Consider the following 57,671-nt stretch of genomic DNA (forward strand, 5'->3'; position numbering starts at 1 on the left):
GGGCATCCACACATGTCCATGACGACAATATCCCCGGGCTGAAGGGTCGGTAGCAACACCTGCTCAACATAGGCCAGGAAGACGTTGCCGTTCACCGCTCCTTCGTAGACAAACGGCGCGGGCATGCCGGTCAGGCGCAGGGCGCCGGTAAATGTCGTTGTTTTCCACCAATGACCATGGGGCACGCCAGCTCGACAATGCTCGCCGCGAATTGCGCGTCCACGCAGACGTGCCATCTTCGGCGAAAGACCGGTCCCGTCTGTGAAGATCAGCTTTTTTGCGGATCGAGATCGAGCTGGCCACACGGCGCTGGGTCGCAGAGTGGACGTGTTCGGCTGGGGCGATGCCGCCGACTGGTTAAAAACTTCAAAAACTTGTCGCGCAACGCGCCCGTCATCCTCAAACTGGCATCAATCCGCCTCATGCGGCGAAGGCTTTTTTCGAGTTGTAAAATTTCCGCACCAACTCTGAGGCCTTTTATAGCTTGTTTTCCTTGTGCACTTATTGACCTGCCACTGAACTTTCATCCGGCTGCGATCAGAGCCTCGGCGGTTTTTAATACGCCAAATGGCGCGGTGTCAGCAACCGGCGGAAACGCGAAGCTTTCATCTCGCGCAGCGTTGGAGCCGGTTGCGGCGATGATCCCGGCATAGTCTGCCGGGGTCTGGTATCCGAGCGATGAGTGCGGCCGGAAATGATTGTAATCATCCGCCCATTCAACAATGGCGCTTCGGGCATGTTCGAGGCCGAAGAACAGGCTCTCGTTGAGCAACTCGTCGCGCATACGTCCGTTGAAACTCTCGACATAGCCATTCTGCATCGGTCTTCCCGGCGCGATGTAGTGCCACTCGACCTTGTGATCCTTCGACCAGGCAAGGATGGCATTCGAAGTGAGTTCGGTGCCGTAGCACCTACGGAAGGAAGAACTGGAGCCACCGAGGGAACGGTGCGCGCAGCTTTTTTGCTGCAAGCGCGCATCGTTCGAGGTGGCCATGGCCAGTCGAAGTACCTCTAGAATGTGAGTGTTCACAACTCATTCCGGAGAGACCGACCATGACCAGTCAGAATTCTATACCTGCCGATGCTGTGTTGGTAGCCATCGACATCGCCAAGGTTCGCAATGAAGTGTTGATCGAAGCACCCGGCCATAAACGCCGCCGTCCGTTATCTGTTCTCAATACGCGTGCAGAACATGACCATCTGATCGCGATTTTGCAATCATATGACCGACCGGTGGTCTGCGCCTTTGAGGCAACGGGTAACTATCATCGTCCGATCGCCTGGCGGTTGGTGGAAGCCGGCTTCGAAACGCGGTTAGTGTCGTCGCTAGCGCTTGCCCGCATGCGAGAAGCCTTGCACAACAGTTGGGACAAAAACGATCCCCCAAGGATGCCCAGGTGATCCTACACATGTTGAGGATCCACTCGACTCAGGTCTATCATGATCCCTTGCGTGCTGGCATCAACGACGTTCAAGAATTGTCGAAGACACACGAAGCCATTGCTAACGCCAAGACCGAGATCCAACATCGCATCCTGACGCATTACCTGCCGCTGTATTTTCCAGAGATCGAGCGTTTCCGGGGTAACAGTCGGAGCGACTGGTTCTTCGCGTTCCTCGACGCCTTCCCCACACCATCGAGCATCACGACACTGACGAAGGAGAAGTTCGTCGAAGCGGCATGGGATGTTGTCGGCAGGAAAGTGAGCAAGTCACAGATTTTAATGGATATTTATGAGACTGCCCGCACCTCGATTGGCTTGCCATTGCCGCTGGATGCGCCTGCAATTCGCATGTTTCGGATGGTTGTCGCCGAAGCCCGCAGCCTGATCCGCCAACGCAACGAGATCGAAGCACAGGCCGATGATTTGCTGCGAAACAGCCGTGATTATCAGATCCTGCGGCAGATTCCTGGGATCGGTCCGATCAACGCGCTAACGATCATTGCGGAGGCTGGGGACCTGCGCCGCTTTCATCATCACCGTCAGTTTCTCAAATTCTGCGGGCTGGATCTGTCGACAAAGCAATCGGGCCAGTATCGCGGCCAGACCCGACTTTCCAAATTCGGCAACGCGCGGCTGCAACGAACCCTGTGGATTGCTGGGCAAGTTGCCATCCGCCAGCGTGAGAACGGCTTCCAACATAAATTCGAACGCTACATCGCGAGAGATCGTGACAATCCCGATCTCCGCCGCAAGGCAATGACCGCTATTACCGCCAAGATGGCGCGTGTCGTACACGCCGTCGTCAAAAGCGGTTCGGATTACCGGCCCTTCGTTGAAGGGCGGGTACCAGGTGGAAGAACCTCTGTCAGTTAGAGCCGTGAGGGCATCCTTCGAATGACCCTGTAGACAATGCTTGGGTCTTCCACCTGGAACAGAAGCTCGTGTTAAGGACGGTGAGGGCCAAAATGATGGACCCTGTGTTTGCTATGGACGAGACCTTTTCCCTTGCCAGTGGAAGCCGCCTGGTTCGACGATGTGACTTGACGAGCGTCATGCAGCGTGAGCATGCTGACGAACAGAGAAACTTTGCCTGCCAAGCCCATTTCCTTCCGCACTTAGGACGTTGTCGGAGACAATCATTCCTGGCTTGCCGCGCCGTTCGATCAGCGTCGTCAGCTCGCGAGCAACACGACGGCCGGAGATCGACGTGTCCGGTATCGCTGCCAGGCATTCGCGCGTCACGTCATCAACGACATTGAGGACCCGGAATCGTCTGCCGCAGGCGAACTGGTCGTGGACGAAGTCCAACGACCACCGGGCATTGGCCTTCGCTTCAACCAGGATCGGTGCACGCGTGCCGACAGCACGCCGCCGAGCTTTTCGCTTGCGAACTGAAATCCCTTCCTCGCGATAGAGGCGGTAGATGCGATTGACGCCGCACGGCTCTCCATCCCGCCGAAGCAGGATGAACAGCCGACGGTAGCCGAAGCGCCGCCGCTCGTTGGCGAGGTCGCGCAGCTTCGCTCGCAGATCGACCTCCGGCGGTCGACTGGACCGATAACGGATCGTCTTGCGGTCGGCGGATATGATCTGGCAGGCCCGATGCTCCGAAAGACCCATGACGGCCTTCAGATGCGTGACGGCTTCACGCTTGGCGGCAGGCCCTACCATTTTTTGCAAGAAGCTCGCGGAGCGCGGCGACGTCAAGCATCTGCTCGGCCAGCAGTTTCTTCAGCTTGGCATTCTCATCCTAAAGCGCCTTCAGCCGCTTTGCCTCGGAGACCTCCATGCCGCCGTATTTGGCTTTCCAATTGTAAAACGTCGCTTCTGAAATCCCGTGCTTGCGGCAGAGGTCGGCCGCCTTCGCGCCAGCCTCCTGCTCCTTCAGCACCGCAATAATCTGCTCTTCCGTAAATCGCTGCTTCTTCATTCGTCCGTCCTTAATAGGCCGGACGCTAATCCATTCTGAAGGAAATTCTCAGTGGCAGGTCATTATGGCTGTTGCAATTTGTATCCTAATTGGGCATGGCACCCTGCGCCATACGAGGTGTCGCTCGTCTGTTCAACAGGTTCCGGTTACGATCGACGCTGTCCCGGGGGACTGCTGGCAACGCCCGTGGCGGTTTAGGTGCTTCCCCGCCGGATTATCTCGAATGCAAATTCTGTTCGCTTGGGAACGTCCTGGTCACCGCGCAGGCGAGCCAGGACCACTTCGGCGGCGCGGGATCCGATCTCGTAACGGGGGACGCGGACTGCCGTGATGCTGGCCATCGAGCTGATCACGGATTCGTAATCATCAAATCCCGCGATTGCAAGTCGCTGCGGTACTTTCCAGCCGCGTGCTTTGCATTCGGCCAGTGCATCGCTGGCGAGGGCACCGCTTGCGAAGAACACAGCCTGGGTATCCGGTCGCCCGTCCATGAGTTTAGCAAGTGCGTCGCCGCCGCCACCCGGACCGGTTGAGGGAACTTCGAGTATCGTGCCAGTATCTGGCTGAATGCCAGCCTCCCGCAACGCAGCCAAGTAGCCTCGCCGGCGCGACATGAACCGGTCGTCGCCCTTGGAGACCATCCCGACATAAGCGATACGGACGTATTTGGTGGCCAGATATGCAGTCATGGCTTTGGCAGCGCTAAAGTTCGACAGACTCACGACCATGTCGATCGGGCGCGCCACCAGATTACCCATCTCCACCACCGGTAGACCTGTCGTTCTCAGGAGGGACCTAGCCGACCCGGTGTGGCTCGTCCTATGTAGCAGAAGCGCAGCTGGACGATAGGATAGAAATTCGCGAATGACCCGCTCTTCAGCTTCGGAATCTTCGCCCATGCCGAGCATCAGCTGATATCCGCTCTTTGCGATCGTGTCGCAAACGCCCTGTGCGACAGACGCCACCAGGGGGTTCTGCAGCGTCGTCGTGATTAGCCCGATGATGTTGGTCTTTTCCGCAGCCAAGCCCCCGGCGATCTTGTTGTGCAGATAGCCGACCGATGCCATCGCTTCCGTGATCCGTCGCCGTGTCTCAGCTGACACTTGGTCCGGGCTACGCAAAGCCCTAGAAACCGTCATTTGCGAAACCCCCGCCACGCGTGCAACGTCGTCCATACGGACGGGCCTAGGCTGATCGCTGCTACGATACTCACGTTCCGACATTAGGCAAATTCCCCTGCTTTATCCCTTAGATACTAGAGCGTGTCGTCAGAAAAATAACTTACGGCTTCAGATTCCCAAATAAAGTTTTATGTGATTCATAACAGACCCGCTACTGGAGGGCTGGTTATAGCACGTCGTTATGGATTGCGGGACGATTGTCATGTTGGGGTACGGTTGCGGATAATCGCCTTTTCGTGGAACCGGTGCTTTATCAAAACTGCGCTGGGATAACTTGGCTAGTTCTTCGCGAGCGTTCGGAGACTGAAAAAACATCCGCATGGGATTGCGCCGATGTGGCGTAAGCGGCATCTGCGAGCGTCTATTCAGACACTGGGCTGCCGATCACGACAACGAGTTCTTGATGCTGAATTCCACCATTATGCGCGCCAACCAGCATAGTGCTGGCGCGCAAAAAAGGGTGGATCAAGCGATCGGTCGGTCCCTAGGCAGATTGACGACGAAGATTCATGTGATGGTCGATAAGCTCGGCAGTCCGGTGGCGCTCTCACCGAGACCGAACCTGGCGCAAGCCAAGCCTCTTCTGGCGCAGGTCGATCCCGAAGTGTTCCTAGCGGACACAGCCTATGATGCCAACGCACTTACCTACCATTTCAGTGCCTTGACGCGTGTGTCAGGGAGACGAAGGGAGAGTGCACCTCTCTGGTCGGAGCAGAAACGGCTGAACGCGCTCAGCTCACGCGTCGCAGTGCGCCGACGGTTGGTCAGGACGGGAGCGAAAAACGGTCGAACATTTTAAGCTCACGAGCCGCTGATCGCGCTCGCCTGTGCAATTTAATTTCGTCTTTTCCCGCAGTAACTTAACCTGCTCGCTTGTCACTGCAAAAATTGTAAACGGCATCCAGCAGAACAGCCGGCTCCACTACCCGATTGCCGTTAGGGAGTACCCGGTGCCTGTCTTGCAAAGCAGCGGCGGGAACTCGGATTCTATCTTCGTACGGTCCAATGTTGACAAGCAAACCGCCCCGATCGGCCGTCCATTCGACGCCGTAAGACCGCCGACGGGGTCGCCTTGGGACCCGAGGGATGAGTACCGGAAACGCGCAAATCTACCTCTTTACAGGAATGCGGTTGATAAAGCTGGGATCAGGGCAATGACCAAAAGCCCGACCAGAAGTGCGCCCAGATATGGCCAGATGCCTCGCATGGCATCATCTGGGGAGACGTTGCCGATCTTGCAGGCGATGTAGAAGCCAACACCTATCGGCGGCGCCATCAATCCCACATTCAGAGCCGTCACCACCACCAAAGAATAGTGAATGTCATTGATGCCTAAGGTCTTCGCGATCGGAAACATGATTGGTGCCATAAGGACAATGGCTGGCAATCCCTCGAGGACGCTCCCGAGCAGTATGAACACACCAATTGTAACCAACATATAGGAAACCCATCCCCCGGGTAGATCGGTTACCATCGCTGCCATCTGCGAGGCGAAGCCGGTCTGCGTCAACGTCCAGGCCATGGCCGATGCCGTTCCTAGGATGATCAGGATCACTCCGGAAAGCGCTGCCGTTTCCACTAGCATGGCGTACATCTTGCGAGGGCGAATACCTCCGTACAAAACCATTCCGATGATCATGGCGTAGAGCACTGCAATGGTGGAGACCTCCGTTGCCGTCGCAATCCCGCCACCCACAGCACCTCGAATAATGAAGGGCAGCAGCAGTGCAGGAGCAGCAACGACAAGCGTCTTTCCGACTGTCCGGAGCGAAGGCCGCCGAATACCATCCATGGATTCACCCCGCGCCCTCCAGCGCGCGAGGAGGGCGAGAGCGATCAGCAAAACCATCGCTATTACGAAACCGGAGGTGAACAGGCCGGCGATGGAGACGCCCGCCACTGATCCGAGAACGATCAGCAGAATTGAGGGCGGAACCGTATCGGCCATGGCGGCGCCGGTAGCAAGAAGTGCGATCATCTCCCGTGGCTCGTGGCCCCGGCGTTTCATTTCCGGGAAGAGGGCCGGCGCGACAGTCGCCATATCGGAAACCTTGGAGCCGGAAATGCCCGATACAAGGAAGAGAGAGCCGAGAAGAACATACGACATGCCGGCCTTAACATGTCCAAGCATAGAAGCGAGAAACTCGACGATGGCCTTTCCCATACCCGTGGCGTCCAGGATGCAACCCAGCAAAACGAAGATCGGAACGGACACGAGGATAATGCTCGACATGCCTTCGTCGATTCGTCCGATCATCACCATTGTCGGCACTGAGCTCGTGAAAGTCAGGAAAGTGAGTGCACCGAGGCCGAAGCAAAAGGCGATCGGAACGCCGATTACAAGAAAGAAGGCAACGAAGCCCACGAGGAAAATGAGGATGTTGATTTGGCCCAACGACGGCAGAAAGGGGGAGGCGAGCCAAAGCGTTGCGCCTGCAGCAGAAATAAGGGCAGCTGCCATCAAGATTTCGAGAACATTGGCGGATCGCACAGTCTCTCTGAGCGACAGTATCGCCATCAGGGCGATACCAACAGGGAGCGCAGACGTGCGCCAGCTTGCGGCAATATTAAGCGCCGGCGAGGTTATGTAGCGCTCCTCGATGACATAATCGATGGCAGGCCACAACAGCCCAATGAGAAAGATCGCCACGAGAAGTGTTCCCAAGGCAGCGAAGAAACCCCGCAGTTTTTCCGGCAACATGTTGACGAACAAGCTCAGGCGAAGATGCTCATCGCGATCGATAGCGATAGCTGCGCCAAACATGGCAAGCCAGAGGAAGCCGAAACCGGTGACCTCATCAACCCAGACGAGGGGAGCCGATAGCACATAGCGGAAGGTTACGCCCGTCAGCAGCAGCCCTATGATCGCCACCAAGATGGCGGAGGCGATCATTTCTATGGGCCTGAGCAGCGCCGACCCGCCCCTGGGGCGGGTGGGATTACCTTCTAATTGGCCCGTATCAATGCTAACTGCCACCATGTTATTCCATCCTCCGCTTTGTGTCATTGCCTGAGTCCCGAGAGCGAATAGCAGCACCACCGGGACCTAAGCATTTATTGTTGAAGCAGCGACTGATGCTGCTTGATACCGCTTTTACGGCCTCGCCCTCCCTCCGGGAGTTCATCCAACCTGTTGAATTGAACTCAAGACTTACCCCAGCGCTCCGGAATATTTTTCAAGCAGCGTCCATGCTTCCGGCCCAAATTTTTCTTTCCAGTCCTTATAGAAAGTCGAATTTGCCAAGGACTGACGGAACAGTTCCTTATCCACATCAATGAAACGGAGACCTTTTCCTTCCATTTCCCCGCGGGCAGTGACATTGAGCGCTGCGACGTCAGCACGTTGGTCTGCGGCAGAGCGGTCGAACTCCTGTGCTACGATCTCTCGAATGTCTTCCGGCAGACGCTGGAGAGCGCGCTTATTGCCAATAATCCAAACACCACCCCATGTATGACCCGTGAGGCTGCAGGTTTCCTGTACCTCGTTAAATTTGTTGGTGGCTATGGTGGGTAGCGGATTCTCCTGGCCTTCGACTATTTTAGTCTGCAGAGCCATATAGGTCTCGGTGACGTTGATCGCTGTGGGCGCAGCGCCAAGCGCCGCGAAAAGCGACGTCAGGATCGGCGCCGCCGGTACACGCAACTTGAAGCCCTTGATGTCGTCGGGCGTTTTGATTTCGCGCGTCGATGAAGTGATGTGACGAAAGCCGTTATCCCAGATTTTCGATACGGTGGTGACGGACGTTTCCGCGATCCCGGCCCGGATATGATCTCCGAGATCCCCGTCCATCGCCCGCCAAACGGCATCGTAGTCCTTGAAGGCAAAGCCGATGCTCGAAATGCTGCATAGCGGCACTAAAGATGCTAAAATTACGTCTGCCGCTACAGCGAACTCGATGCCGCCACTCCGCACCTGAGACATTAGATCAGCGTCGGATCCTAGCTGACCGGACGGAAACAGTTTGATGTCGAGTCGTCCGCTCGTCGCCTCGCGAATACGATCGAGCGCCTCTCGGGCGCGAATGTTAACAGGATGAGTTGCAGGCTGCCCATTCGCAAGCTTGAACTCGAACTCGGCAGCCGAGGCCGGATATCCGAGGATAGTGACCAAAGGTAGCGCTGCTCCCGCGGCGATAAGCCCTCGGCGCGTAATGCCGCAGCTGTTTGAAGTCTTCATGATGCTCCTCCCTAGTATTTTGAATCAGAATGCAGTCAGACAGAGCCGAATGCACGGACCACTTATTATTCACATTAACCCACTCGGTGCAGCGCCTCTCAATCACCACTATCGAGCCGCCCGGCCTCCTACCACCCAAGCACGTCGCATAAGCATTTAATTCACCGCAGTACAAAGGAAACGTTCTCAAGGCGGGACCAGAAGCCCTAACGCCGAAGCCACCGGGGCCGATAGCGCTGGATGGCGTTCATTGTCTTGGACCTCTAGAAGATCACTTTGCAAATGCAGTGAAGGGTATCGTGGGATCGAATGGCGCAACAGGTCCATTCCTAAGTTTGAAGCCATCTAATACGTTTTTCCTATCATGGATCATTCATCAGTGTTTTCTTCCGGCCCTTTAATGCGCAATCCACTCTAGCAGCGTTGATGGGGTTGTCTTCTCTATTCGGCGTGGTGAGGTCAAGCACCTTCTGACTGTCCGCAGCTATGGTGGTGATGGCTTCGCAGTATCGCGCTTCTCTCCCGGATCGGCCTTTGTGGCCCTCCCACTATGGGACCAGAAGAATGGGGCGGAACAATCTAATCGGCGACCTGATCGCAATAGACGACCGTACCAAGACAACCACGCGAACTCACCCCATCCATCGTCCTGCGAAGGACATCTTTCCACCGGCGGCGGAAGCTTATTGTCTCCTTTGGTTCTCGCTATCCAGGTTGTAAATTACGCAGCAACAGGCAAGCTCTCCCGTGTCCAACAGAATTCGGTTCCGTCACTCCACATGCGATACATGATCACCGCAAGCCGTCGGGCCAAGGCCACAACCGCCTTTTGCCTGCCGCGGCGTTTGGCGATATTCATCGCCCACGCTTTTAGCCACGACCATTTCTTAACGTTTACGAGCAGGACTTGCGCTGCTTCGTACAGCAGGGATCGCATCATCGCGTCACCGCAACAGGATACTCGCCCGACCCGTTTGCTTTCACCAGACTCGTTCAGTTTCGGCGTCAGCCCGAGCACAGAACCGACCGCCTTTGAATGGGCAAACCGGCCAGGAATATCGATGGTTGCCGTATAGGTGAGAGCGACAACGGGGCCGACACCAGGGATCGTCGTCAATCGGCGACAGACTTCATCCTCGCGGACCAAATCCAAAACCTTCTTGTGCAGCTTGGTGAACTCTTAGCGCAGCAGTTTGAACTGATGGGGTGGATGCCCCCTTCCGGCCGGCATCGGCGTATGATGCCTGCCTAGCGCCATTGTGGCGCTCACGGAGGGAAAGCAGATAACACAGGTGCATATCCTTGCGATCGACCTCGCGAAGCGGAGCTTCCAAGTCTGTGGAACGGATCGCGGCGGGGCGTGTGTGGATGCCCCCGGTTTGGCAAGAGGATTTTTTGACGGCAGTCAGCGAACGAGGAATTCTATCGGTCGTGTGTCAGGCCTCTTGATGTGGCCTGATTAGCCACGGGCCGGGATGCAGTTCGAAGAACAGAGGCCACATCGGTTCAGAGAGCTTTGTGCTCGAGCGCCGGGACTGGTTTACCCCATTCTGAACATTGAAGTCCTTTCCGCATCGTTCCGTCAGTCGATCTTCTCACCGGGGCTTTTGGCCCCAGACATTCACCGCCTTGTTCTTCGAGAAGAACAGCGGATCACGCCATTCTGTAATTCTGCTCCCTAGTCATCGTCGCCCAGATGATGCGGGCCATCTTGTTTGCGAGTGCGACAGCCGCGACCATTCGCGGTTTTCGTCCCATAACGCCTCCTAGCCAATTATCCGGCAAAACGCCCTTACGCACGAACCAGCGGATCAGGCTCATGGCGCCGACGATGAGCAATTTACGGATATCCGTTTGCCCCATCTTGCTAACGCCTCCCAGCCGGGTCTTTCCTCCCGTTGAATGCTGGCGGGGTCGAGGCCGAGCCAGGCAGCAAAATTCCGGCCACTCTTAAATGCGCGAAGATCGGGAGCAAACGCGAGGATCGCTCCGGCGGTCACGGGTCCGACGCCGGGAACAGTGCAAAGTCGACGCATTTCTTCATTCGCTTTGGTCGCTTCTCGAAGTTTCAGCATCAGCCCGTCGATTTTCTCGGTCAGCAGCCTGATCTGGTCCAGGTAAAGCTGGCCAATCTCTCTAACTCCAGCAGGAAGACCATTTGTGTCATCGGCCAGAATTCCCACTACCGCAGTGAGATTGGCGGGTCCTTGAGCAACGATGACCCCGAATTCGCCAAGATGCCCACGCAGCGCATTGATGAGCTGGGTACGCTGGCGCACGAAGCACTGGTGCGTTCGAAACGCCACCGCTCGGGCTTGATGTTCAGCGCTCTTGACCTCGACATAATGCATGTTCGGTCGTTGTGCAGCCTCCGCGATCGCCGCTGCATCGGCCGCATCGTTCTTTTGTCGTTTGACGAACGGCTTCACATAGATCGGCGGAATTAGCCGCACATTATGGCTACAGCCTTTAGCAACGCGCCCCCAGAAATGGCTGGTGGCACAAGCCTCCATCGCGACAACGCATGGCAACTGCTCGTTCAAAAGCTGCAATAGTCGAGCTCGCGAGAGAACCCGGTTAAATAGAACCGCCCCGCCGCGATCCGTTCCACAGACTTGGAAGCTCCGCTTCGCGAGGTCGATCGCAAGGATATTCACCTGTGTCATCTGCTTTCCCTCCGTGAGCGCCACAATGGCGCTAGGCAGGCATCATACGCCGATGCCGGCCGGAAGGGGGCATCCACCCCTCGAGCAATTTGGCGGGACAAGCGCGGTTCGGAAAATGGTTCATGGCTTCAAGATATGGCGTAAGGCAAAGTCATTCTTTGATTATGGTTTACGCCGATACGTCCTTTCACAGGCGGCCAGGCTCGGCTCGCACACCCAGTCCGTTCGCAGATCCGACAGGAAATCCCTATCGGCTGGAACGCCGGTCTTTGCGCCTCAAGAAACTCATCTGCGTAGACAAATGCCTCGGCGTTGCTCATTTCGCATCCAAAAGCGAGCGCATATGCTATATCTAGCCCTCGAAACCCACCAGAACGCTTTGTCACTTGTATCGCCAGCGAGAGATACTTTCCGCCGTCAGGGGTTTCCGCCATTTGACGCAAGATCCGCCCCTGAGATTCGAAAGCGCGATGCACGTGCCAAACCGGACAAGCCGCTCCGAAGCGAGCGAACTGAAGTTTGGTTGCGCTGTGGCGCTTGGTGATATTGCCTGCACGATCAATTCTGGCAAAGAACATCGGTACGCCTTTTTGGCCGGGCCGTTGCAAGGTGGAAAGGCGATGGCAGACCTGCTCGATCGATGTGTTGAATTGAAGCGCCAGCAGCTCGACGTCGTGACGGAGATCCATCGCGGCTTTCGCGAAATCGCCGTAGGGCATTAAAAGTGCGCCCGCGAAGTAGTTTTGCAGGCCGATCTTGCAGATCTCTACCGCCTCTTCCGTTCGGAAACCCGCCGCCAAGGCTATCTTAGCAATGCTGTCACTGAACTCAAGTTGAGCAAGCTGAATGGCCATTTGGAACTGCTGCGTCTGGGCCGGGGAGTGCTTGTTTAGATAGAGTGTCGATGTGTCGGTGTGGAAGCTCCGAAGCGCGCCCTCGTCTATAACGTGGCGCACAGTGATGCCGCATCTGTCCAACTCTCGCTTCATCGCGCCGAAGGAATCTTCCGGTAGTCCGAGCTTTGTAGCCAGCCGCTCTGCAGCGACGTCCAGATCGTGCACATAGTTGTCAACGAAATGAAAATAGTCTCGCACCTCTTCGTACGGTGTCGCCTCTGCCATTCCTTTGGCCAGTTCCTCATCGATGCTCGCGAGCTGTTCGGTGCTACGCCTGTATGCCTGGTGAGCGAGGATTATTGCGTGGGCTATACTCGGAGCATTCTGCACCACAAGCTTGATGTCCTGGACCGTCGGTGAAAGGCTTTCGAACAGGGGGTCACCTAGCGCCTCCGAGAACGCTGACAGAAGGCGATCACCCTCGCCGCCTGCTATTTCCGAGAGCTGAAGTTGGAACTTATCGGCCAGTGCCAGGAGTACGGTGGCTGATACAGGCCGGTTGTTGCTTTCGATCTGGTTGAGATAACTCGTCGATATCCCGAGCCTTTCAGCAAACTGGACCTGATTCCATTTTCGCGACAGCCGAAGCTCCCGCACACTCTTGCCTATGAAAAGCTTTCCGACGGCCATTTTGCAAATTCACAATTTCAATTATAAATTATTGTAAATTCCCCTGCGCACATTTCCAACTCTTTTTTTCACATCGGCTCCATCCTAGAAAAACTTAGAAAGAGAGGACAGATGCAGCGAGTTCTAGAAAACCTGGAAATACGTCGTGCGGAGGCCCGCCTGGGCGGCGGGCAAAAGCGCATCGACGCGCAGCACTCAAAGGGAAAGCTAACGGCGCGGGAACGCATCGAAGTCCTTCTCGACGACGGCTCCTTTGAAGAATTTGACATGTACGTCACGCACCGCGCGGTGGATTTTGGCATGGGCAGCCAAAAAATCGCCGGCGACGGTGTTGTCACGGGGTGGGGTACAATTAACGGCCGTCAGGTTTATGTCTTCAGCCAGGACTTCACAGTGCTCGGCGGCTCACTCTCCGAAACCCATGCGGAGAAGATCTGCAAGATCATGGACATGGCGATGAAGGTCGGCGCGCCCGTTGTCGGCCTCAATGATTCCGGAGGCGCCCGTATCCAGGAAGGCGTTGCTTCGCTCGGCGGTTATGCCGACGTTTTCAAGCGCAACGTCATCGCCTCCGGTGTCGTGCCTCAAATCTCTGTCATCATGGGGCCGTGTGCCGGTGGTGCCGTTTATTCGCCTGCCATGACCGACTTCATCTTCATGGTGCGCGACACCTCCTACATGTTCGTAACCGGGCCGGATGTGGTGAAGACCGTGACCAACGAGATCGTCACGGCGGAAGAGCTGGGCGGCGCCTCCACACACACCAAAAAATCCTCCGTTGCCGATGGCGCATATGAGAACGATGTCGAGGCTCTTGAAGCAGTGCGTCAGTTGTTCGATTTCCTGCCACTCAACAACAAGGCTACCGCGCCGGTCCGCCCGTTCTATGACGACCCGGGCCGGATGGAGCAGCGACTCGACACCCTCATTCCCGACAGCTCGAACAAACCATACGACATGAAGGAGTTGATCTCCGCGATCGCCGACGAAGGCGACTTTTTCGAAATACAGGAAGCTTTTGCACGCAACATCATCACTGGCTTCGTCCGCATTGAAGGGCAGACTATCGGGATCGTCGCCAATCAGCCGATGGTTCTCGCGGGATGCCTCGACATCGACAGCGCACGGAAAGCCGCTCGCTTCGTGCGTTTCTGTGATGCCTTCAACATCCCCATCCTGACGTTGGTGGATGTCCCCGGTTTCCTGCCTGGGACTGCACAGGAATATGGTGGCGTCATCAAGCACGGAGCGAAGTTGCTGTTTGCGTATTCCGAAGCAACAGTGCCGATGGTGACCCTCATCACCCGCAAGGCCTACGGCGGAGCGTACGATGTCATGGCATCGAAACACATTGGAGCCGACGTCAACTATGCCTGGCCGACGGCTGAAATCGCTGTGATGGGCGCCAAGGGAGCGACCGAAATTCTCTATCGTTCGGAACTCGGCGATGCGGAAAAAATCGCTGCCCGGACAAAGGAATACGAGGAGCGATTCGCGAACCCGTTTGTGGCGGCCGAGCGTGGCTTCATCGACGAAGTGATCATGCCGCACTCGTCCCGCCGACGCATCGCCCGTGCGTTTGCCTCATTGCGCAATAAGGAGGTGGTAGGCCGATGGAAGAAGCACGACACGATCCCGCTTTAGACAACATCAGATGTGTCATAGCGGTGATGGACGGGGTGGAAATTGCGACCCCTCGGCAGTTAGCCAGCGTGCTCGACGATGAGGACGCGCTCGTCTGGAACCACCACGAGGGCCATATGGATTGGTGCCTGTGCGCAATCAACATAGCCGAAAGTTTGCGCGGGAGTGGCATGACCGCGCGGGACCAGGGCGCGAAACTCCTCATTGAACGGACGGCCAAGAAGCATGTTTAGGAAAATTCTGATCGCCAACCGTGGCGAGATCGCCTGCCGGGTCATCAAGACGGCAAAGAAAATGGGCATCGCGACCGTTGCCGTCTATTCCGATGCGGATGCCGATGCGCTGCATGTGAAGATGGCTGACGAGGCCGTTCATATCGGGCCGGCACCTTCCAGCCAGTCCTATATCGTCATCGACAGGATTCTGGATGCGATCCGCAAGAGCGGTGCCGATGCGGTCCATCCGGGCTATGGCTTCCTGTCTGAAAACGCAGCGTTTGCGCAGGCGCTGGAAAACGAAAGCGTTGCCTTCATCGGCCCGCCGGTCGGCGCTATCCAGGCGATGGGCGACAAGATTACCTCCAAGAAGCTGGCCGCCGAGGCAGGAGTCTCCACAGTACCGGGCCACATGGGCCTGATTGCGGATGCGGATGAAGCCGTGAAAATCTCCGCTTCGGTCGGCTATCCGGTGATGATCAAGGCGTCCGCCGGCGGTGGTGGCAAGGGAATGCGCATCGCCTGGAACGACGCGGAAGCCCGCGAAGGTTTTCAGGCCTCGAAAAACGAGGCGAAGAGTTCGTTCGGCGACGACCGTATCTTCATCGAGAAATTCATCACCCAGCCGCGCCATATCGAAATCCAGGTGCTCGGCGACAAACACGGCACTGTGGTTTATCTCGGCGAGCGCGAATGCTCGATCCAGCGGCGAAACCAGAAGGTCATCGAGGAAGCCCCCTCGCCGTTCCTGGATGCGGTCACCCGGCGCGCCATGGGCGAGCAGGCGGTGGCGCTATCGAAGGCGGTCGGCTATCACTCGGCTGGCACCGTCGAATTCATCGTCGATGGCGACCGCAATTTCTACTTTCTTGAGATGAACACCCGCCTGCAGGTCGAGCATCCGGTGACGGAACTCATCACCGGCATCGATCTGGTCGAGCAGATGATCCGTGTCGCCGCCGGCGAAATGCTGTCCTTCGCTCAGGACGACATCAAGCTCAACGGCTGGGCGATCGAAAGCCGGCTCTATGCCGAGGATCCCTATCGCAACTTCCTGCCCTCGATTGGGCGTCTGTCGCGCTACCGGCCACCAGTCGAAGGCAAGACGTCCGATGGCACCATCGTGCGCAACGATACCGGCGTCTTTGAGGGCGGCGAGATCTCGATGTACTACGACCCGATGATCGCCAAACTCTGCACATGGGCGGAAGATCGGACGCAGGCTATCGACGCAATGGCGGCGGCGCTTGACGATTTCGAGGTCGAGGGCTGCGGGAACAACCTTCCGTTTCTGTCGGCAGTCATGAGACAGGAGCGGTTCAGATCAGGGCGACTGACCACCGCTTACATCGATGAGGAGTTCCCTGAAGGGTTCGTCGGGGTGGAACCGGAACCAGAGGAGTATGCCCGACTGGCTGCGGTGGCCGCGCTCATCAATCAAACCGTACAGTTGCGTGCTACGTCGATCTCAGGCGCGATCGGGAACCATCAGCGCACGCTCGGAAACGCATGGGTCGTGTCATTCCCTTCAACCGAGGTACCGCTGTCGTTCGAAACGCTCGTGGATGGAGCGGCAATAGTTCTTGCTGACGGCTCAAGGATAGCGATCGCCGGAACGTGGCTCCCCGGACAAAGCCATGGGGCCTTTCTGGTCGACGCGATGTCCATGGGGGTCAAGGTCGATCTGATTGGCTCGTCGATCCGGCTCCGCTGGAACGGCATCGATGTCCGCGTTCACGTCCGTTCGCCCAGGGTCGCGGAGCTTGCCAGGCTAATGCCGAAAAAGCTGCCGCCGGACACCTCGAAGTTGCTCCTCTGCCCGATGCCCGGCATCATCACGTCAGTGACTGTCGAAGCGGGGGATGAGGTGGAGGCAGGGCAGACACTGGCGACGGTGGAAGCCATGAAAATGGAGAATTCATTGAAGGCCGAGCGGAAAGGCACCGTCAAGCGGATCGTAGTGACACCAGGACAGAGCCTGGCCGTCGATGAACTTATCATGGAATTCGCGTGACGGAGGCGTTTATGTCAAAGGCAACGAACGAATGGCGCGCATTGGCCGAGAAAGAACTCAAGGCCTCCCCGGAGACGCTTCTATGGCGCACGCCCGAGGGCATTGATATCAAGCCGCTCTACACGGCGGACGATCTTGACGGCATTGACCACCTGAACACGCTCCCGGGCATGAAGCCGTTCGTGCGCGGGCCGCGCGCAACAATGTATGCCGGCAGGCCCTGGACGATCCGTCAATATGCCGGGTTTTCGACCGCTGAGGCCTCGAATGCGTTCTACCGCAGGAATCTTGCAGCCGGTCAGAAGGGCTTGTCGGTCGCCTTCGATCTTGCGACCCATCGTGGCTATGACAGCGATCATCCACGCGTCGAGGGCGATGTCGGCAAGGCCGGTGTGGCGATCGACTCGGTCGAGGACATGAAGATCCTGTTCGACGGCATCCCGCTGAAGGATATGTCGGTATCGATGACGATGAACGGTGCGGTGATCCCGATCCTCGCCTCCTTCATCGTTGCCGGCGAGGAACAGGGCTGCTCGCGCGCCGAACTGTCGGGGACCATCCAGAACGACATCCTGAAGGAGTTCATGGTCCGCAATACCTATATCTATCCGCCTGAGCCCTCGATGCGGATCGTCGCCGACATCATCGAATATACGGCGAAAGAAATGCCGAAGTTCAATTCAATCTCCATCTCCGGTTACCACATGCAGGAGGCCGGATCGACACTCGTGCAAGAACTCGCTTTCACGCTGGCAGATGGTCGAGAGTATGTGCGTGCAGCACTTGCAAAGGGCCTGAGTGTGGACGAGTTCGCTGGACGGCTGTCGTTCTTCTTCGCCATCGGCATGAACTTCTTCATGGAAGCTGCCAAACTGCGCGCCGCGCGCCTTCTCTGGACGCGGATCATGGAAGAATTCGAACCGAAAAAGGCGTCATCGCTTATGCTCCGGACGCACTGCCAGACTTCGGGCGTGTCGCTGCAGGAGCAGGATCCTTATAACAACGTCATCCGGACGGCTTATGAAGCTTTATCGTCAGCCCTTGGCGGCACCCAGTCGCTGCATACCAACGCGCTCGACGAGGCCATCGCTCTTCCGACCGAATTTTCGGCCCGTATTGCCCGCAACACCCAGCTTATCCTGCAGCACGAGACCGGCGTGACCAAGGTTGTCGATCCGCTGGCCGGCTCGTACTACGTTGAGAGCCTCACGCATGAACTGGCGACGAAAGCCTGGACATTGATCGAGGAGGTCGAGGCACTCGGCGGCATGACCAAGGCGGTGGCAGACGGACTGCCCAAACGGCTTATCGAAGAAGCCGCGACCCGGCGCCAGGCAAGGGTCGATCGGGGAGACGAGGTGATCGTCGGGGTGAACAAATATCGTTTGGAAAACGAGGACGAACTGCAGATCCTCGCTATCGATAACACCCTGGTTCGCAAGGCTCAGGTCGATAGGCTGGAGCAGGTGAAGCGGCGAAGAGATCCCGAGGCTGTGGCGCGCACGCTCGCCACTCTTTCCACGATCGCAGCAACAGGTACTGGCAATCTTCTCGAGGCTGCTGTCGACGCGGCCCGCGCTCGCGCAACGGTCGGGGAGATATCGGACGCAATGCGCACGGTGTTCGGCGATCACAAAGCCGTGCCCGAAGTGGTCAGTGACATTTACGGCCCGGCCTACGAAAACGATCCCGAGTACGAGACACTGGTGACCAGGCTTGGGGATCTTGCTGCCTCCACCGGACTGAAGCCGAGTATTCTGATTGCGAAGCTTGGCCAGGACGGACATGACCGCGGCGCCAAAGTGATTGCGTCTGCTTTCGGAGATATCGGGTTTGAGGTGATCGCGGGACCGTTGTTCCAGACGCCCGAAGAGGCGGCCGATCTCGCGATGCGCAAACATGTCCACGTGGTCGGGATGTCATCTCTCGCCGCTGGACACAGAACGCTGGCTCCCCAGCTAGTCGAGGCCCTGCGAACGAGGAATGGCCATGAGGTCGTCGTCGTCGTCGGGGGTGTGATCCCAAGGCAAGACTACGACTTTCTCCTCGAAAACGGCGTAGCGGCCGTATTCGGTCCCGGTACCAATGTGCTCGACGCTGCAAACAGGATCCTGGATCTGCTCGAAGGCAAACGGCGTAACAATTAGGGACCATTATGATCAGAAGAGTAAACCATATCGCGATCGCGGTTCCCGACCTGAAACTGGCCGGCGAAACTTATCGCCGTCTTGGCGTCTCCGTTTCAGAGCCGCAGGAGCTTCCAGAACACGGAGTACAGGTGTGCTTTCTGGAATTTCAAAACCTCAAGATCGAGCTTGTTCAGGCGCTCGGTGAAGCGTCCCCGATAGAGCGGTATATGGCGAAGAATCCCGCAGGTGGCATCCATCACATATGCTTCGAGGTCGACAAACTTGACCCTGTGACATCCGTGCTTCGAGACAATGATATTCGGGTTCTAGGCTCGGGTGAGCCGAAGATCGGCGCTCATGGCAACCCAGTCATATTCGCCCATCCCTCCGATCTGTTCGGGGTGCTGACAGAATTCGAGGAGGTGGCCGAGCCAAAGCAGAGTTGAACGGAACGCGACCCCGACGATCCGTTCGATTTCGTCGCACTTGACGCCCCCGAGCCTGTCCTAGCATATGAACCTGGGTCCCCGTTTCGAGTCAGGCTTCAAGTTGCAAGATAACACCAAAAAAAAATTATCCCCTCCCTCGCCAATCGGTGTCAAAGACGACGCCTTCGTGCAGGGCTTCGAAATTCCGACCTATTCTCCGCATGAAATCCGCATTATCCGCGGGACCTACAAGGCAATGGCGACGATCGGTACGCAGCAATTGTCTCTGCGCCGGATCGCGAAGGAACTGGAGGTCAGTCCGGCGCTGATTGGCTATCATTTCAAGTCAAGAGATGCCCTCGTCATGGATACCATGCGATGGGCGCTCGCGGGGACCGTGCGCCGTATCTCGAAGAAGGTTGCCGATGCAAAGGATGCGCGCGAGGCTTTTTCGGCCCTCATGGACGGCGTTTTCCTTGGGCCCAAACCCAGCCGCGATTTCCATCTGATCTATCTTGATCTCGTACAGTATTCGACGCGCGAGTCGACATTCGTTGAGCTCGCCGACCTGCTTCGGACCCATATCGACGGCACCTATGCCAGCGTGATCCGGCAGGGTGTAGAGGCCGGCCTGTTCGAGGTGGACGATCTTGCCGGCGCTGCCAAGCGCGCGCGTGCAGTCGTTGAAGGGAGCTTCATCCAGTGGCTGCAGGACAAGAACTGGGAGCGGAGCTACGGCGCGCTGCGTGAAGATTGCGAAACTGCGCTGCTCAAGCTCTTTCAGCCCCTCAAAACCTGAAGCAGCCCACTCCTACGTAACAATCGCGGGGAACTACACATCTTGCCGCGTCGCTCCCTTTCGTCTTCGACACTCCATAACAGTCCTTGCGGCACGAAACGCTGATCGGCAAAAGTCGACTGAAACGACTTGACAAGTGTACAGTCAACCGTACTATCGCTGAACAGTTGTTCAGCTTAGTGGGAGGAGACTGGACAGGAGCATAGTCACGGTTTGCAGGGAGCGAAGCGAGAGCACCTGCACCGCATTCGCCATTCATTGACCGATTACTTTAGAGCAAGCGCATCGTAGCGGATCAGATCCACGCCGAACGCTCCTGCTCGACCAAAAATATCCGCGCGGATGATTGTCATCCTTCGCGAATTTAACTGATTGGGAGGATCAGATGACACATGTGGAAACAATGACCCGGGCCGAGGGCATATCCGCGCGAGACCGAAAGGTCATACTCGCGGCGTCTCTTGGGACAGTATTCGAATTCTACGACTTTTTCCTTATCGGCCTTGTCGCGACTGAAATCGCGAGGGCATTCTTTTCGGGTGTTAATCCGACGGCTGGGTTTATCTTCACCCTCCTCGGATTTGCCGCCGGCTTTATGCTTCGGCCGTTTGGCGCCATCGTCTTCGGACGTCTCGGCGACCTCGTGGGTCGCAAATACACCTTTCTCATAACCATCGTGCTCATGGGCAGTTCCACATTCCTGATCGGTCTTCTCCCTGCCTATGCGACTATAGGTGTTGCGGCACCTATCCTGTTCGTGACCATGCGAATGCTTCAGGGTCTTGCTCTTGGCGGCGAGTTCGGCGGGGCGATGGTTTACGTGGCAGAGCATGCGCCAACCGATAAACGCGCAACTTACACCGCTTATATCATCATGACTGCCGCCATCGGATTCCTGCTCGCGGTTGCGGTTATCATTCCCTTGCGGCTTGCTCTGGGGCCAGATGCTTTCACGTTGTGGGGCTGGCGCGTTCCGTTCCTGATTTCGATCGTGCTGCTCGGGGTTTCTCTCTGGATCCGTCTGAAGCTGGACGAATCCCCGGAATTCAAGCGCATGAAGGCAGAAGGCAAAGCCTCCAGGTCTCCTTTGGCTGAAACATTCGGCACCTGGAAGAATGTCAGGCTCATCATCATTGCGGCCCTGTGCATTCTACCTGCACAAGCCGTTATCTGGTATACGGGCCAGTTCTACACGCTGTTCTTTCTGACAAAGGTTCTGAAGGTTGAAAACCTGTCGGCGAACCTGATGCTGATCACGGCAACAGTGCTGACGGCCCCGCTCTACGTGGTCTTCGGCAAGCTTTCGGACAAGATTGGAAGAAAACCGGTCTATATCGTTGGCTACCTTATCGCCGCAATCGTGACCATCCCGGCTTTTCAGGGGCTTACCCACTTTGCCAATCCGGCGCTCGAGGCTGCACAGGATCGTGCGCCGATTACGATCGTTGCAGATCCTCAGGATTGCTCATTCCAGTTTAACCCTCTCGGAACCGCGAAATTTGTCAAGTCGTGCGATGTCGGAATTGGTGCAGTCACGGGGCTTGGGCTGAACTATCGAAGCGAGGAAGCGGCAGTGGGAACCGTCGCGGCAGTCAAGGTCGGTGACCGCACGATCTTGAGCTACCCGGCTGACGCTGCTGACGCCGCCGCGCAGAAAACCCGCCTCGATACCGAACTGAAGCAGGCTCTGACTGACGCCGGCTATCCGCTGGGCAACGCCAATCCGGAGGAGGTCAATAGTCCGGCTATCATCGCGTTGCTTTGTGTGCTGCTTGCACTTGGTGCTATGGTGTTCGCGCCGACGACGACATCCCTGCTGGAGATGTTCCCGTCACGCATTCGATATACCGCGATGTCCTTCCCGTACCATCTGAGCGCCGCCTGGTTTGGCGGGTTCCTGCCAGCTACGGCGTTCGCGATCGTAGCAGCGACAGGAAACGTCTATTCGGGTCTCTACTATCCAGTTGGCATCGCCGCGACCTGCATGGTGCTGAGTCTGATCTTCGCGCGTGAAACACGCGGGACTGACATATCCAAGGGCTAACCGTCCAAGCACAAGCACAAGCACAAGCAAGGGCCGCGGCGCACGATGCCGCGGCCTTTTTTTGTTTCTTCATTCGGTGATGGACAGGGCTTTCCCAAGAGCCGTGACGTGGACGACGTCGCCGCGCTTCAGCGTCCCGGCCAGGTGAACAATGTGGCCACCAAGCTTGTCGTTTCGCACCACGTCCGTGATCGTCCATTCAGCGTGCATCGTAGATTCAGCCGGGACAGCTTTTCGGAATTGAAAGCTGAATTCGAGGCCTACCATCTCGCCCGTGCGTGAAAAGTGATCCGCTACCAGTCCCATCATGAGCGCGGTATAGTGAGTCCCACTGGCGATAATTCCGCCAAAACGCGAGCGTTCTGCGACCGCTCCATCGTGATGCAGCGGGTTAGTGTCGCCCGCTGCCAACGCGAACGCGCTTATACCCTGCTCATCGAAGGTGAATGACTTGCTAAAGGCATGTCCTACCGCAAACTTCCGTCCGCCACTTTCCTCGCTGTCGGCGTCCATCAGCATCGTCTCCCATTACATCGGCGCGGCTGCAGCCGGATGATCGTGTTCATTGTTATGAAAGCCAAAACGATACTTGACAAGTGTACAGTCGAGCTTTAGCGTCCTGAACACTTGTTCAGTCAAGTAAGGCGAGGTGGAGCTCGCCGTCACACGGGAGGCCTATCATGAGCTACGCTCAATCCACGCAGGACCGCGTCCTGGAACTCGTCCAAACTTATTCTTCAGCAGACTTCAATGTCGCATGGCATCTTTGCGACCGACATCCGGCAGACGCCGTCGCGCACACCATAATCGGGGACGATCTCTCGTCTGCGAAACTCACCTACGGCGAGCTTCGCGTTGAGTCCGAAAAGCTAGCCGCATCTTTTCTCGACCTCGGAGTCGTCCAGGGAGACCGGATTGCGACGCTGATGGGCAAGGGACGCGAGTACCTCGTCACCATCATCGCCATCTGGCGGATCGGGGCGGTCCACGTTCCTCTCTTCACGGCCTTCGCGCCTCCAGCCATTCAGTTCAGACTGGCATCCTGCGGTGCAAAGCTCGTGGCTTGCGACGCTTCGCAGCGGACCAAGCTGAGTACCCTCGAAAAGGAACATCCGGCTCCGACATGGCGCGTCATGACCACTGGTCATGGCTCGAATGGAGATCTGTCGTTCGATACGCTATTGGCGGCGGGAACAAGCGGTACACCGAGCGTCGCGGTGGGTGGAAATGGAGCTTTCATTCAAATCTACACGTCCGGCACGACGGGGAAACCGAAAGGCGTGGTCGTTCCGGCAAAGGCGCTCGCGGGTTTCCATGCCTATGCGGAATTCGCACTCGGCCTGAAGCCGGATGACGTTTTCTGGAACTCTGCAGACCCTGGCTGGGGTTATGGCCTGTACTTTGGTGTGCTGGCGACGCTCACCACCGGAACACCGTCCATCATGCTTTGCGCCGGGTTCTCGCCCGAACTCACATACAAGGTGCTGTCGCAGTTTCACGTCACCAACTTCACCGCGGCGCCAACGGTTTATCGATCGCTGATAGGTTCGGGCATCACACCTCCCCTGGTAAGCCTTCGCTGCGCAAGCAGCGCGGGCGAGCCGCTGACACCCGAAGTCAACGCCTGGAGCAAGGATGCGCTCGGTGTTCTGGTGCATGATCATTTCGGACAGACGGAAGCGGGCATGCTGGTCAACAATCATCACCATCCGGATCTCCATGGTCCACTGAAGGAGGGATCGATGGGGTTGCCAATGCCCGGGTGGAGGGCCGTTGTGCTTAAGCTGGACGAGGATGAGCTTGCCCCGGCCGGAGAAGTCGGCCGTCTGGCTTTCGAACTCGGCGAGAGCCCGTTCGCCTGGTTCTCAGGGTATGTCGAGGAGCCGGTCAAATCTCAGGAAAAGTTCGCGGGCGATGGCAGATGGTACTTGTCCGGCGACCTCGCCAGGATCGATGACGAGGGCTACGTGTATTTCAGTGCGCGTGACGACGACATCATCATCATGGCAGGCTATCGAATCGGCCCTTTCGAGGTCGAATCTGTCCTGGCGACCCATCCCGCTATAGCCGAGTCTGCGGTTATCGCAATCCCTGACCAGGTCCGGGGTGAAGTGCTCGAAGCGGTCGTCGTGCTGCGAGCCGGCGTGGTGCCTTCGGAGGCTCTGGCCAAGGAACTGCAGTCACACGTCAAGCAGAACTTCGCCGCCCACGCTTATCCACGCCGGATTTATTTCGTTGAGAGCCTGCCTAAAACGCCGTCCGGAAAAATTCAGAGATTCGTGGTCAGGCAGCAGGCACGCGAAGGTACGCTTGAAACGCTGAACACCAAGGAAACCGCTCATGCAGATTGACGGAAAGCTGTGCGCTGTTACCGGTGCCGCCTCAGGCTTGGGACGGGCGACCGCAAAAGCCCTTTATGACGCCGGGGCCAATCTTCTTCTACTCGACCTCAACAAGGACCGACTGGCAGAGTTCCAATCTGAGCTTGGGCTTGAAAAGACCGTATCGGCATCAGTGGATATCAGAAATCCCGATGAGATCGAGAACGCTTTCGACAAGGCGATTGAACAGTTCGGTGCTCTCCGGGCCACCGTGAACTGCGCTGGTATCGCTTCCTCCGCCAAGATCGTCTCGCGGGGCGATCCCCACGATTTCGATCTCTGGCGCAAGGTGATCGACATCAACCTCAACGGGACCTTCAACGTCATGCGGCTCGCTGCGGCACGCATGGTCAAAAACGATCCGTTGGGAGAGGCCGCAGAACGCGGGATTATCGTCAACACGGCGTCGGTCGCAGCCGAGGACGGGCAGAAGGGCCAGGCCGCCTATGCCGCCAGCAAGGCGGGGGTAGCAGCACTCTCCCTCCCCGTTGCGCGTGATCTCGCAGAATACGGCGTCAGGTGCGTCGCGATAGCGCCGGGCCTATTCGGCACCGAACTGTTCGAGCAAATACCTGAGAAGGGGATCGAGGCGCTGAAACGCGCCCTCCTCTATCCGGCGCGCATGGGACTGCCGACGGAGTTCGCGCTTCTCGTCAGACACATCGTTGAGAATACCTATCTTAACGGCTCTCTGATCCGCCTCGACGGCGGAGCGAGGCTTCCAGCGTGATCATCAAGGAAGACGACACATGAACGACGTTGCAGTTCACATCGCCCCCGCACCGCGAGAGCGCATCAACGTGCTTTGCGAGCGGGAGGGACGGATCGCGTGGATTACGCTTTCGCGGCCAGAGCGCGCGAATGCCCTGAATGTCGAGACCCTTGAGCAGATCCTCGACGCCATCGACCGTGCCGAGGCAACGCCGGGCATCGAGGGGATTGTCCTGCACGGCTCAGGCGCACATTTTTGCGCGGGAGCCGATCTCAACGAACTGTTGGGGAACGGTCCTGGTGGGGTGCGCAAGCTGCTCGACCTCTTCCGTGAGGTCACGATCAGGATTGAGCGATCGCATCTCATCGTCGCGGTCGCCGTACACGGTGCAGCACGTGCGGGGGGCATTGAAATCGCACTGGCCTGTGATCTCGTCATTGCCGGCAAATCCGCCACCTTCGGCGACGCCCATCTCTCGAAGGGTCTCCTTCCAGGCGGGGGATCAACTGTGCGTCTGCACCGCGCGATCGGTTGGCAGCGCGCCAAATGGATGATCCTGAGTGCGGAATCGATCGACGCCGGGACGGCCCGCGAGTGGGGCCTCGTATTCGACGTCGTTGACGATGCCGATCTTCTGGCCACCACTGAGCGCCATGTTCTGGCAATGACACGCGGCGATACGGAATCGATGGGCCGGGCAAAAGTGCTGCTGTCGATGGTCGATGAACAGAACTTTTCCGATGGCCTCGAAGCAGAGATCGCGACGCTCGAAACGCACTGGCAGTCGGAAGCCTTCCAGCGAGGCGTAGCGGCATTTCTTTCTCGCCGAAGCGGCAAATAGATCTCGGAAGATAAGGAAACTAACATGGACACTGAACGGGACCCGATCGTAATCATATCCGCCGCCCGCACTCCAATCGGCTCTTTCCAGGGTAGCTTGAAGAACTTTCAGGCGACCGAGCTCGGCGGGATTGCGATAAGCGAAGCTCTACGACGCGCCTCAGTCCGACCGGACGATGTGGATGAGTTGTTGATGGGCTGCGTCCTCCCGGCAGGGCTCGGACAGGCGCCGGCGCGGCAGGCCGCCCACAATGCGGGCCTTCCCTGGTCCGTCCCATGCTCGACCGTCAACAAGGTGTGCGGATCCGGCATGAAGACGATCATGATGGCGCACGACGCTTTGGCTGTCGGGACCGCAGGCCTCGTTGTCGCGGGTGGCATGGAGAGCATGACCAATTCCCCTTATCTGCTGGAGAAGCATCGAGGAGGAGCGCGGATGGGGCATGGCCGGGTCATTGACCACATGTTCCTCGACGGTTTGGAAGATGCATATGATCGCGGGCGGTCCATGGGCACGTTCGCCGAACAGACGGCCGAAACCTACCAGTTCACCCGGGCCGACGTGGACGCTTACGCAATGGAGAGCCTCGATCGTGCAACCAGAGCAATAGCAGACGGCTCTTTCAAGAAGGAAATCGTAGCGGCGGGCGATCTTGCTGCCGACGAACAGCCCGGAAAAGCAAAGCGGGAGAAGATCCCTCAGCTCCGTCCGGCGTTCAAGGAGAACGGAACGATCACAGCCGCAAGTTCTGCTTCCATTTCGGACGGAGCGGCGGCCGTTGTTGTAACCCGATTGTCCACTGCGGAGAAGCTGGGCGTGCAGCCGCTTGCTTATATTCGCGGGACCGGCGGGTTCGCACAGGAACCCAGTCTGTTTACCACGGCTCCGGTCTACGCCATCGGCGGTCTTCTGGAAAAGCTCGGTTGGAGCACCGATGACGTCGATCTGTTCGAGATAAACGAGGCTTTCGCAGTCGTTCCCATGCTCACCATGCGCGATCTTGGAATCCCTCATGAAAAACTCAACGTCAACGGAGGCGCCTGTGCCCTGGGCCATCCGCTTGGCTGCTCGGGAACAAGGGTCCTCGTCACGCTGCTCTCGGCACTAAAGGCGCGCGGCCTGACAAAAGGGGTGGCCTCACTGTGCATTGGCGGTGGTGAGGCAACTGCACTTGCCGTCGAGCTCTTCCGCTGATTGCGGAGGGCTGCATGCGCCGTTTGACCGCGTTTGAGCTGGGATCCCCGGAAAATTTCAGATTCGAGGACGTGCCGGATCCTTATCCCGGCCCGGGACAGGTGCGCATCAGAGTGCACGCGGTGGCGCTCGGTTTCGTGGACGGACTGATCGCCGCGGGCCGCTACCAGATGACACCGACGTTGCCCTTCACTCCTGGAGGCGAGATCAGTGGAATTGTCGACATGATTGGCCCTGATGTGCGTGACCTTGAAGTGGGAGCGCGTGTCGTCACCTGGCAGTTAGGTGGTGGTCTCGCCGACAGTATTGTCGTGTCGGCAGCAGAAACCGACGTCATTCCGGACGAACTCGACCTGCGCGTAGCTGCTGCGGTGCTCGTAGATTATCAGACCGCTCGTTACGCATTGAGCGAACGAGGCCAACTCCAAGCACACGAAACGGTGTTGGTGGCCGGGGCGCTCGGAGGCGTCGGTTCGGCCGCTGTCCAGATGGCGCGAGACCGAGGCGCCCGGGTCTTCGCGCTTGTCTCGGATCCGCAGAGCCGTGCCCGTGCGTTGCAGCTTGGCGCCATCGCCGCGATCTCACCCACAGATCCGCACCTGCGTGACGAACTCAGGCGACTGGCGCCGCACGGGATCAATGTGGTTGTAGATCCAATAGGGGGTTCGTTAAGCGAAACCCTGTTCCGCTCTCTTGGCAAAGAGGGCCGTCATCTCGTCATCGGCTTCGCGTCGGGATCAATCCCGGCCATCCCATCAAATCTGGCACTCTTGAAAAGCGCTTCGCTCGTCGGTGTCGACGTGAGGCATTTTGTAGCTGCATATCCAGAAACCGCAAAGCACGCTCGCAACGAGATCTTCAAGACTTGTCATCGGATCCCTCACGCCGCCGCCTTTGATGACCTTTGAGTTCGAGCAGGCAAAGGAAGCGCTTACCGCAACATCCCTCCGGTCAAAGTCAGGAAAGCCGGTCGTACTGCTCGGAGGGCACGATTATGGGCAATCGGTCAGAGACCGAATCAGAGGAACATTAAGTTGATGAGTGCCCAGAGCGCGCGTAGCCGAGTTGGATCTGATCCGCGTATTCCATATGGGCCCGCGGCTGGCGTGAAGGTTCAGTCGTTTTTCATTAATGGCACGATCCCTCAAATTGAAAAAGGAGCCCGCACATATGTGGTCGCACTTCAAGGTCACATTTCCACGACTGGCGAGATTGAAGTCGCCGTTGCTTGGAAAGGGTGCGCGGGGCCGCTGATGTTACCGACGGACATGGAGCCCGGCAGGAGTATATCAAAGCATTTTCGGAAGTTGCGCTAGCTCGGTTGCAGCTTCAGCGTGGTGCGCCAATTCCGTCATCGGTGTATGTCTGAGCAACGGTGATGTTTAACAGCCCGGCGGAGCGAGTCACACTCTACCGCGAAGTCATCGAATACGCGACAGAAGCCTTTTGTGGATGGCTAGGGTCGTTTCAAGAAGCCGATCGAATCCGCATACGGAAGGGGAATATCGAAAGCGGGCAAACAACTGCGGCCTGATCTCAACAGACAAACTGCATGAGCGATCGCCGACGCAAACCGTTAAGGGAAATGCACCGGTCGACATTCGAAGCGCTGGTGAGGTCAGATAGAAATACCGAGACCGCCCAACAGTTATGACGGGATCGAAAACCTCCTGCACGTTTTCGAAACTGTGTTCCTTCGCTTTCGCAAATTTTTCCCTATAAACTCGCCTGGATATGAACCGGCGGACCGTAAGATCAGCATCATCCTTGTTTTTGCGCACTCCGGATTGTCGGACGATGTTTCCAGGTCTTCCGCAAAATAGGTTATTTCACCCGACGTCACCTTCCATCGATCTACGACAGCCCGGTCCTTTTTCCATGGATAGAAAGACTCGAGGCCCTTGGTGCCTGAACTCTCTCGGTCCAAGAAAATATGGTGATCGCCTGTCCCATTGAGTAACTCTCCGTACGAATCCGAGATCGCGCCTGATGTTCCTCTCCATGCAGTTCGAGCTCGTTGCGAAAAGCTGGTCCCAGATCGCCGCCATCGCCGAATGGTACGTCAAAAGCGCCATCATTTCGGGACTGCCGCAAGTTGCTGCAGGCGTCGTGTCGCTGAAGTGTGGTGAGTCTTGGGTCGCATGCCTGAGTGAATAAATGCTCCAGATGTGCGGTCCTCATCTACTGTACAGGGAACAGGATATGTATTTACCGCCTTGACAGGATCTGAACTCACGACAACCGACAAAATGAAGATATTATCCAGCGAAATCAACTTATTGGAGCAACCATTAAACCATCGGACGAATGACTGCGCAATTGGCCAGTTTCCTTCGAAAAGATCCAGCAATCGCTATCCGCCTATCAAGCATTTGGATGGGGTAATCGGTGGCGACAAGCGGATGCAGACAGTAATAACATTTGTCGCGATTGATGAATCGCGGTCAATATCCGACCTGCACACCTTTCCAGAAAGCCACCCGGTCTTTGATCTCATTGGCGGCCGGTTTGGGTTCGACATAGAACCAGGCTGCGTCCGCGTTTTTCTGGCCGTCGACCTCCAGCGTATAGTAGCTGGCTTGCCCTTTCCACGGACAGCTCGACTTGGTCTCGCTCGACCTCAAATATTCATTTTTGACAGAGCCAATCGGAAAATGGTGGTTGCCCTCAACGATGACCGTATCGTCGCTCTCAGCAATTATCGCCCCGTTCCATGTCGCTTTCATAACCGAAATCTCCTCTGTGTGGGTCCAAATATAGGAACGTACCAAAGTCGTAGCCGCCTCCGACAGTCAAGGTGCCAGAGTTTGTATTGATCTGAACTGCGATCAGCAGAAAACGATTGGTGTTCGATCTAGACGCACGGACCTTCGTCCGTATCAGCCTAAATGATGTAAAAATGGGGAACTGCTTCGTCTTCCAATGCGAGACATCGGCAAAGGCACAGCGCTCGATGTGTCGGCCAGGTGGTCATCGATTGCATCAGATGCAACGCGCGGACTAAATTTGGGGCGGAGTTTCATGCCGCCATGACCAAGGCGCTGCCAACGGGCCGGTACGCGACTTCGAGGTTTCCAATTTCTGTCAATTTCTGATTGACAAATACAAAGAATTTTAAAGTACACTTGATATTCACTTTGAACCCGTGCGATGATGTCTATTATGAATGAACATTTGCCGTCAAAGCTAAAGTACCTAATCCAATCGGTTCCGCCGGGTTTTCTTGTCGATTCGGCTTGGACGGCACGCCATGCGATCTCACGGCAGTCTGTATCGGCGTATATCAAACAGGGTTGGCTTGAACGGATCGCGACAGGCGTCTACCGACGCCCATTTTCGGCAAGAGAAACGCCGCAAGCCCTCACGGGCTGGAAAATTCCCTTGTTATCCGCGCAGTGGATCATGGGACATGTTTTCCACGTAGGAGGTTGGACCGCACTTGGGTTGCGCGGACATTCCCACTACCTGCAGCTCGGCGGCGATACACGCGTGTACCTCTACGGCTCCGATATACCTGATTGGCTGATGAAGTTGCCAACCGATGCCAGGTTTGTCCGGCGAGGTCATGGACTGTTCACCGACGAGAACAACGGCGTCGAGGACAGCGAATTCAGCCTCTCCGATAATCCAGATGAGGAACTGGCCATGAGCCCGTGGCGCTGGCCTATCAAAATGTCGTCTGCGGAACGGGCGATACTGGAAGTTCTCGATGAACTTCCGAAGAACGAAAGCTTTCACAACATCGACATTGTGTTTGAAGGAATGGTCAATCTGCGCCCGAAAATGTTGACGACGCTGTTGACCCAGTGCCGCAGCGTAAAGGTGAAACGCCTTTTCTTCGTCTATGCCGACAAGCACGCGCATGCGTGGCTCAAGCATATCGACAAATCGCAAATCGATATGGGACGCGGCGACCGGTCACTTGTCCCCGGCGGCCGGCTTCACCCGATTTATCGCGTAACGGTCCCTGCAGACCTGTTGCCAAAGGAGATTATCGATGGCGCGTGATCGCTATATGCGGCAGGTCGAGCTGCTCGTTCGGACGTTGCCCTATATCGCGCGGCAGGATGTCTTCGCCCTCAAGGGGGGAACGGCCATCAACCTGTTCTACAGGGATATGCCTCGTTTGTCGGTCGATATCGACCTCACCTACCTTCCCATCCAGGATCGGGAAACGACGCTCAGCGGTATCGACGCCGCGCTTGACCGCATTCGCGAGGACCTGCTGAAAAATCTGCGCGGCGTCGACGTCCAGCGTATCGCCGGTGGCGGCAACAATGACACGCGGGTGCTCGTCCGGCAGGGCACCACCGAAATCAAGATCGAGACCTCGCCGGTCGCGCGTGGAACGGTGCATCCTCCGGAACTGCGGACGGTCACGGATGGCGTGGCCGAGGCGTTCGGCTTTGCCGAAATGCAGGTCGTGTCATTCGAGGATCTATTTGGTGGCAAGCTTCATGCCGCCGTGGACCGCCAGCACCCGCGCGATCTCTTCGACGTGAAGCTGCTCTACGATAACGAAGGGCTCACCGATGCGTTGTTTCGGACCTTCCTCATCTACGTCGCAAGCTCGGGCCGCCCGCCGCATGAGTTGATCAGGCCGTCATTGTCCGAAATCGATGACGCCTTCGTGAAAGAATTCGAAGGCATGACCATCGAACCCGTCAGCCTGATCGAACTGAAAAACGCACGGGCACAGCTGACAGATGACCTTCGAACCCGCCTCGATGATAAAGCGATGCGGTTCCTGCTTACTCTCCATGATACGGAGCCGGATTTCGACGCCATCGGGTTGCCACAGGCAGCGGCACTACCGGCAGTACGATGGAAATTGATCAACCTTGCCAAGCTAAAACAGCAAAACCCCGATAAACACGCCATCCAACGTGCGGAGATTGAAAATATGTTTGCGTAAGCTTCCGCAGGCACGTGCGGCCGGCAGTCATTTGCCGAACGTTGAGGTACAACGGTTAGGCGCTTCCTTGAAGCGTAGGAGCGGAACGGAACGCTTGAAGCGCGGGGATTGCATCGCCTTTCGCAAAGGCTTCCAATCCCACAGGTCCGCGATAACCCAACGATTTCCGAAGGACGATGGAGAAGCCTGGACATGATGAACTCCAACTGTTTTATCAGACGAGACCAACCCTGACGGCGGCGGCTTTCAACGCATCGAGGCCGAGCGACTGGTACTGGAAGGAATTGCGAACGGCTGGATCCTGCTCGGCTTCGATGCCGATCCAGCCGTCGTAGCCGGCATCTTTCAGGATTTTTAGCAGCGGTTCGAACTCCACCCCGCCCTCCTCGTCTCGCGGTACGGTGAACACGCCGGCCCGAACGCCGTCCATGAAGCTCATCGCATCGTCGCGCACCCGCTGCATCACGACAGGGCGAACGCTCTTTGCATGGAAATGGCCCACACGATCAATATGGCGGGTGAGCACCGGGGCCGGACACGGCCGTTCTTTAATACTGTTATTCGAAGTGCTCCCCGATCATCTCTTCGCTCTTGATCCAGAGGGCCTTGGCCCGCTCGGCATCGAGCGCATAGGCGCAGACATCTTCGCTGATGCGGCTTGCCGGGTTCTCCGTTACGGTCGCGACACGGCAATTGTGGCAATAGAGACCACCGACCTCGTCAGCAGCGGCAACAAAGCCAGCCCATAACGAGGTGGCGGCTCCCTGCGGGATCGACTTCAATTCGAAAGGCGACTTACCTTGGGCTGCGAGTTCCTTGTTGACCTTGTCGATCATCGCCTCAAACGCTCCGTCTCCCAAGTGACGGGTGAGCTCCGTGCGGATACCGCCTGGATGTACCGCCGTTGCGCGAACCCCGCGCGCCTTGTGCCGTCGGTCGAATTCGACAGCGAACAGAATATTGGCAGTCTTGGAGCGCCCGTAAGCAATCCAGGGATCGTAAGCCGTGTGTTCAAAATTTGGATCTTCAAGATCGACATCGGCGTAGCGGTGGCCGGACGATGCCAGGTTCACCAACCGCCCGCCGGGTGCGATCAGGGACGCGATGCGATTGACGAAGGTGAAATGGCCGAGATGGTTGGTGCCAAACTGCGTCTCGAACCCATCGGCCGTATGACCGAAGGGAGCCGCCATGACACCGGCATTGGCAATGACGACATCGAAGGGACGGCCATCCTTGAGCAGAGCGTCCGCGCAGGCGCGCACGCTTGCCAGCGATGCCAGATCGAGCTGGATCAGATCGAGGCTACCACCATTGGCAGTCTCGGCGCGAACGGGCGTCATTGCGCCTTCCGCCTTTGTCAGGTCACGGGCAGCACCGACGACATCGGCCCCGTGGGCCACCAGCGCCCGCGCTGTTTCGACGCCAAGGCCTGCGGACACGCCGGTGACGAGCACGCGTTTGTCGCTGAGGTCGATCCCGGAAAGCACCTCTTCGGTGGTGGATTTCGATCCAAACAAGTTTGTCATCAAATAATCTCCTTGTGCTTTGCACATATAGTCAGTGGTGCTGGCAAGACCCGCTGATCAAGTTACGGGACCGTTGGCGCGCTTGCGCGGGTGCGGATGGGTGTCGGAAAACTCACAATGCGGCGGCGGCGTACAGCCAGCCGACACGTCGGGGCTTGTTGTGCAATATGCGGGATCACCAATGTTTTTAGTGCGCTCCCGCCTGCCAGCATCGTGCTGGCGCTACGCGAACTGTGGCAACTCGTCGTGTATCTCGTACCACTCGGCTTTCGAGGCGACGAAATAATGTGCTGTCGGCGACGTCGGCAGTGGCGTATCGAGCGTCCCCAGCCGCAAGCGAACAACATCCGGCATGGTATCGCGGCGACTTATGATCGATGACCCGCAATTGGAACAGAAAAAGCGGTGAACGCCCGGTGATGAATCGAATGCCTTCAGCGCTGCCTCGCCTTCGATAATGACGAAGTCGCTGGCGGCAACGGCTGCGTTGGTCGCAAACGCGGTTGCGGTTGCTTTGCGACATCGTGAACAATGGCAATAGATTGCGGCACCAAGCTCGCCACGAACTTCGTATTTTACCGTACTGCAGAGGCAACTGCCTTTATACATAGTAGCTCCTATGGCCGAGGTAGCGATTTGCGCATATTTGACGGGACGGAAGTTCATTGCGTTGCGATTGGGGGCACGCGATGAGTTCCTTGCGGACTTGCCTGTTATGTCTGCCGACGTCGCGCATCGTCGCGACGACTATATGTCGAGGCCGGGCAAGTTCCAGCTTCGTGAGCTTCCCGTTCGCGCCGGTGCCGACCGCCACCTTGTTGCTCATGCGTCTTCCCGTCACTGTTGGATAATCGAGTCTGGACATACATGTCTGTCTATATATTGGACTGCGTATACATTCGGTGGATGGGCATGGGAAAGCATGGCACGCAGCCATTGTCCAATTTTCAGGATGTTCGGCTTGACTGTCTCAGTCTCTTTCCGATGTCGACGCCACAGCCATCTCGTTCTCGAGCAACAACCGAGCGGCATCGCGGTTGGCTTCGACAATTCCCTCGCTTGGCATGGATTGAGCGATGACGAAAGATCCCTGAACCAGCGATAGGACTTGGATAACGGCTCGCTCAGGGTTCTTCAAACCCAGCGGCTCAATGAGCCGCGTAACTAATTCATGTAATTCTTTGTAATAGTCGGCAATGGTCGCCTGTACTTCTGGTGTGTTTGCCTCAGGTCCAAATTCTGCCAGCCCTCTTGAAAACGAACAACCGCGGAATGTAGGCGCACGGAGAGGTTCATCAATTGCATCGAAGATTGTAAGGACGCGCTCTATGGCTGACAGGCCAGGCTTTTCCGCCGCCGCTGCAAACATCTCAAAACCAATGGTTTTTTTATCACGGAGATACGTCGCGATCAGGGAGGCCTTTGACGGGAAGTGCTTGTAAAAAGTCATCTTCGCCACGTCGCTCTCTGCAATGATGCGATCTATCCCGACAGAGTGAACGCTGAGCCGATAAAACAGATCTGAGGCAGTCTTCAATATCCGCTCTCTTGGCGGAAGGCCCTCGAGCGACTGGCGCTCCAACTCCACGATTTCAGGCATGCTGCCCTTTCGCATTTGGCATCTCCTATTCATCATCTCAAGGTGGACAGACTATTCTGTATTTTTTCCTATTGCAAGTACATACAGGTCTGTATAGTGAGGGGGAAATCATTTTTCAAAAAGGAGAGTTTTGCGATGAGCGGAAAAGTTGTGGTTGTGACGGGTGCGAGCAGCGGCTTCGGGAACCTTACGGTGCTCGAGTTGGCGAGACGGGGGCATACGGTGGTTGCGACCATGCGAGACGTCGAGGGGCGAAACGCTCGGGTGCGCAAGGATCTCATTGACGCTGCGACAACTGAAGGACATGTGCTGCACGTTCTGGAGATGGATGTTGCCGACGAGGTTTCCGTTAATTCAACGGTCGATAAGGTCGTGAGAGAGCACGGAAAGATCGATGTCCTCGTCAACAATGCCGGATTGATGCCTGTCGGGATCACGGAAGCCTACACGGTTGCTGACATCGAACGGCTGTTTGCGGTCAATTTTTTTGGCGCCGTACGTGCGGACCGGGCCGTTCTTCCTCATATGCGCGCTGCTGGCAGCGGGCTCCTTGTCCACGTCACATCCCTGATGGGCCGGGTGGTGTTCCCCTTTTTCGGAACCTACTCAGCAAGCAAGTTCGCGCTGGAGGCACTTGCCGAGGCCTATCGTTACGAGCTGAAAGGCTTTGGTATTGACTCCGTCATCGTCGAGCCCGGGCCATTTCCGAGCAACCTCATCTCTTCGAGCCCCGAGCCATCGGACCATGCTGTTCTTGCATCCTACGGTGAGATCGCGGCAATCCCGGGCCAAATCAAGGCGCACGCTAACGACGGAGACGATGCCAACCCACCCCGTCCTCTGCGCGTTGCCGTTTCCATCGCAGAGTTGATCGAAGCGACGGAGAGACGCCCGTTGCGGACCGTCGTTATGCCTGAAGGCCTAGACTTCGGTATCCATCAATTGAACGAGGCGGTCCGCCCAATTCAAAATAACATGCTCACCTCGTTCGGCATGTCGGACATGCTCTGACCACGGTGGCCGATGCGGCTCTCGCCGCCCTTCGGAACACCCTTCAATATTTCGCAAACCCCGCGAACGAACAGGAAAAAGGAAAAATCATGAAAATCGGAATTATCGGAGCAGGAATGGTCGGCGCAAATCTGGCACGGATCTTGGCAAAGGCCGGCCATGACGTGAAGCTGGCCAACTCGAAGGGACCGGAAACCCTCAAGGACATCGTTGACGGCACGGCAATTGCTGCTGTCACGCGTGACGAAGCGGTCAAGGATGTGGAGGTAATTATCCTTTCCGTACCATTTGATCGAAATCCGGAACTCGCACCTGTGCTTGCCGCTGTTCTCGCAGGCGTCATCGTCGTCGATACGTCCAACTACTATCCAATGCGGGACGGCATGATTAAAGAGGTACAAGAAGGAAAACTGGAAACCGTCTGGGCCAGCGAGCAGATCGGAAAGCCTCTCGTGAAAGCCTGGAACGCGCTCCTGTCTTTCACTCTCGCCGACTGCGGCGCGAAACGTGGCGCGGCTTCCAGATTGGCCATACCGATCGCTGGAGATGATGCCGCTGCTAAAGCTGTGGTATCGGGTCTCGTTAATGACACTGGCTTCGATGTCGTGGATGCCGGCCCGCTATCGGATTCCTGGCGTTTCCAGCCGGGAAGCCCCGCCTATTGCACGGAACTCGATGCAGCCGGTCTGACGAAAGCACTTTCGTCTGTCGACAAGACCCGCCTTCCTCACAACCTTGAACTCATCACGCAAGGGATTGTCGATGGAAGCGTTGCATTCGAACGCGAAGCCATGGTCGCCAGCATTCGCAAAATCACAAGCTGAACGTAAGCCATAGAACCGAGCGTTCTATAACGGCAAACAACATATATGACCGCAGAGGCGGCAGAGTGTTTCCGCCTCTGCTTAGGCGCCATACGAGAGGTAGGTCGCAAACATGGGGTCGCATGTTAACGGTCGTTTCATGACACCCATTTCGTCGCTGACTACATCCCATTCTCGGCAGGGAGCTGTCGATCAACTTGATGAGGCGGCAATACAATTGTGGGTCGCCTCATGATGTCGCACATGGACGTGGTGCTCAGCCAATCCTCGCGTATGCCGCATCATCGGTAATTGTTTGCGGCGCCGATTGTTAATGCGGGAGTCGCGTGCCACTCCCCCAGAGACTTCATTACTCGGCGAGTTCGCGCATTACCTTGATCAGGTCGGATTTGCCTTCGAAGCCGATGCCCGGCAGTTCCGGCATTGTGATGTGGCCGTCGATAACCTTGACGCCGTCCGGGAAGCCGCCGTAGGGCTGGAAGAGATCCGGATAGCTCTCGTTACCGCCCAGCCCAAGGCCGGCGGCAATATTGAGCGACATCTGGTGGCCGCCGTGAGGGATACAACGCGACGGTGACCAACCGAACTGGCGCAGCACGTCCAGCGTGCGCAGGTACTCAACGAGACCGTAGGACAGGGCGCAGTCAAACTGCAGGAAGTCGCGGTCAGAACGCATGCCGCCGTAGCGCAGCAGGTTACGGGCATCCTGATGGGAGAAGAGGTTCTCTCCGGTCGCCATCGGGGCATCGTAGAATTCCGAGATCGCCGCCTGCAGAGCATAGTCGAGGGGATCGCCGATTTCCTCGTACCAGAACAGAGGGTAATCGCGTAGCATCTTGGCGTAGGCGATCCCGTTCTCCAGATCGAAGCGACCGTTGGCGTCGACGGCCAGACGTGCCTCAGAACCGATCTCTTCCAGCACGGACTCGATACGGCCCCGGTCTTCGTCAATCGAGGCTCCCCCGATCTTCATCTTGACTACATTGTAGCCTCGGTCGAGATAGCTTCGCATCTCCTTGCGCAGCGCGCTATTGTCCTTGCCGGGATAATAGTAGCCGCCTGCGGCGTAAACGAAGACCTTCGGGTTCGCTTCACGGCCCTTCATATCGGCCAACATGCGGAACAGAGGTTTGCCTTCAATCTTCGCGACCGCATCCCAGATCGCCATGTCGAGCGTTCCGACGGCGACCGAGCGCTCTCCATGGCCGCCGGGCTTTTCATTCATCATCATAGTCGACCAGATCTTGTGCGGATCGAGGTTGGTGCCCTCATCGTTGATCAGGCTGTTCGGGTCTGCCTGCAGGATGCGGTCCTTGAACCGCTCGCGGATCAAGCCGCCCTGGCCATAACGGCCGTTCGAGTTGAAACCATAGCCAACGACCCGACGGCCGTCCTTCACAACATCGGTGACAACGGCGACGAGGCTCGCCGTCATCTTCGAGAAGTCGATATAGGCGTTGCGGATGGGCGAAGCGATTGGTTTGGTGACTTCGCAGACGTCGATGATACGCATTTTAACCTCTGTTTTAGTTTAAAATAGATAGCGAATGGTGGCGCTCCGCCGCAACTTCGTAGCGATCAGACGACCGGACTGTTGCCTCCTTGGTAGCCAGCCGCGGCTGCAAATTCCAATGCTCTGACGATTTATATTGATGCCATTTTGGCATTGCCATTTGCAACAAGGCGGCCGAAGACTTTGCTGAGAACTCCAGATTACTCGAGGTTAATGGCTCTGTTCACCTTCACGGGATCGCATATTCCAATGCAAATTCAGCTTCATGGCTCTGTTGCTGGCACATTCAGTGCTACAGCAATGCATATTACCCGAGAGTGTCCGCAACGGCCTTTCCGCACGTTACGGTATCCGCGTCTCCGCCGAGATCGCGCGTCCGAAGCCGCTCGTCTGCCAGAACGGTCTCGATCCCCGCCGTGACCGCGGCGCTGGCTTCGTGCTCTCCCAGATGTTCAAGCATCATCGCTGCCGACCATATCTGTCCGATGGGATTGGCAATGCCTTTGCCCGCGATGTCCGGCGCCGATCCGTGGACGGGCTCGAACAGGGAGGGGAATTTCCGCTCCGGGTTGATGTTTCCCGATGGCGCGATGCCTATCGTGCCCGTGCAAGCCGGTCCCAGATCCGACAGGATGTCGCCGAAGAGGTTCGAAGCGACAACGACATCGAAGCGGTCCGGGTTGAGCACGAAATGGGCGCACAGAATGTCGATATGATACTTGTCCCAGGTGATATCGGGATAGGACTTGGCCATCTCCTCGACCCGCTCGTCCCAATAGGGCATCGAGATCGAGATGCCGTTAGACTTGGTGGCGGATGTCAGCCGCTTGCGGGAGCGGGTCTGGGCGAGATCGAAGGCGAACTTGAGGATCCGATCGACGCCGATGCGCGTCATCACCGTTTCCTGCAAAACAGTTTCCCGCTCGGTTCCCGGGAAGATACGCCCGCCGACCGATGAATATTCACCCTCGGTGTTCTCGCGCACGACGTAGAAGTCGATATCGCCGGGTCCTCTGCCGGCGAGCGGTGAGGTCACGCCCGGCATCAGCCGCACTGGCCGCAGGCTGACATACTGGTCGAACTCGCGCCGGAACTGAATGAGCGAACCCCACAGCGAAATATGATCGGGCACGATCTCCGGCCAGCCGACAGCGCCGAAGAAGATGGCGTCGTGGCTGCCGATCTGCGCCTTCCAGTCTTCTGGCATCATCTGCCCATGCTTCACGTAGTAATCGCAGGAGGCGAAGTCGAAGGTGTCGATTTGCAGATCGAAGCCGAACCTCTTCGACGCCGCTTCAAGAACCCGGAGGCCTTCGGGGACGACTTCCTTGCCGATGCCATCTCCGGCAATGGAGGCGATCTTGTGTATGCGGTTGGTTCTGTTTTCCAAAGTCATGCTCCAATTCGATCAGTCTTCCTCGACGAAGACCTGGTTGCGACGTCTCGCGATATTGGGGAGAAAGGCGACGATCAGCACGATGAGGGCAACCGTCAGAAGCCCTGCGCTGATGGGTCGGGTAAAGAAGACGGAAGCGTCGCCGTGCGAAATCGTCATTGCCCTGCGCAAATGCTCCTCAAGCAGTGGCCCGAGGACGAAGCCCAGCAGCATGGGTGCAGGCTCGAAATCCAGCTTCGACAAGGCGTAACCGAACACGCCGAACGCGGCCATCACATAGAGATCGAACGTGTTGGAGTTTACGCTGTACACGCCGATCGACGCGAAGGCGAGAATCGCAGGAAAAAGCACCGTATAAGGGACAGTGAGGAGCTTCACCCACAGGCCGATCAACGGCAGGTTAAGGATGACGAGCAGCAGGTTGCCGATCCACATCGAGGCGATGAGGCCCCAGAACAGAACGGGTTGCTCGGTCGCGACCTGCGGTCCAGGCACGATACCCTGGATGATCATCGCACCGATCATGAGCGCCATGACGGGATTGGCGGGCACGCCAAGGGTCAGCATTGGAATGAACGAGGTTTGCGCCCCGGCATTGTTGGCGGCCTCTGGCCCGGCGACGCCTTCGATCGCGCCATTGCCGAAGCGTCCTGGGGTCTTGGAAATCTTCTTCTCCAGCGCATAGGAGGCAAACGACGCCAGGATGGCGCCGCCACCCGGGAGGACGCCGAGGGCGGATCCCAACAGCGTGCCGCGGCATGCTGGCCCGATCATAGCCTTCAGATCGGCGCGAGTTGGCCAGAGGCCTGCTACACGGCTGATGACGGCGGTCCGCTCGATTGTCGTCTCCAGGTTTCGCAGGATTTCGGCGATGCCGAACAGGCCGACCGCTACGGCCACGAAATTCAAACCGTCCGCCAGTTCCGGTCGGCCAAGCGTGAAACGCATCGCCCCCGTATTAATGTCCGTTCCGACAAGCCCAAAAACGAGGCCCATTGAGACCATTGCGATCGTCTTCAGCACCGATCCGCGCGCCAGAACGATGGAGGCAGCGAGCCCGAGCACCATCAGACCGAAATACTCCGGCGACCCGAACTTCAGCGCGATCATTGTCAAGGGCGGCGCAAGAGCGGCCACGACGACGGTCGCGATGGTGCCGGCAAAGAAGGAACTGAGAGCCGCAGCTGCAAGCGCCGGCCCTGCCCTGCCCTGCCGGGCCATCTGGTATCCATCTAGAGCTGTCACGGCCGACGAGGATTCGCCCGGCAGATTGATCAGGATCGCGGTCGTCGAGCCGCCATACTGCGCGCCGTAATATATGCCAGCAAGCATGATCAGGGATGTCTCGGGCGAAAGAGACAAGGTGATCGGCAGCAGCATGGCAATCGTCGCCGTCGGGCCGATGCCCGGGAGAACACCGACCAGCGTTCCGAGCAGTGTGCCAACGAAACAGAAGAGAATATTGTAGGGCGTCAGAGCCGCGCTTAGGCCCATCCCTAGATTTCCGATAAGGTCCATCATAGCTTAAGCTCCCAACCAAGGGCCGATAAGACGGACGGGAAGCCCGAGGCCATAATAGAACACAGCCAGACAGAAGACGGTGATGCCGAGCGTTATGGCGAGAACGACGAGCGGTCTCTGCCCGGTCGCCGCGGTTGCCGCAGACAATGAAGTGAGCGCCACTGCCGGCACAAACCCCATTCCTCTAACAGTCAGGCCGAACAGGATAGGCGCAACGATAATGGCGATGAGAGCCCGCAAGGGTGCGATCTGCGGGTGAAAGGCTTCAGTGTCCCTCAGAGCCTTGATTCCGATAACGACGCCGATCACGGTAATGACGATCGACAGGATCAGAGGGAAATAGCCGGGGCCCATTCTGAGCGCGGATCCGACATCCATTGTAAATATGGATGAAATGCCGAACCCGATCCCGACAGCCAGCAGCGTGCCGGAGGCGACAATATTCTTGATATCCATAGAAGCCCTCCGTTCGACTGCGGGCTTTACTCCGCAGCCGAACCATCATCGTTAATCTGCGAACTGTCCGGCAGCTTTGATGATGGGATCCCATCGCTTGATTTCGCTATCGAGCTTGGTACGGAGCGCGGCCTGGGTCGCCTGCTCTTTGGTTGCAGGCATAGTGGCGATCTGCGCGAAGCGTTCTTTCAAGGTAGCGTCTTCCATTGCGGCCTGGAGTGCCGTCGTCAGCTTGTCCAGAACGTCTTTCGGAGTGCCTTTGGGCGCGTATACGCCATGCCAAACGCCAACTTTGAACTCGGGCAATCCAGCTTCAGTGGTTGTTGGGACATCGGGCAGCGTTTCAGCCCGTGCCTCACTTGTAATTGCATAGGCTTTCACTTGCTTCTGCGTGATCGGCCCGACGGTATTCGTCGCCTGGTCGCAGGTCATATCGATCTGACCGCCCAGCAGGTCGGTCATGATCGGGCCATTTCCCTTGTAGGGAACGGTCGTCATTTGCGTACCGATGGTTGACATGAACAACGTGCCGCACAGGTGGGACGCGGCTCCAATTCCGGCATGGGCATAGGTTACCTTGTTACCGTTCTGCTTGATGTAGGCGACGAGTTCCTGAAACGTCGAAGCCGGGAACTCGTTGCGCGCGATCACCGTCATCGCAGCGTCGCTGACGAGGCCAATCGGCTCAAAGGCTTCCGTGGGTTTATAGGGCAACTGCCGATAAAGTGCGGGAGCCGTGGCCATCCCGATGTGGTGGACGAGGATCGTATAACCGTCTGGATCCGCGTCTGCCACACGCCGGGCGCCAATCGTTCCACCCGCGCCCGCAACGTTCTCGACGACGATCTGCTTGCCGAGCGACTTTGACATCGCGTCTGCGGTAAGCCGGGCGATGGTATCGGTCGGTCCGCCCGCTGCGTATGGGACCACCATGAATATATTGCGTTCGGGGTAGTCTGCAGCAAAAACCGGGGTGACGGATAGTGTAAATACAGCTATGATCGAAAGTAACTTCATTGTCTTCCTCCCATTTGCCGTCGTCTCCAACAACGGCTCTCCTCAAGGCGACATTCGCGAACAAGCGATTGACGGTCCAATGCCGTTTCGGCTTCAAATGATGCCGTAAGTGATGAGGATGAGATGGATACCGCCTGGCTTTTAGATCTGCGAGCACTCGCCGACACCCTCAATTTTTCGAGGGCTGCGGAGATGCGCAACATTACCCAGCCCGCTTTCGGTCGACGGATAAAGGCCTTTGAGGACTGGAGCGGGTCCGTTCTGGTGGACCGATCGACGCACCGCATGAGGATTACGCCTGCCGGTGAAATCATGCTGGATGCCGCAAATGATATTCTTCAAAGGATAGAGAGGGCAGTCCAGGACTTGAGCCAGGAACGGTCAGCCACTGCGACCCTCACCTTTGCGGCCACGCACGCCTTGTCGTTCACCTTTTTTCCAGGTTGGGTTCAGAGTCTGGGGTCTTCGGTGGCGACTGTCCCGATCCGGCTCCTTTCGGATAATATGAACGAGTGTGAAAGGATGATGGCGGAAGGCCGAGCGCAGTTTCTGCTCTGCCATTTCCACCCAAACAGCGAAATCCGCTTGCATGAATCGGATTTCAGGCACGTGGAACTCGCCACGGACGTTCTTCTTCCAGTCGCGAGCAAAGGTGAGGATGGCTTGCCGATCCATAGATTACCCGGCACGTCTGAGGCTCCCGTTCCTCACGTGTCATTCGACGAGAAGTCAGGCATGGGTCGGATACTTGCCGCCAACCTGCCACACACCGAATTGCATCTCGTTCGCGTGTTCACATCTCATTTGGCCATGGTCTTGAAAGCGCTGGCACTCGAAGGAAAAGGCGTCGCCTGGATACCACGCAGCCTTGCCAATTCCGAATTGGAGCCACAAGGAAAGCTGGCGATCGCGGGTGACGAGAAGTGGGTGGTCCCGGTCAAGATCGTGCTGATCCGACCCATGAACCGGATGACTGAATTGGCCGAGAAATTCTGGACAACGGTCGAAAGCGCGTCGAAACGAAAGCCAGTTTGATGAAGGACGCTGCGCTCGAGGTTGGGACGATCCGCAAGTCTTTGGGCGAGTACGACGATCTGGAGACTCGAAGCACTTTCGAAAATTCCGAAGTGGTCAAATTACACATCGTTAATTTTACGCTTTACCGAGATTCAGTTAGGAGAGGAACGATTAGATCTGAGCTCTCTGTATCCCAAACAGCGAGCGCCGCAATACGCGGCTTCGCGCCGCAGGATCAAGTGCCTCGTCCCTTCCTGTGTTTTGAACTTTGAAAAATCCAGCACTTATTTAAGGAGAAATTGACATGAAGCCTGTCCCCCTACTCATTGGCACATTAATGTTAGGAGTATCGATGCTGACGACCACCCTTGCCCAAGCTGATGATAAAACGTCGCTTCCCGGCTACGCAGAGGGTGCGCAGATCGTTCGCGTCGAGAAAACACAAGGCCAGATCGACCAAATCAGTGGTGTCGTTTTTACGCAAATCAAGCAGGTTCGAACCGTTACCCAGCTAGAGATGTCGCTGCTCGTGCCGCGGAACAACGATCTGAAGCCGGCGATCGTTTATTTTCCGGGCGGCGGTTTTATCTCGGCGGATCATGAGAAATTCATCGAACTGCGCATGGCGCTTGCCCAGGCGGGGTTCGTGGTCGCAGCCGCGCAATACCGCACGGTTCCCAACAAATATCCGGCACTTGTCGAGGATGGCAAGACGGCTATCCGCTATCTGCGCGAACACGCCAGCGAGTACGGTATCGATCCTGCCCGCATCGGCGTGCTCGGGGATTCCGCTGGTGGATATGTATCGCAGATGATGGGCATGACGAATGGCGAGAAGGCCTTCGACAAGGGGCCGTTTCTCGATAAATCCTCCGACGTTCAGGCAGCTGTGACAATGTACGGCATCTCCAATCTGCTTGAAATCGGCGACGGGTTTCCGCAAGCGATCGCCAAGGTGCATACGTCTCCTGCTGTGACTGAAGCGCTGCTAGTGAACGGCACGGCTTTTGCGGATTTTCCCGGCGCATCGATMGGTAGCAATCCCGAAAAGGCGTTGCAAGCAAGCCCCATGGGTCATGTTGCCGGCAACAAGCCACCGTTCCTCATCATGCATGGAAGCGCCGATACACTCGTGTCGCCTCGTCAAAGCGTGCAGCTCTACGAAACATTGAAGAGCAAGGGCGACAAGGTCGAATATGTTCTCGTCGAAGGCGCCGGTCATGGCGATCTGACCTGGTATCAGCCGCCGATCATCGATCGGGTGGTCGAGTGGTTCACGGCAACTTTGGGTGGTCCTATCAAGAGCAGTAAAAGCGAACCGGCTTCCAACGCTGGCAATCTTTAGAGGCCTCACCACACCGGCCTTAAGTTTGCGGTCGCGCATGGACAGCCTTTGATCAGCCGTTGATCCAGCATTTACGGCGCGTGCGCGACGCGAGCAATCATCTGACATTTTAAGCCGACATAGAGCACCCGGCGTCATGTCGACCACGTGACGCAGCGCTTGAAGCGTCATGTCAGGTTCTCAATGGCCGCTTCGGCCAACGCGAATAGAAAGTTGCTCCAAACTGCCAGTTGCTACTTTGGTTGTAGCCAGCCGTCTCGCAGGACGTCGCGAAGCACGTGTCGTGTATCCGCCTTCGCGACCATAGACCCGCTTGCCCAGGCAATTGCCAATGCGCCCAGAAAGACATCCCTGCCGGTGACTGTTCTTCGTGCTGATCCCGCTTGCTGTGCAGCACTCAGTATTCGTTCCGTCGTCGCAATGACCGTGTCGCAAGTCGGGGTAAGGGGCGAGTCCTTACTGCAGGCAGCCCGGAGTGGCTCGGCCAAGCCTTCATAAGCCATCATCCAGTCTCCCAATGCATCAATCCAGCGCTCCAATACGCGCGCTGGGTTCGACTCCTGTTCTTCGATCTCGATGCGACGAATGTCCAGTGCCTCATAGTGATCGACGAGCAGCGCGGCCAGTAGAGCGTCCTTGTTGGGAAAGTGGCGATAAAGCGTGCCCGGTCCCACCCCTGCCAGCTTCGCCACAGCATCCATGGAAACATCAACACCATCGCTTCTGAAGGCTTGTCGCGCCACATCGAGAATATGCGCTCTGTTCTGTTGGACGTCTCTCCCGCGCCGCGGCGGTTTTGGCAAATCTTGCATTCTGACTTTCGACCCTTGAACATCGGAGAGTCTCTCCGTATATGCAGATCATATCGGAGACACTCTCCACATATATGTTCTGTCGGGCCCCTTTAACAGATGGTTCCCGTCAGGGAAAAGAGAATATGATGAGCAAACAGATGATAATTGGCATGCATCTGGGCAATGGATACGGGAACCTGCCGGGAGCCTGGCGTGCCTCGACGGTCGATCCCAGGAGTTACACCAGTTTCGATGCGAAGGTACGGCACGCCCAGGCGGCCGAACGCGGAAAGCTTCAGTTCCTCTTCCTGCCGGATGGTCCGACACATGTCGGCGACATCGAGAACGAGCCACCCAATTTCAATCTCGACGTCATGGTCACCCTGGCGGCTGTCGCGTGCGCGACCGACCGGATTGGCCTTGTCGCGACTGGCTCGACCACGTTTAATGAACCCTTCAACCTCGCGCGCCAGTTCAAGGCGCTGGACGTCTTGAGCCATGGACGGACGGGCTGGAACGCCGTCACGTCAAGTGGAGAAGACGTCGCAGCGAACTATGGCAGTCGCCTGCCGTCCAGCAAAGACCGGTACGGAAGGGCGCATGAGACAGTGCAGCTCGTCCAGGCACTCTGGGGCAGCTGGGGTCAGGATGCCTGGTTACACGATCAGGCAATCGGACGTTTCGCAAACGCCGAACAGATTGCTCCCATCAACATGGGCGGCTCGTTCGTCGCCTCGCGTGGGCCCTTGTACATCCCCCCGTCCGAACAGGGACAACCGGTCATCTTCCACGCTGGCGACAGTCCAAACGCCCTTGAACTCGCCGGTCGTTATGCCAACGGCGTCATTGGTGCCACATTCACAATCGAAGACGCACGTCGGCAGCGCACAGCGTTTCGTGACGCGGCTGAACGTGCTGGGCGCAGCCCGGACGAGATCAAATTTTTTGCCGGCCTTATGACGACGATCGCCAGCGATCGACGGGAAGGGCTCGATCGCCGGATCGCGTTAAGCGAGAGGACTTTTCCTCAACGCGCGGCATATCTCGGTCAGATGCTTGGCCTGCGCCTCGATCCTTCCCGGCTCGACGTGCCGTTATTGCCGGGCCGACTGGCCAAAGCTCGCCCATCGCCGGGTGATCCGCGCTCAGAGCACGCGCTTAGAATCGCACGCGAAGGCTGGACACTTCGCGACGTGCTTGCCCACGGCGTGATCGATTATCACCCTGTTATTGTCGGCCCCGCAGTTGAGGCTGCCGACCACATGCAGGAATGGTTCGAGGCAGACGCCGTCGATGGCTTCTGGGTGTCGCCGGACATCTACGAGGACGGAATCGACGCTTTCGTTGACGGCGTCGTGCCGATCCTCCAGGAGCGCGGGCTGTTTCACCGGGACTATGAAGGTGCCACGCTTCGCGATCATCTCGGTGCTCCCGCCCAGTACGGGATTGATCCACGCGTAATTCAATGACCTCAATCCACCATCAATCAGCAAACAATAACTGGAAGGAAATGACATGAAAATCGGTATCATCGGCGCAGGAAATATCGGCGGCACCATCGCACGAAAGCTGGCGGCCGCCGGACATTCGGTGAAGCTGGCGGGCGCGAAGGGACCTGACGACATCCGCGACAAGGCGACGGAGATCGGCGCTGTCCCGGTCGCCGCCCCGGATGCGGTCAAGGATGTCAAGGCGATCATCCTCTCGATCCCGTTCGCGGAGATCCCCAAGGTAGCCGGCATCTTCGCGGACGTGCCGTCGAACGTGGTCGTGATCGACACCGGCAACTATTATCCCTTCCGCGACGGGAACATCGCGGAGGTCGATGGCGGCAAGCCGGAAAGCGTTTGGTCGAGCGAGCAACTGGGCCGACCTGTGGTCAAGGCGTTCAATGCGCTTCTCGCCGAAACGCTGGCGAATGGCGGCACTGCGGCGGGCACGACAGGCCGGATTGCGATCCCCGTCGCGGGCGACGACGCGCAGGCAAAGGCGATCGCGCGGCAACTGGTCGACGAGGCCGGTTTCGACACGCTGGATGCCGGCGGTCTGGCTCACTCCTGGCGTCAGCAGCCGGGCACGCCGGCCTACTGCACCGAACTGACGTTGCCCGAACTCAGAGACGCACTTTCCAAAGCCGACAAGGCGCGTGCACCGAAGGACCGTGACGCGCTCATCAAGAGCTTCATGGCGGAGACCTCACCCCTCAGCCACCAGCAGATCGTCACCCGCAATCGCGAAGTCACTGCTCCAAAGTAATCGTCAACGCGGATCGGGGTGCAGCGAGCACTGCTGCCTCCCGATTGTGTTCAAAAGGAAGGAAGAGATATGAAAATCGGAATTCTAGGCTCCGGCCACATCGGCAGAACTCTTGCTCGAAAGCTGGCCGCAGCCGGCCATGAGGTAAAAGTCGCCAACTCGCGCGGACCCGACACGGTCGATGCAGATGCTCTCTCCACAGGCGCCCAGGCGGTCACCAGGGAGGAGGCCATCATCGGCATCGAGGTTTTGATCCTCTCTATCCCCTTCATCGGCATCCCCGCGATCGCGCCGCTGGTCGCCGACCTTCCCGCCGAAACGGTTGTCATCGACACGTCGAACTATATCCCCGCGCGCGACGACAGGATCGCTGAGATCGAGAACGGGATGGCCGACAGCGTATGGGTGACGGCGCAACTCGGCCGTCCGATCGCCAAGGCGTGGAACTCAATCTATTCGGTCACGCTGGCGGAAAAGGGCAGACCCGCCGGCGACCCCGACCGGATCGCGGCCCCGGTCGCGGCCGATCGCCCCCGCGACCGCGACGTGACGATGGCGCTGGTCGAGGACACCGGCTTCGACGGCTATGATGCCGGGCCGATCGCGGAATCGTGGCGGCAGCAAACCGGCTCGCCATCCTATTGCACCGAGGTCACGCTCGCCGAACTGCCGGACGCGCTGGCATCGGCGGATCTCGCCCGATCGCGCAGGCGGTCGGACCTGGCCTCCAAGGTTTACCTCGAGCGCTTCGAAGCCGGTCACAACCCCGGCCGGGACTTCATCGTCCAGCTCTCGCGGCTGCTGTACGCGGTTTGAATGGGCCCGGGAACGCGGCAGGACCACGGGGTGAACGCCAGTGCGGCGATGCCGCACCCTCATAGGTGATCGAAAAGGAACGAGACGAATGAACAAAATTCTGGAAGGCAAGGTCGCCCTCATCACGGGTGCAGGATCCGGTATTGCTGCTGCGGCAGCAAGGCTGTTTCACAGGGAGGGCGCCTGCGTAGTGCTTGCGGATGTCAGTGGGAAAGAGGTGGAACTTGCCGCCGGACTTGGCGAGCGCGCGGTGGCTTGCCGGGCCGACGTCAGCAAGAGTAGCGATGTCCAGGCGATGATCGACATGGCCATCACCGAGTTCGGGCAACTGGACATTCTGTGCAACGTCGCAGGTATTACAGGCCCACAGGGTTCGCTGGAAGATGCGCGCGAGGACGACTTTGACAAAGTCATTGCGGTCAACATCCGCGGCTTGCTGCTTTCCATGAAATACGCACTTCCCCATCTCGTTGCGGGGAATGGCGGTGTCATCGTCAACATCTCGTCAGCCACGGCGCTCGTTGGAATGCCGGGCCTTGCCGTCTATTCAGCGACGAAGGGCGCTATTATCGCCACAACACGCGTCATTGCCGCCGAATATGCGAGCAAGGGCGTTCGCGCCAATGTAATCTGCCCAGGTGGGATTGAAACTCCGATCTATCTGGAGCATCTGGCCAAGGATCCGGCGTCGGTGAACAAGACCGTAAGCCTCATCCCGGCGGGACGTGTCGGGAAGCCCGAGGAAATCGCACAGGCCATGCTGTTCCTCGCGTCAGACGCATCCTCCTACATGACCGGTGCAGTCGTTCCCGTTGATGGCGGCCAGACGGCCGTCTGAACACCGGGTCAATCTGACGCCTGCCCATACATCTCGTGTTTACCGAGTCGCCCCGCCGAGACCGCTCGCTGCCAGTGCGAGCGTTCTCGGATGCTGGAACATGCAGAATTACGAATCACCACTCTCGAAGGAAAGGAAAGATTTATGAAAATCGGCATCATCGGAACTGGATTGATCGGAGCCAATCTCGCAAAGAAATGGGTGGCCGCAGGTCACTCTATCCGGATCTCCAACGACTTCGATCCCAGTGCTCTTGACAATCTGGCCCGCGAGACCGGCGCGCAGGCCGTGCCAGTAGCGGACGCCGTCAAGGACGTCGAGGTGATCGTCACCACGATCCCGCTCCATGCCATACCATCGCTGCCCGACGGCCTGTTCGACGCCGTTCCCGACGATGTCATTCTCGTCGATACCTCGAATTATTTCCCGGGGCGTGACCAAACGATCCCCGCCATCGAGGAAGGCATGGTGGAAAGCCAGTGGGTTGAGCAGCAGATCGGGCGTCCGATCATCAAGGCGTTTAACAATCAGCTGGCCTACACCCAGGCGCACGAGGGAAAGCCGGCGGGCACACCCGGCCGGATCGCCATGTCGGTTTACGGCGACGATAAGACAGCTAAAACGAAGGTCGTCGGCTTGATCAACGATCTGGGCTTCGACGGGATTGACGCTGGTCCGTTGGCGCAATCCTGGCGGCAGCAGCCAGGCACGCCTGCTTACTGCACCGAACTGACGGCACCAGAATTGGAGGCGGCGCTAGGCAGGGCTGTCAAGAGCAGATCACCCAAACTGCGGGATCTCTCGCTTAAGCATCTTGAGGCCTTTGGCGATGGGTTTCTAGCATCCCTTGGAAAGGGCGAATATACTCTCGGGTATACAAGCAAAGACGTCGTTGAGATGTATCGCAGGCTCGAGTCGCAAGACATCTGAAATAGGATTTGGAAGTGGCGCCGTTTCTATGCCTTAGCAGAGTCGGCGACTTTACGGTCGAAGTATCGCGACGGCGTCGTTCCCAGGGCCTTCCGGAACATTGTGATAAAAGAGGTCGCAGACTCGTAGCCAAGCGCATCGGAGACTTGCTGTACGGGCACTCCGTCTGACAGCTTGGACAGCGCGACAAGCAAATGAAGCTGCTGCCGCCATCGGCCGAACGTCATCCCCGTTTCCCGGAAGACCAAGCGGGCCAGGGTTCGCTCGCTGGTCGCGGTGCGGCCGGACCATTCGGCAAGCGTGGTGCGGTCGCCCGGATGCGCCATCAGCGCCTCCTGGATCACCACCATCCTCGGATGGGACGAAACCGGGAGCTTCAGTCCGCCTGTCGGCATTCCCTCCAGTTCCTTCAATAGGACCTTCATCAGAAGAAGTTCGTGCTCGTCGGCGTCACTGCCTACGGTCGTGCCAACCAAGCGCAGCACTATCTCCCTCACCAATGGGGTGATCTCGAGGGTGCAACAACGATCGGGCAGGCAGGCGGCATCCTGCTTGACGAACAGGATGCATATGCGCGAGTGCGGCGATGCCGGGCTGCGGTGCCGAAGGCCGGCCGGAACCCACACGGCGCACCCGGTCGGTACGATCCATATCGAGCCGGGAACATGGCACATTACTGCACCGCTCAGCGCGATGATGAGTTGCCCACTCGCGTGCTCGTGCAGCGGCAGCTCAACCCAGTCCTCGTCGTACCCGACAAGTAACGCCATCGCAGGTGTCGCGAATGCGACGTCCCACGCGGCTGCCGTCGGCACCCGAACGGGTGCGATTGGCAGATTTTCGATATCGATTGTCATTTCGAAGCGTATCACGCCATTAGTGGACGCGATACCAACAATCATGCCGGCGTACTTAGACTTTTCCCGCCGCCGGATGGAGAAAACGAGATCATGCGTATCATTGCGTTAGAGGAGCATGTCATGCTCCCTGAAATGAGCCAAAGAATTCCAGTTTCGGTTGCCGTAGAAGCCGGCTGGGTGCCAACGAGCGGTCATTGGGGTCCGGGACCTCTCAACGAGGCGCTAAGCGATATACAGCAGGGGCGCATCGATGCGATGAACCAGGCTGAACTCACCCTGCAAGTGCTGTCGGTCATAGGTCCGGGCGCCGAATTGCTGGCTGGAGAAGAAGGCATCGGCTTTGCGCGTGATTATAATGATCGACTTGCTGTTGCTGTCGAAAGGCATCCCGATCGTTTCGCGGCATTCGCCCACTTGCCCATGAAAGAGCCTGCGGCGGCGGCAGACGAACTGGAGCGCTGTGTGAAAAGGCTCGGTTTTCGCGGGGCCTCCATCAATGGCACCACGGATGGACTGTTCCTGGACGACCCGCGGTTCGCTCCTATTCTGGCGCGTGCCGAGGCGCTCGGGTCTCCGCTTTATCTTCATCCCGGACCGCCGCCACGTGCGGTGCGGGATGCTTATTATAGCGGACTTCCGGGCGAGATTTCATCGTATCTGCTGTCCAACGCCGGCTTCGGCTGGCATTCTGAAACGGCGATTCACATTCTTCGCCTCGTTCTGTCCGGCACGCTAGATCGGAACCCGGGCCTGAAGCTCATCATCGGTCACTTGGGTGAGTTGCTCCCAATGCTGCTCAAACGCGTTGATGAGACCTTCGGGACGGGAACGGAAGCGGGACGGCAGCGCACCGTATCGCAAACTATTCTGGATCAAGTTTGGATCACGACCAGTGGCTTCTTCGACACGTCCGCATTTCTCGCCGCTCTGACTGCCTTCGGTGCGGATCGCATCCTGTTCTCGGTGGACTATCCTTACGCCACGAATAGCGCCGGCGTAGCGTTTCTCAAAAGCCTGCCTGTTTCCCCCGCGGATAGGGCGCGCATCGCGAACGGCAACGCCGACGCGCTCCTTGGTCTATCAGCAGCTTGATAAACTTCACCCGGTCCCATAGCCATCGTCGTGACCGAAGTTCAGGGACGGCGACCGACGCAAAATGTTCCATGCCCGAACACAGGTCTCGACGCCGACGAGCACTAACAACGCCTAATAAGTGGACTGGAGCGGGAACCAACGGGCGACTGAGGCTTCTGGTTTCGCAGCATCACAAGCTGGTGGCGTTCTGGGAGGCGCTGATGGAGCAGCCCGGCGCATCACAATTCCGGTCAACTCCGTCGTAGCGGAAATTGTTTCCGCTTACCTTTCGTGTGCCCCTCCTACGCCTTGATGAGATTCGAACTCGTGACCTGTGCCTTCCGGTAAATCTTACCAGAACACGCGAATATTCGAATCAACCTACTGCTCACGATCTCGGAAGCATAAATCTTCCTACAATCTACAAGCCGGCTTCAGCTCCGGTCATTAGGAACGAGCCGAGAAGTTGAGCAGTCGTAATCCACAGGCGAGTACGTTGCTCCTCGCTGTTGGCGGGCGCGATGGGCGTCAACGATCTGGCATTCTTAACGGAGACGTAGAGGCCAGTCGTCACTTCGAATTCCGGATCGGTCGCGAGCCGCGCGATGATCCCAGCACCACGGTTCGAATCTCCGATCCCAAGCCAGTTCAGGGCCTTGGCGAGCGGACCTGAGAATCCAAGCTCGCGGCCGAGGCTCGTAACATTGAAGCCGGGATCCAGGCAGTTCACGGCCACTCCGGTGCCCGCAAGCTGTCGCGCAAGCTCGATGGAAAACATAATATCCAGCAGCTTGGTGCGACCGTATATCTTTGAAGACCCCCGGGCCGTGAAGGGTGCGGTATCCAGAAGATCCGTGTCGATTTCGAGTCCGCCGCTCTGACGAGATGCTTCCGATGCGACTGTAACGATGCGGGTGGGAGCCGACCGCACTAAAGTCTCGCGCAGCACCGACGTCAGAAGCCATGGCGCGAAATAGTTCACGGCCATCATTTCCGCAAAACCGTCCTTCGTAACGCGCTGCTGGAACGCATGCAGACCAGCGTTGTTGATCAGCACGTCGAGTTGCGGATGCCGGGCGGCGATAGCTCTGCCAACGGCGATCACCTCCCTAAGATCCGAGAAGTCCGCATAGAACACATCAACGCCGGCGCCCGGTGCGGCAGCCTCGATCAGCGCTCTCGTGGTTGCTGCCTTCGACTGGCTTCTCGCCGTCAGGATGAGGTCGGCACCCCGGCGCGCCAGCTCGATTGCTGCGAGCTGACCGATACCGTCAGTGGCACCTGTTATGAGAACTTTCGTACGCTGAGGCATTTGCAGAACCGTATTTGGTTGATATATATCCACCATCTGCATTTGGTTGATATATGTCAACTATATTTCTGCTGAGGTGATTATGAAAAAAGTGCGTACCGAACATCTCAGGGAGCTTGGACTCGAGCTCAACGCGCTGCTCGCTGCCTCACGCGCGATCACCGCCGCATCGGCGGAACGGTTCCACCCGAAGCTTCAGCCGGCTGCCTACCAGATCGCCACGATCCTGTCGGCACGAGGTTCTGCAACAGGCAGACAGCTTTCAGAACAGCTCGATATGGACAAGAGCGCGGTCAGCAGGCTGTTGAAGTCACTCTGCGATCTGGGGCTGATAGAATCGGTGACCGACCCCGACGACCGACGTTCGACCATCTATCGGTTGACGCAGGAAGGACGATTGAGGCTTGAGGCCTCGATCGAGGTGAAGGCCGGAGCGTTCCACTCACGCACTGATGGCTGGAGCGAAGCCGAGCTTATCCAGTTCACAGGATTGCTTCGGAAGTTCAACCGTCCCGAATAAGCGAGATCTGGTCGTCAAGCGGATTGAGGCAGCGGGACTTCGAGCCCAACCTTGATCCGATCCATTGCCACGAATGTCCGAAAACGCTTGACGTTATTGTTGCCGAAAAACAGCCGGCGGGTCAGCGCCTCATAATCCGCCATCGACGGCACGACAACGACCAGCACAAAATCCGCCTCGCCCGTCACATAGAAGCATTGCTGGATCTCAGGCGTAGCCGCGAACGCCTGCTTGGCGCTTTCGATCTGCCCGGATGTCTCGCTGATCACTTCGACCTCGACGAAGATTGTGATCGGGTGTCCTAAGGCTGCGGGATCGACGACGGCAACATTGGCGGTGATAATTCCGGCTTCAGTCATTTTCTTGATCCGGCGCTGAACGGCAGGAGCAGAAAGGTTGACCGCCTCGCCGATCGTTCGCTGCGGGGTGAGATTGTTCTTCTGAAGGATGCCGAGGATTTTGCGGTCGAAGTCATCAAGGGTCATGAGGCATTCTACTCCGGCATTGGGCAAACGAAACAAACTTGCAAATCGGGCCTCGATATTCAGCGCTCAGTGCGCTTCCAATGCAATATGGTTTCATGGCGAATATCGGAGCAAATCATGTTTTTGCCAAACACACTTACGGACTACAGATCTCCTCTTGATCCTCGTGATGCCGAAGCGCTTGGCGAAGAGGCAGCCAGGGAGGTTGAACGATACCTGACATACCGCGAACAAAACGCAGCCACGCCGCTGGTTACGCTTCGAGGTCTCGCCACCGAGCTTGGAGTGTCGGGCATCCACGTGAAAGATGAGGGTTTCCGTCTCGGCCTTGGCAGCTTCAAGGCACTGGGTGGCTCCTATGCTGTTGTACGGCTTGTTCTCGAAGAGGCCTCCAAGCGACTGTCGCGACAGGTCGATATATCAGAACTTCACGCGCCGGATGTTAAGGCGGTCGCGAGCACCATGACTTTCACCTGCGCCACCGATGGCAATCACGGACGATCCGTGGCCCAAGGCGCTCAAATTGTTGGCGCCCGGGCCGCGATATTCGTTCATGCTGGCGTCAGCGACGAACGGGTCGCGGCCATTGCCCGCTTCGGCGCGGACATGATCCGGGTCGCGGGCTCCTACGACGACTCCGTCAGGGAAGCGACCAGGGTTGCAGGCGAACAGAACTGGACCGTCGTATCGGACACGTCGTGGCCCGGATATGAGCGTATACCCGGCCTCGTCATGCAAGGCTACACGGCGCTTGTCCGCGAGGCCCTCCGAGAGCTGAGTGAACCTCCAACCCATGTCTTCGTGCAGTCTGGCGTCGGCGGCATTGCCGCTGCGGTGGCTGGATATCTTTCGATAGCCATGGGTGAAAACCGGCCGATGTTCATCGTTGTCGATCCGCAAAGAGCGGCGTGCATTGTCGAGAGCGCCCGGGCGGGACATCCAGTGGTCGTCCCTCATGGGGAGCCCACCGTGATGGCGATGCTCGAATGCTACGAACCATCGCTGGTCGCCTGGCGCATTCTTTCGCGCGCCGCTGACGCCTTCATGACGGTGGACGAGCAGGATGCGATCGACGCCATGAGGAGATTGGCTCGCTCCGCTCGTGGGGATCATGCAATCGTCGCAGGTGAAAGCGGCGGTGTTGGGCTGGCTGGACTGATCAAGGCTCTTGCGGATCAGTATATCAAGCAGACACTTAAACTCGGTGACCAATCCCGTATTCTCCTCATCAACACTGAAGGGGCAACCGATCCTGTCCGGTACGAAGAACTCGTTGGCGAGACACCCGCATCGGTTCTGGCGAGAGCAGCGGAGGCGAAGGTATGACTGGAGCAGCAAGGGCAGCGCCAGTGAGTGACATCGGCCAGTTGATCGCAGAAATGACGGCGTGGCGCCGACATCTTCATGCCCACCCGGAGTTCGGCTTCGAGGAGCGCGCCACTGCCGCCTTTGTCGCTTCCAAGCTCCGGGAATTTGGCCTCGATGATGTAACGGAGAACATTGGTGGCACCGGCGTCGTCGGCACTTTGAAGCGGGGAAGCGGTAATCGTGTCGTCGCCCTGCGGGCCGATATGGATGCGCTGCGGATTACCGAGAATGGCAGCGCAGACTACAAATCCACAAACGAGGGGGTGATGCACGCCTGCGGACACGACGGTCACACGGCCATGCTTCTCGGTGCTGCAAAACTGCTGGCCGAGGAAGGCGGTTTCGATGGCACCGTCCGCTTCATCTTCCAGCCTGCGGAGGAATGGGGAAAAGGTGCGCTGTCAATGATGTCGGGTGGCCTCTTCGAAAAGTTTCCGTTCGATGAGATCTATGGCATCCACAACATGCCGGGTCTGCCTGTCGGCGTGTTCGAGACGAAACCCGATGCCATCATGTCGGCCGAGGACAATTTCGAGATCACGCTCACGGGCATCGGAGGTCATGCCGCCCGGCCGCATTCCGGCAACGAGGTGCTTGTTGCCGCCTGCGCACTGGTCACCAACCTTCAGACGATCGTCGCGCGCCGTCTCGACCCTGCCGATATCGCAGTGGTGTCGGTCACCGAACTCATCACCGACGGGACGAGAAACGCGCTTCCAGGGACGGCTCGCATCCTTGGTGATGCCCGAAGCTTCCGAAATRAGGTAAGCGCCGACATCGAGAAGCAGATGCGTATTATCGCGCAAGGTACCGCCCTCACCTACAATGTCGATGCGCATGTCGACTATACGCGGGAATTCATTCCGCTCGTCAACGATGTCACCCTGGCAAATGAAGCGATTGACGTGGCGCGAGATCTCTTCGGTGCCGCCAAAGTTCGGGTCAGCG

Annotated in this window: 47 protein-coding genes and 7 pseudogenes (1 of these 54 only partly in view); 30 read left to right on the top strand and 24 right to left on the bottom strand. The window is 57.7% G+C overall.

What is annotated here, in order from left to right; translation table 11 throughout:
• Positions 1 to 14: 14 nt before the first annotated feature.
• Positions 15 to 301, bottom strand: a pseudogene (locus AC1DCP_RS25225) (transposase); the annotation flags it as partial.
• 3 nt (positions 302 to 304) lie between these two features.
• On the opposite strand from AC1DCP_RS25225, the pseudogene AC1DCP_RS25230 reads away from it, so the two are divergent.
• A pseudogene (locus AC1DCP_RS25230) lies at positions 305 to 437 on the top strand (IS5/IS1182 family transposase); the annotation flags it as partial.
• Between the two features lie 86 nt (positions 438 to 523).
• Here AC1DCP_RS25230 and AC1DCP_RS25235 read toward each other — a convergent pair.
• Positions 524 to 904: pseudogene (locus AC1DCP_RS25235) on the bottom strand (integrase core domain-containing protein); the annotation flags it as partial.
• 149 nt (positions 905 to 1,053) lie between these two features.
• Here AC1DCP_RS25235 and AC1DCP_RS25240 point away from each other — a divergent pair.
• Positions 1,054 to 2,343 (top strand): annotated as a pseudogene (locus AC1DCP_RS25240) (IS110 family RNA-guided transposase).
• A gap of 197 nt (positions 2,344 to 2,540) precedes the next feature.
• Here AC1DCP_RS25240 and AC1DCP_RS25245 read toward each other — a convergent pair.
• Positions 2,541 to 3,375: pseudogene (locus AC1DCP_RS25245) on the bottom strand (IS3 family transposase); the annotation flags it as partial.
• A 194-nt stretch (positions 3,376 to 3,569) separates the two neighbouring features.
• Complete coding sequence (locus AC1DCP_RS25250) at positions 3,570 to 4,598, bottom strand: LacI family DNA-binding transcriptional regulator (RefSeq protein ID WP_476774773.1); 1,029 nt, start codon at positions 4,596 to 4,598, stop codon at positions 3,570 to 3,572.
• A 361-nt stretch (positions 4,599 to 4,959) separates the two neighbouring features.
• Between AC1DCP_RS25250 and AC1DCP_RS25255 the strand changes: the two genes are divergently transcribed.
• Entirely contained in the window at positions 4,960 to 5,355 is a 396-nt protein-coding gene (locus AC1DCP_RS25255) for a hypothetical protein (protein ID WP_476774774.1), read from the top strand.
• 318 nt (positions 5,356 to 5,673) lie between these two features.
• Here AC1DCP_RS25255 and AC1DCP_RS25260 read toward each other — a convergent pair whose 3' ends face one another.
• From AC1DCP_RS25260 to AC1DCP_RS25280, 5 genes and pseudogenes are all read right to left on the bottom strand, one after another.
• Positions 5,674 to 7,536, bottom strand: coding sequence for a TRAP transporter large permease (locus tag AC1DCP_RS25260; protein ID WP_476774775.1), 1,863 nt, complete (start codon positions 7,534 to 7,536; stop codon positions 5,674 to 5,676).
• 171 nt (positions 7,537 to 7,707) lie between these two features.
• Positions 7,708 to 8,733 (bottom strand): TRAP transporter substrate-binding protein, encoded by a 1,026-nt coding sequence (locus tag AC1DCP_RS25265; RefSeq protein ID WP_476774776.1) that lies wholly within the window; start codon positions 8,731 to 8,733, stop codon positions 7,708 to 7,710.
• A 721-nt stretch (positions 8,734 to 9,454) separates the two neighbouring features.
• Positions 9,455 to 9,913: pseudogene (locus AC1DCP_RS25270) on the bottom strand (transposase); the annotation flags it as partial.
• Between the two features lie 473 nt (positions 9,914 to 10,386).
• Positions 10,387 to 11,399: pseudogene (locus tag AC1DCP_RS25275) on the bottom strand (IS110 family RNA-guided transposase).
• A gap of 128 nt (positions 11,400 to 11,527) precedes the next feature.
• Positions 11,528 to 12,925, bottom strand: a complete 1,398-nt coding sequence (locus tag AC1DCP_RS25280; RefSeq protein WP_476764350.1) for a helix-turn-helix domain-containing protein — start codon at positions 12,923 to 12,925, stop codon at positions 11,528 to 11,530.
• Between the two features lie 111 nt (positions 12,926 to 13,036).
• Between AC1DCP_RS25280 and AC1DCP_RS25285 the strand changes: the two genes are divergently transcribed.
• The 6 genes from AC1DCP_RS25285 (at position 13,037) to AC1DCP_RS25310 (ending at position 22,198) form a co-directional block, all read left to right on the top strand.
• The gene (locus AC1DCP_RS25285; protein WP_441360569.1) at positions 13,037 to 14,569 is read left to right on the top strand and encodes an acyl-CoA carboxylase subunit beta; all 1,533 of its coding nucleotides are present in this window, start codon (positions 13,037 to 13,039) and stop codon (positions 14,567 to 14,569) included.
• A 225-nt stretch (positions 14,570 to 14,794) separates the two neighbouring features.
• Positions 14,795 to 16,798 (top strand): acetyl-CoA carboxylase biotin carboxylase subunit, encoded by a 2,004-nt coding sequence (locus AC1DCP_RS25290; protein ID WP_476764409.1) that lies wholly within the window; start codon positions 14,795 to 14,797, stop codon positions 16,796 to 16,798.
• A gap of 11 nt (positions 16,799 to 16,809) precedes the next feature.
• Complete coding sequence (gene scpA / locus AC1DCP_RS25295) at positions 16,810 to 18,945, top strand: methylmalonyl-CoA mutase (protein ID WP_476764408.1); 2,136 nt, start codon at positions 16,810 to 16,812, stop codon at positions 18,943 to 18,945.
• An 8-nt stretch (positions 18,946 to 18,953) separates the two neighbouring features.
• The gene (gene mce, locus AC1DCP_RS25300; RefSeq protein WP_476764407.1) at positions 18,954 to 19,373 is read left to right on the top strand and encodes a methylmalonyl-CoA epimerase; all 420 of its coding nucleotides are present in this window, start codon (positions 18,954 to 18,956) and stop codon (positions 19,371 to 19,373) included.
• 169 nt (positions 19,374 to 19,542) lie between these two features.
• Positions 19,543 to 20,154 (top strand): TetR/AcrR family transcriptional regulator, encoded by a 612-nt coding sequence (locus tag AC1DCP_RS25305; RefSeq protein WP_476764406.1) that lies wholly within the window; start codon positions 19,543 to 19,545, stop codon positions 20,152 to 20,154.
• A gap of 385 nt (positions 20,155 to 20,539) precedes the next feature.
• Positions 20,540 to 22,198 (top strand): MFS transporter, encoded by a 1,659-nt coding sequence (locus AC1DCP_RS25310; protein WP_441360574.1) that lies wholly within the window; start codon positions 20,540 to 20,542, stop codon positions 22,196 to 22,198.
• A gap of 69 nt (positions 22,199 to 22,267) precedes the next feature.
• Here the strand turns inward: AC1DCP_RS25310 and AC1DCP_RS25315 are convergent, their stop codons facing one another.
• Positions 22,268 to 22,711 (bottom strand): MaoC family dehydratase, encoded by a 444-nt coding sequence (locus AC1DCP_RS25315; RefSeq protein WP_441360575.1) that lies wholly within the window; start codon positions 22,709 to 22,711, stop codon positions 22,268 to 22,270.
• 167 nt (positions 22,712 to 22,878) lie between these two features.
• Between AC1DCP_RS25315 and AC1DCP_RS25320 the strand changes: the two genes are divergently transcribed.
• From AC1DCP_RS25320 to AC1DCP_RS25345, 6 genes are all read left to right on the top strand, one after another.
• Positions 22,879 to 24,549, top strand: coding sequence for an AMP-binding protein (locus tag AC1DCP_RS25320; protein ID WP_441360576.1), 1,671 nt, complete (start codon positions 22,879 to 22,881; stop codon positions 24,547 to 24,549).
• Complete coding sequence (locus AC1DCP_RS25325) at positions 24,539 to 25,309, top strand: SDR family NAD(P)-dependent oxidoreductase (RefSeq protein ID WP_441360577.1); 771 nt, start codon at positions 24,539 to 24,541, stop codon at positions 25,307 to 25,309. Before AC1DCP_RS25320 ends, AC1DCP_RS25325 begins: the two co-directional genes overlap by 11 nt.
• A 19-nt stretch (positions 25,310 to 25,328) precedes the next feature.
• A complete protein-coding gene (locus AC1DCP_RS25330; RefSeq protein ID WP_441360578.1) occupies positions 25,329 to 26,132 on the top strand; it encodes an enoyl-CoA hydratase/isomerase family protein in 804 nt (267 codons plus the stop codon).
• A gap of 24 nt (positions 26,133 to 26,156) precedes the next feature.
• On the top strand, positions 26,157 to 27,326 hold the full coding sequence (locus tag AC1DCP_RS25335) for an acetyl-CoA C-acyltransferase (RefSeq protein WP_476774777.1): 1,170 nt from the start codon (positions 26,157 to 26,159) through the stop codon (positions 27,324 to 27,326).
• A gap of 14 nt (positions 27,327 to 27,340) precedes the next feature.
• Entirely contained in the window at positions 27,341 to 28,234 is an 894-nt protein-coding gene (locus tag AC1DCP_RS25340; protein WP_476774778.1) for an NADPH:quinone oxidoreductase family protein, read from the top strand.
• A gap of 1,081 nt (positions 28,235 to 29,315) precedes the next feature.
• A complete protein-coding gene (locus AC1DCP_RS25345; protein ID WP_441360581.1) occupies positions 29,316 to 29,483 on the top strand; it encodes a hypothetical protein in 168 nt (55 codons plus the stop codon).
• A 287-nt stretch (positions 29,484 to 29,770) separates the two neighbouring features.
• Here the strand turns inward: AC1DCP_RS25345 and AC1DCP_RS25350 are convergent, their stop codons facing one another.
• Positions 29,771 to 30,052 carry a DUF427 domain-containing protein gene (locus tag AC1DCP_RS25350; RefSeq protein WP_476774779.1) on the bottom strand — a complete coding sequence of 94 codons (282 nt, stop codon included), beginning with the start codon at positions 30,050 to 30,052 and terminating at the stop codon, positions 29,771 to 29,773.
• Positions 30,053 to 30,488: 436 nt separating this feature from the next.
• Between AC1DCP_RS25350 and AC1DCP_RS25355 the strand changes: the two genes are divergently transcribed.
• On the top strand, positions 30,489 to 31,334 hold the full coding sequence (locus AC1DCP_RS25355; protein WP_476774780.1) for a type IV toxin-antitoxin system AbiEi family antitoxin domain-containing protein: 846 nt from the start codon (positions 30,489 to 30,491) through the stop codon (positions 31,332 to 31,334).
• Positions 31,324 to 32,241: a nucleotidyl transferase AbiEii/AbiGii toxin family protein gene (locus tag AC1DCP_RS25360; RefSeq protein WP_173998431.1), complete on the top strand. Its 918-nt coding sequence runs from the start codon at positions 31,324 to 31,326 to the stop codon at positions 32,239 to 32,241. Before AC1DCP_RS25355 ends, AC1DCP_RS25360 begins: the two co-directional genes overlap by 11 nt.
• A gap of 214 nt (positions 32,242 to 32,455) precedes the next feature.
• Here the strand turns inward: AC1DCP_RS25360 and AC1DCP_RS25365 are convergent, their stop codons facing one another.
• The 4 genes from AC1DCP_RS25365 to AC1DCP_RS25380 form a co-directional block, all read right to left on the bottom strand.
• Positions 32,456 to 32,743, bottom strand: a complete 288-nt coding sequence (locus tag AC1DCP_RS25365; RefSeq protein WP_476774781.1) for a hypothetical protein — start codon at positions 32,741 to 32,743, stop codon at positions 32,456 to 32,458.
• Between the two features lie 55 nt (positions 32,744 to 32,798).
• Positions 32,799 to 33,770 (bottom strand): SDR family NAD(P)-dependent oxidoreductase, encoded by a 972-nt coding sequence (locus tag AC1DCP_RS25370; RefSeq protein WP_476774782.1) that lies wholly within the window; start codon positions 33,768 to 33,770, stop codon positions 32,799 to 32,801.
• Between the two features lie 222 nt (positions 33,771 to 33,992).
• A complete protein-coding gene (locus tag AC1DCP_RS25375) occupies positions 33,993 to 34,379 on the bottom strand; it encodes a GFA family protein (RefSeq protein WP_476774783.1) in 387 nt (128 codons plus the stop codon).
• 361 nt (positions 34,380 to 34,740) lie between these two features.
• Positions 34,741 to 35,385: a TetR/AcrR family transcriptional regulator gene (locus AC1DCP_RS25380; protein ID WP_476774784.1), complete on the bottom strand. Its 645-nt coding sequence runs from the start codon at positions 35,383 to 35,385 to the stop codon at positions 34,741 to 34,743.
• 120 nt (positions 35,386 to 35,505) lie between these two features.
• On the opposite strand from AC1DCP_RS25380, the gene AC1DCP_RS25385 reads away from it, so the two are divergent.
• Together AC1DCP_RS25385 and AC1DCP_RS25390 are read left to right on the top strand one after the other, a co-directional pair.
• Positions 35,506 to 36,381, top strand: coding sequence for an SDR family oxidoreductase (locus tag AC1DCP_RS25385; RefSeq protein WP_476774785.1), 876 nt, complete (start codon positions 35,506 to 35,508; stop codon positions 36,379 to 36,381).
• A gap of 89 nt (positions 36,382 to 36,470) precedes the next feature.
• A complete protein-coding gene (locus AC1DCP_RS25390; protein WP_476774786.1) occupies positions 36,471 to 37,205 on the top strand; it encodes an NADPH-dependent F420 reductase in 735 nt (244 codons plus the stop codon).
• 349 nt (positions 37,206 to 37,554) lie between these two features.
• Here the strand turns inward: AC1DCP_RS25390 and AC1DCP_RS25395 are convergent, their stop codons facing one another.
• The 5 genes from AC1DCP_RS25395 to AC1DCP_RS25415 form a co-directional block, all read right to left on the bottom strand.
• Positions 37,555 to 38,718 (bottom strand): mandelate racemase/muconate lactonizing enzyme family protein, encoded by a 1,164-nt coding sequence (locus AC1DCP_RS25395; RefSeq protein WP_320201840.1) that lies wholly within the window; start codon positions 38,716 to 38,718, stop codon positions 37,555 to 37,557.
• A gap of 307 nt (positions 38,719 to 39,025) precedes the next feature.
• The gene (locus AC1DCP_RS25400) at positions 39,026 to 40,114 is read right to left on the bottom strand and encodes a tartrate dehydrogenase (protein WP_476774787.1); all 1,089 of its coding nucleotides are present in this window, start codon (positions 40,112 to 40,114) and stop codon (positions 39,026 to 39,028) included.
• A 12-nt stretch (positions 40,115 to 40,126) separates the two neighbouring features.
• Entirely contained in the window at positions 40,127 to 41,632 is a 1,506-nt protein-coding gene (locus tag AC1DCP_RS25405) for a tripartite tricarboxylate transporter permease (RefSeq protein WP_476774810.1), read from the bottom strand.
• 6 nt (positions 41,633 to 41,638) lie between these two features.
• Positions 41,639 to 42,091 carry a tripartite tricarboxylate transporter TctB family protein gene (locus AC1DCP_RS25410; protein ID WP_476774788.1) on the bottom strand — a complete coding sequence of 151 codons (453 nt, stop codon included), beginning with the start codon at positions 42,089 to 42,091 and terminating at the stop codon, positions 41,639 to 41,641.
• A gap of 51 nt (positions 42,092 to 42,142) precedes the next feature.
• Positions 42,143 to 43,108 carry a tripartite tricarboxylate transporter substrate-binding protein gene (locus AC1DCP_RS25415; RefSeq protein ID WP_476774789.1) on the bottom strand — a complete coding sequence of 322 codons (966 nt, stop codon included), beginning with the start codon at positions 43,106 to 43,108 and terminating at the stop codon, positions 42,143 to 42,145.
• A gap of 123 nt (positions 43,109 to 43,231) precedes the next feature.
• Between AC1DCP_RS25415 and AC1DCP_RS25420 the strand changes: the two genes are divergently transcribed.
• Both AC1DCP_RS25420 and AC1DCP_RS25425 read left to right on the top strand, forming a co-directional pair.
• The gene (locus tag AC1DCP_RS25420; RefSeq protein WP_476774790.1) at positions 43,232 to 44,143 is read left to right on the top strand and encodes a LysR substrate-binding domain-containing protein; all 912 of its coding nucleotides are present in this window, start codon (positions 43,232 to 43,234) and stop codon (positions 44,141 to 44,143) included.
• Positions 44,144 to 44,477: 334 nt separating this feature from the next.
• On the top strand, positions 44,478 to 45,470 hold the full coding sequence (locus tag AC1DCP_RS25425; protein ID WP_476774791.1) for an alpha/beta hydrolase fold domain-containing protein: 993 nt from the start codon (positions 44,478 to 44,480) through the stop codon (positions 45,468 to 45,470).
• Between the two features lie 233 nt (positions 45,471 to 45,703).
• Here AC1DCP_RS25425 and AC1DCP_RS25430 read toward each other — a convergent pair whose 3' ends face one another.
• A complete protein-coding gene (locus AC1DCP_RS25430; protein WP_476774792.1) occupies positions 45,704 to 46,282 on the bottom strand; it encodes a TetR/AcrR family transcriptional regulator in 579 nt (192 codons plus the stop codon).
• A gap of 125 nt (positions 46,283 to 46,407) precedes the next feature.
• On the opposite strand from AC1DCP_RS25430, the gene AC1DCP_RS25435 reads away from it, so the two are divergent.
• The 5 genes from AC1DCP_RS25435 (at position 46,408) to AC1DCP_RS25455 (ending at position 51,104) form a co-directional block, all read left to right on the top strand.
• Entirely contained in the window at positions 46,408 to 47,733 is a 1,326-nt protein-coding gene (locus AC1DCP_RS25435; RefSeq protein WP_476774793.1) for an NtaA/DmoA family FMN-dependent monooxygenase, read from the top strand.
• Positions 47,734 to 47,779: 46 nt separating this feature from the next.
• Positions 47,780 to 48,520: an NADPH-dependent F420 reductase gene (locus AC1DCP_RS25440; RefSeq protein WP_476774794.1), complete on the top strand. Its 741-nt coding sequence runs from the start codon at positions 47,780 to 47,782 to the stop codon at positions 48,518 to 48,520.
• Positions 48,521 to 48,553: 33 nt separating this feature from the next.
• Positions 48,554 to 49,336 (top strand): NADPH-dependent F420 reductase, encoded by a 783-nt coding sequence (locus AC1DCP_RS25445; RefSeq protein ID WP_476774811.1) that lies wholly within the window; start codon positions 48,554 to 48,556, stop codon positions 49,334 to 49,336.
• Positions 49,337 to 49,424: 88 nt separating this feature from the next.
• Positions 49,425 to 50,174: an SDR family NAD(P)-dependent oxidoreductase gene (locus AC1DCP_RS25450; protein ID WP_476774795.1), complete on the top strand. Its 750-nt coding sequence runs from the start codon at positions 49,425 to 49,427 to the stop codon at positions 50,172 to 50,174.
• A gap of 90 nt (positions 50,175 to 50,264) precedes the next feature.
• Positions 50,265 to 51,104 (top strand): NADPH-dependent F420 reductase, encoded by an 840-nt coding sequence (locus tag AC1DCP_RS25455; protein WP_476774796.1) that lies wholly within the window; start codon positions 50,265 to 50,267, stop codon positions 51,102 to 51,104.
• A gap of 26 nt (positions 51,105 to 51,130) precedes the next feature.
• Here the strand turns inward: AC1DCP_RS25455 and AC1DCP_RS25460 are convergent, their stop codons facing one another.
• Complete coding sequence (locus AC1DCP_RS25460) at positions 51,131 to 52,006, bottom strand: AraC family transcriptional regulator (RefSeq protein ID WP_476774797.1); 876 nt, start codon at positions 52,004 to 52,006, stop codon at positions 51,131 to 51,133.
• Between AC1DCP_RS25460 and AC1DCP_RS25465 the strand changes: the two genes are divergently transcribed.
• A complete protein-coding gene (locus AC1DCP_RS25465) occupies positions 51,980 to 53,056 on the top strand; it encodes an amidohydrolase family protein (protein WP_476774812.1) in 1,077 nt (358 codons plus the stop codon). The two genes, AC1DCP_RS25460 and AC1DCP_RS25465, sit on opposite strands and share 27 nt — an antisense overlap.
• A gap of 403 nt (positions 53,057 to 53,459) precedes the next feature.
• Here the strand turns inward: AC1DCP_RS25465 and AC1DCP_RS25470 are convergent, their stop codons facing one another.
• A complete protein-coding gene (locus tag AC1DCP_RS25470) occupies positions 53,460 to 54,350 on the bottom strand; it encodes an SDR family NAD(P)-dependent oxidoreductase (RefSeq protein WP_476774798.1) in 891 nt (296 codons plus the stop codon).
• Between the two features lie 82 nt (positions 54,351 to 54,432).
• On the opposite strand from AC1DCP_RS25470, the gene AC1DCP_RS25475 reads away from it, so the two are divergent.
• Positions 54,433 to 54,870: a MarR family winged helix-turn-helix transcriptional regulator gene (locus tag AC1DCP_RS25475; RefSeq protein ID WP_476774799.1), complete on the top strand. Its 438-nt coding sequence runs from the start codon at positions 54,433 to 54,435 to the stop codon at positions 54,868 to 54,870.
• A 14-nt stretch (positions 54,871 to 54,884) separates the two neighbouring features.
• On the opposite strand, the gene AC1DCP_RS25480 is transcribed toward AC1DCP_RS25475, so the two are convergent.
• Positions 54,885 to 55,355 (bottom strand): Lrp/AsnC family transcriptional regulator, encoded by a 471-nt coding sequence (locus AC1DCP_RS25480; RefSeq protein ID WP_476774800.1) that lies wholly within the window; start codon positions 55,353 to 55,355, stop codon positions 54,885 to 54,887.
• Positions 55,356 to 55,472: 117 nt separating this feature from the next.
• On the opposite strand from AC1DCP_RS25480, the gene AC1DCP_RS25485 reads away from it, so the two are divergent.
• Together AC1DCP_RS25485 and AC1DCP_RS25490 are read left to right on the top strand one after the other, a co-directional pair.
• Positions 55,473 to 56,681 (top strand): diaminopropionate ammonia-lyase, encoded by a 1,209-nt coding sequence (locus AC1DCP_RS25485; RefSeq protein ID WP_476774801.1) that lies wholly within the window; start codon positions 55,473 to 55,475, stop codon positions 56,679 to 56,681.
• A protein-coding gene (locus tag AC1DCP_RS25490) for a M20 aminoacylase family protein (RefSeq protein ID WP_476774802.1) crosses the window boundary here: on the top strand, positions 56,678 to 57,671 show its 5' portion. 227 nt of this gene lie beyond the right edge of the window; the window shows 994 of its 1,221 coding nt (coding positions 1-994); it begins with the start codon at positions 56,678 to 56,680; its stop codon lies off the right edge, out of view. The genes AC1DCP_RS25485 and AC1DCP_RS25490 overlap by 4 nt, the downstream gene beginning before the upstream one ends.

The organism is Agrobacterium sp. 10T429 (assembly GCF_056393925.1).

Bases quoted from the DNA above. Each gene is read 5' to 3' on its own strand.
- AC1DCP_RS25250 (WP_476774773.1), bottom strand. From the start codon at position 4,598: ATGTCGGAACGTGAGTATCGTAGCAGCGATCAGCCTAGGCCCGTCCGT.
- AC1DCP_RS25255 (WP_476774774.1), top strand. From the start codon at position 4,960: ATGCTGAATTCCACCATTATGCGCGCCAACCAGCATAGTGCTGGCGCG.
- AC1DCP_RS25260 (WP_476774775.1), bottom strand. From the start codon at position 7,536: ATGGTGGCAGTTAGCATTGATACGGGCCAATTAGAAGGTAATCCCACC.
- AC1DCP_RS25265 (WP_476774776.1), bottom strand. From the start codon at position 8,733: ATGAAGACTTCAAACAGCTGCGGCATTACGCGCCGAGGGCTTATCGCC.
- AC1DCP_RS25280 (WP_476764350.1), bottom strand. From the start codon at position 12,925: ATGGCCGTCGGAAAGCTTTTCATAGGCAAGAGTGTGCGGGAGCTTCGG.
- AC1DCP_RS25285 (WP_441360569.1), top strand. From the start codon at position 13,037: ATGCAGCGAGTTCTAGAAAACCTGGAAATACGTCGTGCGGAGGCCCGC.
- AC1DCP_RS25290 (WP_476764409.1), top strand. From the start codon at position 14,795: ATGTTTAGGAAAATTCTGATCGCCAACCGTGGCGAGATCGCCTGCCGG.
- scpA (WP_476764408.1), top strand. From the start codon at position 16,810: ATGTCAAAGGCAACGAACGAATGGCGCGCATTGGCCGAGAAAGAACTC.
- mce (WP_476764407.1), top strand. From the start codon at position 18,954: ATGATCAGAAGAGTAAACCATATCGCGATCGCGGTTCCCGACCTGAAA.
- AC1DCP_RS25310 (WP_441360574.1), top strand. From the start codon at position 20,540: ATGACACATGTGGAAACAATGACCCGGGCCGAGGGCATATCCGCGCGA.
- AC1DCP_RS25315 (WP_441360575.1), bottom strand. From the start codon at position 22,711: ATGGACGCCGACAGCGAGGAAAGTGGCGGACGGAAGTTTGCGGTAGGA.
- AC1DCP_RS25320 (WP_441360576.1), top strand. From the start codon at position 22,879: ATGAGCTACGCTCAATCCACGCAGGACCGCGTCCTGGAACTCGTCCAA.
- AC1DCP_RS25325 (WP_441360577.1), top strand. From the start codon at position 24,539: ATGCAGATTGACGGAAAGCTGTGCGCTGTTACCGGTGCCGCCTCAGGC.
- AC1DCP_RS25330 (WP_441360578.1), top strand. From the start codon at position 25,329: ATGAACGACGTTGCAGTTCACATCGCCCCCGCACCGCGAGAGCGCATC.
- AC1DCP_RS25335 (WP_476774777.1), top strand. From the start codon at position 26,157: ATGGACACTGAACGGGACCCGATCGTAATCATATCCGCCGCCCGCACT.
- AC1DCP_RS25340 (WP_476774778.1), top strand. From the start codon at position 27,341: ATGCGCCGTTTGACCGCGTTTGAGCTGGGATCCCCGGAAAATTTCAGA.
- AC1DCP_RS25345 (WP_441360581.1), top strand. From the start codon at position 29,316: ATGTTCCTCTCCATGCAGTTCGAGCTCGTTGCGAAAAGCTGGTCCCAG.
- AC1DCP_RS25350 (WP_476774779.1), bottom strand. From the start codon at position 30,052: ATGAAAGCGACATGGAACGGGGCGATAATTGCTGAGAGCGACGATACG.
- AC1DCP_RS25355 (WP_476774780.1), top strand. From the start codon at position 30,489: ATGAATGAACATTTGCCGTCAAAGCTAAAGTACCTAATCCAATCGGTT.
- AC1DCP_RS25360 (WP_173998431.1), top strand. From the start codon at position 31,324: ATGGCGCGTGATCGCTATATGCGGCAGGTCGAGCTGCTCGTTCGGACG.
- AC1DCP_RS25370 (WP_476774782.1), bottom strand. From the start codon at position 33,770: ATGACAAACTTGTTTGGATCGAAATCCACCACCGAAGAGGTGCTTTCC.
- AC1DCP_RS25375 (WP_476774783.1), bottom strand. From the start codon at position 34,379: ATGTATAAAGGCAGTTGCCTCTGCAGTACGGTAAAATACGAAGTTCGT.
- AC1DCP_RS25380 (WP_476774784.1), bottom strand. From the start codon at position 35,385: ATGCGAAAGGGCAGCATGCCTGAAATCGTGGAGTTGGAGCGCCAGTCG.
- AC1DCP_RS25385 (WP_476774785.1), top strand. From the start codon at position 35,506: ATGAGCGGAAAAGTTGTGGTTGTGACGGGTGCGAGCAGCGGCTTCGGG.
- AC1DCP_RS25390 (WP_476774786.1), top strand. From the start codon at position 36,471: ATGAAAATCGGAATTATCGGAGCAGGAATGGTCGGCGCAAATCTGGCA.
- AC1DCP_RS25395 (WP_320201840.1), bottom strand. From the start codon at position 38,718: ATGCGTATCATCGACGTCTGCGAAGTCACCAAACCAATCGCTTCGCCC.
- AC1DCP_RS25400 (WP_476774787.1), bottom strand. From the start codon at position 40,114: ATGACTTTGGAAAACAGAACCAACCGCATACACAAGATCGCCTCCATT.
- AC1DCP_RS25405 (WP_476774810.1), bottom strand. From the start codon at position 41,632: ATGGACCTTATCGGAAATCTAGGGATGGGCCTAAGCGCGGCTCTGACG.
- AC1DCP_RS25410 (WP_476774788.1), bottom strand. From the start codon at position 42,091: ATGGATATCAAGAATATTGTCGCCTCCGGCACGCTGCTGGCTGTCGGG.
- AC1DCP_RS25415 (WP_476774789.1), bottom strand. From the start codon at position 43,108: ATGAAGTTACTTTCGATCATAGCTGTATTTACACTATCCGTCACCCCG.
- AC1DCP_RS25420 (WP_476774790.1), top strand. From the start codon at position 43,232: ATGGATACCGCCTGGCTTTTAGATCTGCGAGCACTCGCCGACACCCTC.
- AC1DCP_RS25430 (WP_476774792.1), bottom strand. From the start codon at position 46,282: ATGCAAGATTTGCCAAAACCGCCGCGGCGCGGGAGAGACGTCCAACAG.
- AC1DCP_RS25435 (WP_476774793.1), top strand. From the start codon at position 46,408: ATGATGAGCAAACAGATGATAATTGGCATGCATCTGGGCAATGGATAC.
- AC1DCP_RS25440 (WP_476774794.1), top strand. From the start codon at position 47,780: ATGAAAATCGGTATCATCGGCGCAGGAAATATCGGCGGCACCATCGCA.
- AC1DCP_RS25450 (WP_476774795.1), top strand. From the start codon at position 49,425: ATGAACAAAATTCTGGAAGGCAAGGTCGCCCTCATCACGGGTGCAGGA.
- AC1DCP_RS25455 (WP_476774796.1), top strand. From the start codon at position 50,265: ATGCTGGAACATGCAGAATTACGAATCACCACTCTCGAAGGAAAGGAA.
- AC1DCP_RS25460 (WP_476774797.1), bottom strand. From the start codon at position 52,006: ATGATTGTTGGTATCGCGTCCACTAATGGCGTGATACGCTTCGAAATG.
- AC1DCP_RS25470 (WP_476774798.1), bottom strand. From the start codon at position 54,350: ATGCCTCAGCGTACGAAAGTTCTCATAACAGGTGCCACTGACGGTATC.
- AC1DCP_RS25475 (WP_476774799.1), top strand. From the start codon at position 54,433: ATGAAAAAAGTGCGTACCGAACATCTCAGGGAGCTTGGACTCGAGCTC.
- AC1DCP_RS25480 (WP_476774800.1), bottom strand. From the start codon at position 55,355: ATGACCCTTGATGACTTCGACCGCAAAATCCTCGGCATCCTTCAGAAG.
- AC1DCP_RS25485 (WP_476774801.1), top strand. From the start codon at position 55,473: ATGTTTTTGCCAAACACACTTACGGACTACAGATCTCCTCTTGATCCT.